Source organism: Massilia sp. IC2-476, assembly GCF_020707295.1.
In the GTDB taxonomy this organism is placed as follows: domain Bacteria; phylum Pseudomonadota; class Gammaproteobacteria; order Burkholderiales; family Burkholderiaceae_D; genus Telluria.
Genome location: NZ_JAJFER010000007.1, coordinates 115,344 through 173,014 on the forward strand (window position 1 = coordinate 115,344; position 57,671 = coordinate 173,014).

The 57,671-nt window shown below is 66.7% G+C and carries 40 protein-coding genes (2 of these 40 cut by a window edge); 14 read left to right on the top strand and 26 right to left on the bottom strand.

From position 1 onward, the window contains the following. Nucleotides 1–231, bottom strand: the start of a protein-coding gene (locus tag LK539_RS18345) for an MFS transporter (RefSeq protein ID WP_227802501.1). Its footprint begins 1,086 nt before the window's first position; the window shows 231 of its 1,317 coding nt (coding positions 1–231); its start codon is at nucleotides 229–231; its stop codon lies off the left edge, out of view. Between the two features lie 128 nt (nucleotides 232–359). Next, nucleotides 360–1,805 (bottom strand): NAD-dependent succinate-semialdehyde dehydrogenase, encoded by a 1,446-nt coding sequence (locus LK539_RS18350; RefSeq protein WP_227802502.1) that lies wholly within the window; start codon nucleotides 1,803–1,805, stop codon nucleotides 360–362. 485 nt (nucleotides 1,806–2,290) lie between these two features. Here LK539_RS18350 and LK539_RS18355 point away from each other — a divergent pair, with 485 nt between their 5' ends. Further along, the gene (locus LK539_RS18355; RefSeq protein WP_227802503.1) at nucleotides 2,291–2,845 is read left to right on the top strand and encodes a hypothetical protein; all 555 of its coding nucleotides are present in this window, start codon (nucleotides 2,291–2,293) and stop codon (nucleotides 2,843–2,845) included. Between the two features lie 67 nt (nucleotides 2,846–2,912). On the opposite strand, the gene LK539_RS18360 is transcribed toward LK539_RS18355, so the two are convergent. Together LK539_RS18360 and LK539_RS18365 are read right to left on the bottom strand one after the other, a co-directional pair. Then, nucleotides 2,913–3,056, bottom strand: a complete 144-nt coding sequence (locus tag LK539_RS18360) for a hypothetical protein (protein WP_227802504.1) — start codon at nucleotides 3,054–3,056, stop codon at nucleotides 2,913–2,915. A gap of 182 nt (nucleotides 3,057–3,238) precedes the next feature. Beyond that, nucleotides 3,239–3,730, bottom strand: coding sequence for a DUF421 domain-containing protein (locus LK539_RS18365; RefSeq protein ID WP_227802505.1), 492 nt, complete (start codon nucleotides 3,728–3,730; stop codon nucleotides 3,239–3,241). Nucleotides 3,731–3,923: 193 nt separating this feature from the next. On the opposite strand from LK539_RS18365, the gene LK539_RS18370 reads away from it, so the two are divergent. Then, nucleotides 3,924–5,126 carry a family 1 glycosylhydrolase gene (locus LK539_RS18370; RefSeq protein ID WP_227802506.1) on the top strand — a complete coding sequence of 401 codons (1,203 nt, stop codon included), beginning with the start codon at nucleotides 3,924–3,926 and terminating at the stop codon, nucleotides 5,124–5,126. Nucleotides 5,127–5,151: 25 nt separating this feature from the next. Here the strand turns inward: LK539_RS18370 and LK539_RS18375 are convergent, their stop codons facing one another. Continuing rightward, entirely contained in the window at nucleotides 5,152–5,352 is a 201-nt protein-coding gene (locus LK539_RS18375; protein ID WP_227802507.1) for a hypothetical protein, read from the bottom strand. Nucleotides 5,353–5,441: 89 nt separating this feature from the next. Continuing rightward, nucleotides 5,442–7,064, bottom strand: a complete 1,623-nt coding sequence (locus LK539_RS18380; RefSeq protein ID WP_227802508.1) for an NAD(P)/FAD-dependent oxidoreductase — start codon at nucleotides 7,062–7,064, stop codon at nucleotides 5,442–5,444. Nucleotides 7,065–7,284: 220 nt separating this feature from the next. Between LK539_RS18380 and LK539_RS18385 the strand changes: the two genes are divergently transcribed. The 4 genes from LK539_RS18385 to LK539_RS18400 all read left to right on the top strand — a co-directional run bounded on the left by LK539_RS18385 (nucleotide 7,285) and on the right by LK539_RS18400 (nucleotide 12,427). Next, a complete protein-coding gene (locus LK539_RS18385; RefSeq protein ID WP_227802509.1) occupies nucleotides 7,285–8,517 on the top strand; it encodes a DUF4071 domain-containing protein in 1,233 nt (410 codons plus the stop codon). Between the two features lie 68 nt (nucleotides 8,518–8,585). Next, entirely contained in the window at nucleotides 8,586–9,746 is a 1,161-nt protein-coding gene (locus tag LK539_RS18390; protein ID WP_227802510.1) for a hypothetical protein, read from the top strand. A gap of 115 nt (nucleotides 9,747–9,861) precedes the next feature. Beyond that, nucleotides 9,862–12,045, top strand: coding sequence for a serine/threonine-protein kinase (locus LK539_RS18395; RefSeq protein WP_227802511.1), 2,184 nt, complete (start codon nucleotides 9,862–9,864; stop codon nucleotides 12,043–12,045). A gap of 13 nt (nucleotides 12,046–12,058) precedes the next feature. Further along, the gene (locus tag LK539_RS18400) at nucleotides 12,059–12,427 is read left to right on the top strand and encodes a hypothetical protein (protein ID WP_227802512.1); all 369 of its coding nucleotides are present in this window, start codon (nucleotides 12,059–12,061) and stop codon (nucleotides 12,425–12,427) included. Nucleotides 12,428–12,438: 11 nt separating this feature from the next. Here LK539_RS18400 and LK539_RS18405 read toward each other — a convergent pair whose 3' ends face one another. After that, nucleotides 12,439–13,932: a sigma 54-interacting transcriptional regulator gene (locus LK539_RS18405; protein ID WP_227802513.1), complete on the bottom strand. Its 1,494-nt coding sequence runs from the start codon at nucleotides 13,930–13,932 to the stop codon at nucleotides 12,439–12,441. 114 nt (nucleotides 13,933–14,046) lie between these two features. Beyond that, complete coding sequence (locus LK539_RS18410) at nucleotides 14,047–14,826, bottom strand: hypothetical protein (protein WP_227802514.1); 780 nt, start codon at nucleotides 14,824–14,826, stop codon at nucleotides 14,047–14,049. A gap of 422 nt (nucleotides 14,827–15,248) precedes the next feature. Here LK539_RS18410 and LK539_RS18415 point away from each other — a divergent pair, with 422 nt between their 5' ends. Continuing rightward, nucleotides 15,249–16,211, top strand: coding sequence for an IS1595 family transposase (locus LK539_RS18415; RefSeq protein ID WP_307729119.1), 963 nt, complete (start codon nucleotides 15,249–15,251; stop codon nucleotides 16,209–16,211). A gap of 48 nt (nucleotides 16,212–16,259) precedes the next feature. On the opposite strand, the gene LK539_RS18420 is transcribed toward LK539_RS18415, so the two are convergent. Then, complete coding sequence (locus LK539_RS18420; protein WP_227802515.1) at nucleotides 16,260–18,818, bottom strand: family 20 glycosylhydrolase; 2,559 nt, start codon at nucleotides 18,816–18,818, stop codon at nucleotides 16,260–16,262. Nucleotides 18,819–18,830: 12 nt separating this feature from the next. Further along, entirely contained in the window at nucleotides 18,831–20,546 is a 1,716-nt protein-coding gene (locus LK539_RS18425; RefSeq protein ID WP_227802516.1) for an MFS transporter, read from the bottom strand. 169 nt (nucleotides 20,547–20,715) lie between these two features. On the opposite strand from LK539_RS18425, the gene LK539_RS18430 reads away from it, so the two are divergent. Both LK539_RS18430 and LK539_RS18435 read left to right on the top strand, forming a co-directional pair. Then, nucleotides 20,716–22,473, top strand: coding sequence for a glycoside hydrolase family 9 protein (locus LK539_RS18430; RefSeq protein WP_227802517.1), 1,758 nt, complete (start codon nucleotides 20,716–20,718; stop codon nucleotides 22,471–22,473). 123 nt (nucleotides 22,474–22,596) lie between these two features. Beyond that, nucleotides 22,597–24,129 (top strand): tryptophan halogenase family protein, encoded by a 1,533-nt coding sequence (locus LK539_RS18435; RefSeq protein ID WP_227802518.1) that lies wholly within the window; start codon nucleotides 22,597–22,599, stop codon nucleotides 24,127–24,129. Between the two features lie 13 nt (nucleotides 24,130–24,142). Here LK539_RS18435 and LK539_RS18440 read toward each other — a convergent pair whose 3' ends face one another. The 4 genes from LK539_RS18440 to LK539_RS18455 are packed head-to-tail and all read right to left on the bottom strand — an operon-like array spanning nucleotide 24,143 to nucleotide 30,934. Continuing rightward, nucleotides 24,143–25,231: an SGNH/GDSL hydrolase family protein gene (locus LK539_RS18440; RefSeq protein WP_227802519.1), complete on the bottom strand. Its 1,089-nt coding sequence runs from the start codon at nucleotides 25,229–25,231 to the stop codon at nucleotides 24,143–24,145. Further along, the gene (locus tag LK539_RS18445; protein WP_227802520.1) at nucleotides 25,228–26,364 is read right to left on the bottom strand and encodes a glycosyl hydrolase; all 1,137 of its coding nucleotides are present in this window, start codon (nucleotides 26,362–26,364) and stop codon (nucleotides 25,228–25,230) included. Before LK539_RS18445 ends, LK539_RS18440 begins: the two co-directional genes overlap by 4 nt. Further along, nucleotides 26,361–29,240: a TIM-barrel domain-containing protein gene (locus LK539_RS18450; protein ID WP_227802521.1), complete on the bottom strand. Its 2,880-nt coding sequence runs from the start codon at nucleotides 29,238–29,240 to the stop codon at nucleotides 26,361–26,363. The genes LK539_RS18445 and LK539_RS18450 overlap by 4 nt, the downstream gene beginning before the upstream one ends. Nucleotides 29,241–29,269: 29 nt before the next feature. Further along, the gene (locus tag LK539_RS18455; protein WP_227802522.1) at nucleotides 29,270–30,934 is read right to left on the bottom strand and encodes a DUF5597 domain-containing protein; all 1,665 of its coding nucleotides are present in this window, start codon (nucleotides 30,932–30,934) and stop codon (nucleotides 29,270–29,272) included. Nucleotides 30,935–31,400: 466 nt separating this feature from the next. On the opposite strand from LK539_RS18455, the gene LK539_RS18460 reads away from it, so the two are divergent. Then, on the top strand, nucleotides 31,401–34,463 hold the full coding sequence (locus LK539_RS18460; RefSeq protein WP_227802523.1) for a TonB-dependent receptor: 3,063 nt from the start codon (nucleotides 31,401–31,403) through the stop codon (nucleotides 34,461–34,463). A 94-nt stretch (nucleotides 34,464–34,557) separates the two neighbouring features. Beyond that, complete coding sequence (locus tag LK539_RS18465) at nucleotides 34,558–36,147, top strand: aldehyde dehydrogenase (NADP(+)) (protein WP_227802524.1); 1,590 nt, start codon at nucleotides 34,558–34,560, stop codon at nucleotides 36,145–36,147. A 77-nt stretch (nucleotides 36,148–36,224) separates the two neighbouring features. On the opposite strand, the gene LK539_RS18470 is transcribed toward LK539_RS18465, so the two are convergent. The 9 genes from LK539_RS18470 to LK539_RS18510 form a co-directional block, all read right to left on the bottom strand. Further along, a complete protein-coding gene (locus LK539_RS18470) occupies nucleotides 36,225–37,427 on the bottom strand; it encodes a sugar ABC transporter permease (protein WP_227802525.1) in 1,203 nt (400 codons plus the stop codon). Beyond that, complete coding sequence (gene xylG, locus LK539_RS18475) at nucleotides 37,427–38,953, bottom strand: D-xylose ABC transporter ATP-binding protein (protein ID WP_227802526.1); 1,527 nt, start codon at nucleotides 38,951–38,953, stop codon at nucleotides 37,427–37,429. The genes LK539_RS18470 and xylG overlap by 1 nt, the downstream gene beginning before the upstream one ends. 99 nt (nucleotides 38,954–39,052) lie before the next feature. Continuing rightward, complete coding sequence (gene xylF / locus LK539_RS18480) at nucleotides 39,053–40,063, bottom strand: D-xylose ABC transporter substrate-binding protein (RefSeq protein WP_227802527.1); 1,011 nt, start codon at nucleotides 40,061–40,063, stop codon at nucleotides 39,053–39,055. Between the two features lie 118 nt (nucleotides 40,064–40,181). Next, nucleotides 40,182–41,981, bottom strand: a complete 1,800-nt coding sequence (locus LK539_RS18485) for an IlvD/Edd family dehydratase (protein WP_227802528.1) — start codon at nucleotides 41,979–41,981, stop codon at nucleotides 40,182–40,184. 4 nt (nucleotides 41,982–41,985) lie between these two features. Further along, entirely contained in the window at nucleotides 41,986–42,876 is an 891-nt protein-coding gene (locus LK539_RS18490; protein ID WP_373889561.1) for an SMP-30/gluconolactonase/LRE family protein, read from the bottom strand. After that, a complete protein-coding gene (locus LK539_RS18495; RefSeq protein ID WP_227802529.1) occupies nucleotides 42,873–43,664 on the bottom strand; it encodes an SDR family NAD(P)-dependent oxidoreductase in 792 nt (263 codons plus the stop codon). Before LK539_RS18495 ends, LK539_RS18490 begins: the two co-directional genes overlap by 4 nt. A gap of 10 nt (nucleotides 43,665–43,674) precedes the next feature. Continuing rightward, complete coding sequence (locus tag LK539_RS18500) at nucleotides 43,675–44,868, bottom strand: fumarylacetoacetate hydrolase family protein (RefSeq protein ID WP_227802530.1); 1,194 nt, start codon at nucleotides 44,866–44,868, stop codon at nucleotides 43,675–43,677. Nucleotides 44,869–44,878: 10 nt separating this feature from the next. Continuing rightward, nucleotides 44,879–47,293 (bottom strand): glycoside hydrolase family 3 N-terminal domain-containing protein, encoded by a 2,415-nt coding sequence (locus LK539_RS18505; protein ID WP_227802531.1) that lies wholly within the window; start codon nucleotides 47,291–47,293, stop codon nucleotides 44,879–44,881. A 236-nt stretch (nucleotides 47,294–47,529) separates the two neighbouring features. Beyond that, nucleotides 47,530–48,657 carry a LacI family DNA-binding transcriptional regulator gene (locus LK539_RS18510; RefSeq protein ID WP_227802532.1) on the bottom strand — a complete coding sequence of 376 codons (1,128 nt, stop codon included), beginning with the start codon at nucleotides 48,655–48,657 and terminating at the stop codon, nucleotides 47,530–47,532. Nucleotides 48,658–49,070: 413 nt separating this feature from the next. On the opposite strand from LK539_RS18510, the gene LK539_RS18515 reads away from it, so the two are divergent. Then, nucleotides 49,071–50,219 (top strand): endo-1,4-beta-xylanase, encoded by a 1,149-nt coding sequence (locus LK539_RS18515; RefSeq protein ID WP_227802533.1) that lies wholly within the window; start codon nucleotides 49,071–49,073, stop codon nucleotides 50,217–50,219. Nucleotides 50,220–50,246: 27 nt separating this feature from the next. Here the strand turns inward: LK539_RS18515 and LK539_RS18520 are convergent, their stop codons facing one another. After that, on the bottom strand, nucleotides 50,247–51,260 hold the full coding sequence (locus LK539_RS18520; RefSeq protein ID WP_227802534.1) for a LacI family DNA-binding transcriptional regulator: 1,014 nt from the start codon (nucleotides 51,258–51,260) through the stop codon (nucleotides 50,247–50,249). Nucleotides 51,261–51,406: 146 nt separating this feature from the next. On the opposite strand from LK539_RS18520, the gene LK539_RS18525 reads away from it, so the two are divergent. Next, the gene (locus LK539_RS18525) at nucleotides 51,407–52,774 is read left to right on the top strand and encodes a GH1 family beta-glucosidase (RefSeq protein WP_227802535.1); all 1,368 of its coding nucleotides are present in this window, start codon (nucleotides 51,407–51,409) and stop codon (nucleotides 52,772–52,774) included. Further along, nucleotides 52,761–54,116, top strand: coding sequence for an MFS transporter (locus LK539_RS18530; protein WP_227802536.1), 1,356 nt, complete (start codon nucleotides 52,761–52,763; stop codon nucleotides 54,114–54,116). The genes LK539_RS18525 and LK539_RS18530 overlap by 14 nt, the downstream gene beginning before the upstream one ends. Here LK539_RS18530 and LK539_RS18535 read toward each other — a convergent pair. Then, nucleotides 54,106–56,028, bottom strand: a complete 1,923-nt coding sequence (locus LK539_RS18535; RefSeq protein ID WP_227802537.1) for a sialate O-acetylesterase — start codon at nucleotides 56,026–56,028, stop codon at nucleotides 54,106–54,108. The two genes, LK539_RS18530 and LK539_RS18535, sit on opposite strands and share 11 nt — an antisense overlap. Before the next feature lie 11 nt (nucleotides 56,029–56,039). Further along, nucleotides 56,040–57,671, bottom strand: partial view of a beta-glucosidase gene (locus LK539_RS18540; protein ID WP_227802538.1) — the 3' portion only. 639 nt of this gene lie beyond the right edge of the window; only the last 1,632 of its 2,271 coding nucleotides appear in the window; its start codon lies beyond the right edge, outside the window — the gene reads right to left on this strand; the stop codon is at nucleotides 56,040–56,042.

Consider the following 57,671-nt stretch of genomic DNA (forward strand, 5'->3'; position numbering starts at 1 on the left):
GGCAAAGGCGCCGACCAGCATGCCGACAAAGAAGAAGGTGCCGGTTTCCAGCGCCTGCGGCAAGGTGACACCGAATGTCTTTGCGATCGAAGGGGCGGAGAAGCCGATCGACAGCACCTGCATCGCGTCGGCCATCCAGACCAGGCCGAAGATGGCGAACAGGCGGTACTGGAAGCGGCCCACGCCCGCCGTCTGGATGCCCTGTTCTACCGTCGCGCCCACTGTCGCCATCGTCGTCCCTCCGTAATGCAGTGCACGTGAGTTTGCCGTAAAGACGGGCATCGAACCGTGCATTGGGAAACAGAGCGCAAAAAAAATGCCCGCTCGGAAGCGGGCATTCGTCCAGCACAGGCGCTTGCTTACACGCCGACCATCGACACCGCCTTGACGTTCAGATAGGACTCCAGCGCCTCCGGACCGCCTTCCGAGCCGTAGCCAGAATCCTTGATGCCGCCGAAGGGCAGCTCCGCGCTCGGCGTGGCCGGCTGGTTAATCCACAGCATGCCGACTTCGACGCGGTTCATCAGGAGCTGGGCGTTCTTGATCGAGCGGGTGAAGGCATAACCGGCCAGGCCGTACGGCAGGCGGTTGGCCTCGGCAATCGCTTCTTCCAGGCTGTCGAAACCGCGCACCGCCGCAACCGGACCGAAGGGCTCGTCGTTGAACACGCTGGCCTCGAGAGGCACATCGGCCAGGATGGTCGGCGCGAAGAAGTTGCCCGAGTCGCCGACGCGCTGGCCACCGGTGGCGACCCTGGCGCCCTTGGCCTGGGCATCCTCGACCACCTTGGCCATCGCGCTCAGGCGACGCGCATTGGCAAGCGGGCCCAGGTTGGTACCTTCGGCCAGGCCGTCGCCGATCTTCAGGCCTTCGGCGTGGGCGACCAGCGCGCGGGTGAATTCGTCCTTGATCCCGTTGTGGACCAGGAAGCGGGTCGGCGAGATGCACACCTGGCCGGCATTGCGGAACTTGGCGGCGCCGGCAGCCTTGACCGCCAGCGCGACGTCGGCGTCCTCCGCGATGATGACCGGGGCGTGACCGCCCAGTTCCATGGTGGCGCGCTTCATGTGGGCGCCGGCCAGGGCAGCCAGCTGCTTGCCGACCGGGGTCGAGCCGGTGAAGGTCACCTTGCGGATGATCGGGTGCGGGATCAGGTAGCCGGAGATCTCGGCCGGGTCGCCGAACACCAGGCCCACCACGCCCGGCGGCACGCCGGCGTCGACGAAGCACTGCAGCAGCGCGGCCGGCGAGGCCGGGGTTTCTTCCGGCGCCTTGCACAGGAAGGAGCAGCCAGTGGCCAGGGCGGCGGCCAGCTTGCGCACGATCTGGTTGATCGGGAAGTTCCACGGGGTGAAGGCGGCAACCGGGCCGACCGGTTCCTTCAGTACCAGCTGCTGCGCGGCCGGGTTACGCGATGGCACGATACGGCCGTAGACGCGCATGCCTTCGGCAGCGAACCAGTCGATGATCTCGGCGCCGGCCATGGCTTCCATTTTCGCTTCTGCCAGCGGCTTGCCCTGTTCCTGGGTCAGCAGGCGGGCGATGTCGCCGGCGCGCTCGCGCAGCAAGGTGGCGGCGCGGCGCATGGTGGCAGCACGCTCGGCGGCCGGGATGACGCGCCAGGCCTCAAAGCCCTTCTGCGCGGCAGCCAGGGCGCGGTCGAGGTCGGCGATGCTGGCATGGGCCACGCTGCCGATATTCTGGCCGGTAGCCGGGTTCACGACCGGGATGGTCTTGCCGCCGGTGGCGTCACTCCATTCGTTGGCGATCAGGAGGCGGGTATCGGGGTAGCTGGAAGTCGTCATGGGGCGTCGGTTCCTGTGTTGAGTGATTCGTAGATCATGATCATAACCGGTCTGCGGGCGTCCTGCAGGCGCCTAGCCGCGCGGCGGCTGCTTGTAGGCGAGCGCAAGCGCGATCAGGACGACGGCAGCGAAATGGTTGGTGTTCAGCATGGCCACCAGTTTGGTCAGTGCGTCGATAGTCTCCATCTTGTTTCTCCTTGTGTGCAAAAGTTGACCCGGTCTCGAACGCCAGCTAAAACAATATGTTGGACGTTCTTTCTCCAGGCTCAGGTTTGGACACATGAGGCCGCCAATCGGTTGCCGGACCCGGCATGAGGCATGTCAATCCATCGCTTAGCTCGCCAATTCCTCGCGATAGAAACCTGCAGCGCAGCCTTGGCACGGTGAGCCAGCGCAAGCCGGCGCGCAGACGTCACCATGCAGCGATTGATTTCCATACAATGCTTTCAGCCAGTAATGTCGAGTAAAGAGAATTTGGAACGCGCATGGAAAGCGTGATTGTCTACACAGGGAAGGATTTGCGCCGAATGCGCGAGGAAGGCGGCTGCGGTCACTGGACCGCGAGCCCGGAGCGCGTGCAGGCGGCGCAATACCTGGTATGCGTGCGCAATCGCCGCGAGCAGTGGGCCGCCACCGATTTCGAGCACGGCGTGGCTTTCCTGATTGCGAAGATCGAGGGCATCAAGCCCTCGCCGCATGCGGCCAGGATCACGATTGAATTCCGCTCCTATGCGATGCTCGATATCCCGGGCGCCTGGCAGCTGCTGGCCAAGGGACAGCGCTTTCCCGTGGCCTACCTCGAAACGGACGAACTGCTGCGCCGCCTGGACATCGATCCGGACGCGCTCAGCTGGCGGCGCCTGGCGGGCAATGGGGAGGGCCTGCAGGTCGCCGAGCGCGCCCTGCCCTATGTGCAGCCGCTTGACGGCGCCCAGGTCAAGACGGCGAACCTGGCTGATGCGATCGCTGAAGCCAAGCGCAAGCTGGCCGAGTCCCTTGGGATAGGACTGGAAAAGATAGAAATAACCATCCGGCTGTAACGCCGCTCAGTGCAGGCGAAAAAAAAGCCCCAGTGCGGGGCTCTCTTCGGTGCCGGCCAATGGCGGCTTACAAGTAGCTGGCGCCCTTGACCAGGTAGGCGGCACCGTACAGCTCGATGGCGCGGCGCAGCTTGGCGGCCAAGCCGGCGGTCGGGAAGCGGAAGGTGCGCGGTGCTTCAGGACGGATCGAAACGATAGTAGCGGTAGTCATAGGGATTCCTCGAATGTGTCTAGCGATGGGCAATGGATACAGCTTAGCCCGCTCAAAGACATAAATCCAATTGCGATTTCAGATCGCCGCGATAACAAATCCGGATATCTCGCAATCTTCGGAGTTGCCCGTCATCACTGCGGCGAATATCGGCAAGCCGGCGAGCGGATAACTGCACCGGCTCAGTGGGACTTGATCACCGTGATCGCGCCCTCGCCTTCGATATAGGCGACCCGCACCTCCTCGACCGAAGCGACACCCTGCTGCCGGAGCGCGCTCATGAGTTCCTCTTCGGTGAGGAATTCGCGCCGCATGTTCCGTTTCAGCATTTTGCCGTTCCGGACGACCTGGATCGGCGGCGAAGACACTAGCCGTTCGATCCAGCGAAAACGCCAGCTGGCCGCGTTGACGGCGAAGTTCCATCCCATCAGCACCAAGACCAGCACCAGGCCCTCGCTCACCGAGCGGTATTCGCCGAACGCGTTCGAGGCGGCTTCCGCGATCAGCAGCAGGAAGATCAGGTCCATGGTGGCGAGCTCCCCGCCCGTACGGCGCGGCATGAAGCGCATCAGGAACAGGATCACGAAGTACAGGATGGTCCCGCGGGCCGCCAGTTCGAGCAGCGGTGTCTCGACAAGGAACAGCTCCGACCATGTATCCGGCAACCAGGTCATCGTTTCTCTCTTCAGGTTCAAGGCCTGCGCTACTCTACAGGCACGCGGCATTCGGAGCCGCGCCATAGGCAGCGTTGCGCGGATGCCGAAACGAGAGAAGCGGCCGCGCTTTGGACTTGCATGCGGCGGTTTTTGGCAGGATGATGAAACTGCCGGTCCGCGCACAACAGGGCAGCCGGAGTCAGGAGACACCATGCACAGCTTCTTGTTTGCGACCGGGATCGAAGGCAGCTATCCGGTCGTCTCCGGGCCCGATGGCGCCCGCCTGCGCGTCGACGAAATGGACAAGACAGGCCACTACCGGCACTGGAAGCAGGATCTCGCCCTGGTCGAGGAGCTCGGCATCGAGGCCCTGCGCTATGGCCCGCCCTACTACCGGGTGCACCTGGGGCCGGGCCGCTACGACTGGGACTTCACCGACGAGGTGTTCGCCGAGATCCGCCGGCGCGGCATCCGCCCGATCGTCGACCTGTGCCACTTCGGCCTGCCCGACTGGCTGGGCGACTTCCAGAACCCCGAGTTCCCGACCTACTTCACGGAATACGCCGACGCCTTCGCGCGCCGCTACCCCTGGGTCGACCTGTACACGCCGATCAACGAGATCTACATCACCGCCAAGTTCTCGGCGCACGAAGGCATGTGGAACGAGCGCCTGCGCTCCGACCATGCCTTCGTCACCGCGATCCGCAACCTGGCGCGCGCCAACATCCTGGCCACCGAGGCGATCATGATGGTGCGGCCGGACGCGAAGTTCATCCAGAGCGAATCGTCCGAATACTTCCATCCCAGCGGGCCCGAAGCGACCGATGCGGCGCGCCACATGAACGAGCTGCGCTTCCTGGCCCTCGACCTCACCTACGGGCACGACGTCAGCGGGCGGATGTACGAATACCTGATGGACCACGGCATGGCGCGCAAGGACTATCACTTCTTCCTGAACCGCAGCGTCAAGCCGGTCTGCATCATGGGCAACGATTACTACGCCACCAACGAGCACGTGATCCACCCGGACGGCACCACCAGCAGCTGCGAACTGTTCGGGTACTACGTGATCACCCAGCAGTACTACCACCGCTACCGCATCCCGGTGATGCACACCGAGACCAACAACCGCGACGCCGGCAATGGCGAAAAGGATGCGCGCGCCTGGCTCGACAAGCAGTGGTCGAACGTGATGCGGCTGAAGTCGGACGGCGTGCCGATCCTCGGCTTCACGTGGTACAGCCTGGTCGACCAGGTGGACTGGGACAGCGCCCTCACCGAGGACGCCGGCAACGTCAACCAGTACGGTCTGTGCGACCTGGAACGGCGCGTGCGGCCTGTGGGCGAAGCCTACCGCGCGCTGATCCAGACCTGGCGGCACCGGGTCGGGAATGAACTGATGCACCTGCGCTAGCGCGCAGGCCGGGCGCTGTTCGCGGTCAGGAAACGACGGTGGCGATCCAGCGCGCGGCGCCGGCCACGCCGTTAGCGATCAGCCTGGCGCCCACCACCGCCACGACGGCCAGCACGGCAAGCTGGACGAGGCGCAGGGCCAGCTCATGGCCGCGCCAGCGGCGGCCGAAACGCATGGGACCATGGAACCGTTCGGCCAAGTGTGGCGAGGCGAGTCGGAATTTCATGATTGTCTCCGCTATATGTATGTTGTGAATCCAGCATACTCCTGGATCAGCATGGCTGCAAATACGCAGCCTTCGGTCTGTGCGCGGCCTCAGAGTGGCGCGCTCTGGCGCGCCACGCGCCGCCTGGCAAAGTCGCGCAGCACCTCGCGCGCGGCATTGTGGCCGGGGGCGCCGGTCACGCCGCCGCCGGGGTGGGTTCCCGAGCCGCAGGTGTACAGGCCCGCCACCGGGCCGCGGTAATCCGCATGGCCCAGCATCGGGCGCGCCGCGAACAGCTGGTCCAGCCCGAGGGCGCCGTGGAAGATGTCGCCCCCGACCAGGCCGAAGGTGCGTTCCAGATCGAGCGGGCTCATGATCTGCCGGCCCAGTACCGCGCGCTTGAAGTTGGGCGCGTAGCGGTCGACCGTGTCGATCATCAGGTCCGCCACGCGTTCACGCTCGCCGTCCCAGCTCATCCCGTCGGGCAGCTTCGGCGCCACGTGCTGGCAGAACAGGCTGGCCACGTGCTGGCCCGGCGGCGCCAGCGTCGGGTCCAGCGTGGAGGGAATCAGGAGCTCGACGATCGGCTCGCGCGACCAGCCGTGGGAACGCGCGTCGTGGTAGGCGCGCTCCATGTACTGCAGGCTGGGCGCTATGATGATCCCGCTGCCGTGGTGCTCGGCCGCGTCCTTGCCGGGCAGGCAGCTGAAGTCGGGCAGTTCGGCCAGCGCCACGTTCATGCGGAAGGTGCCGGAACCGCAGCGCCAGGCCTGCATGCGGCGCAGGAAGTCGGCCGGCAGCGCGCCAGGGTCGACCAGCGAGGTGTACAGCAGGCGCGGGTTCAGGTTCGACACCACCACGCGGGCGTCCAGCCGCTCCCCCTTGGTCGTGACCACGCCGCAGGCACGGCCCCGCTCCAGCAAGACTTCGTCCACCGCGCAGCCGGTGCGGATCTCGACGCCCAGCGCGGCAACGGCCTTCGCCATCGCCTGGGTGATGGCGCCCATGCCGCCGATGGCATGGCCCCAGGCTGCCTTCTTGCCGTTGACTTCGCCAAACACGTGGTGCAGCAGCACATAGGCGGAGCCCGGGGTGTAGGGACTGGCGTAGTTGCCCACCACGCTGTCGAAGCCATAGGCCGCCTTGATCGGCGCGCTCTCGAACCAGCCGTCGAGATAGTCGCCGGCCGATTTGGTGAACAGGTCGAGCAGTTCGCGCTGGGTCGACAGGCTTAAACCCGCCATGCGCTTGCCGAGCCGCCCCGCCTTGAGCAGTTCGGGCAGCGTGGCCAGCCAGCCGCCCTGCACCCGGTTCGGCGGCGTCTGCAGCACCAGTTCGCGCAGCAGGTCGGCTGCGGCGTCCAGCTGGCTGCCGTAGGCGGCGAGCCGGTCGGCGTCGCGCTGCGAGAACTTCGCGACTTCGGCCGCCGTGCGTCCGGCCCCGAGCTTCAGGTAGCGGCCGTCGTCAAACGGCAGGAAGTTCGACAGCGGCCGCTCGACCACGCGCAGGCCGTGTCGGGCCAGGTCCATGTCGCGGATCACCTTCGGATTGAGCAGGGAGACGGTGTAGGACGCGACCGAGTTGCGAAACCCCGGATGGAATTCCTCGGTGACAGCGGCGCCGCCGACCACCTCGCGCCGCTCCAGCACGCTCACCTTCAGGCCGGCCCGCGCCAGGTAGAAGGCGCATACCAGGCCATTGTGGCCGCCACCGATGATGATCGCGTCGCGCATCTGCTGTCTCCCCAGGTAACGCGGCCATTATGGACCACAAGAGGGTGTCGACGCACCTCGCAGAGTCGAGAGCTGCCTGGACGTGGCACTGGCCTGCGAAAATGCAGGAGGCTGGTAGCGCAAGCACAAAAAAAAGCGTAGTGTTATCTGTGCAACTTTAATGCAGCGGGTTTCCGGCGGGGTGCTTACCTCAAGGCTAACGACAATCAAGGCAATGAACATGAGCGACGAGCGCAAAGTGTGTTTTGTTGTGATGGGCTTTGGTAAAAAAACGGACTACGAATCGGGGCGCACGCTCGACCTGGACGCCACGTTCGACGCCATCATCCGTCCCGCAGTCGACGCCGCAGGACTGCGCTGCATCCGTGCGGACCAGATCATGCACTCCGGCCTGATCGATCTTCCGATGTACGACATGCTGTTGCGGGCAGACCTGGTGATTGCCGATATCTCGACCGGCAACGTGAATGCGGTTTACGAACTAGGAGTGCGCCATGCGCTCAGGCCGCGCTCGACCATCATCATGAAAGAGTCGGCTGGAAAACTGTCCTTCGATCTCAATCATGTCAGCACGCTGCATTACGAACATCTTGGCCCCGATATTGGCAACCGCGAGGCGCGTCGTGCAAGCGCAGCCCTCCAGAACCTGATTACGCAGGTAATGGCCGAGCAAAAAGCGGATAGTCCCGTTTACACCTTCCTGCCCAAACTGCGTCAACCAAGCCTGAGTGACGAGGAATATGAAGAGCGGCTCGTCGAAGCAGAGACCTTGCAGTGTCAGCTGAGTTCCCGCATCAATGAAGGAGACCTTGCGATGCGTAGCAGCCGGCCTGCGGATGCTGCGAAAGCATTTGCCGCCGCAAGGAAACTGAAACCCGACGACCCGACACTTATCCAGAAGCTGGCGCTGGCAACCTACAAATCGAAGATGCCAAGCGAGACGGCGGCACTGTTCGAGGCCAAGGAAATCATCGGCGCGCTCGACCCGGAACACTCGAATGACCCCGAAACCCTGGGCCTTGCGGGCGCTATCCAAAAGAACCTGTGGAAGCTGCACCGGAACCGCGCGCACCTGGACGCGGCGGTCCGTTTTTACGGTCGCGGCTTCGAGCTGATGCGAGATTATTACAACGGCGAGAATCTCGCTCTGTGTTACGACTTGCGCGCCGAGGTCCAGACCGACGGCGCCGAGGCGACTTATGACCGCATGTCGGCGCAGAAAGTCAGGAAAGCGGTCATCGAGTTGCTGTTGGAACTGATGGCGCGTCCATCGTTTGCCGATCGAAAGGACCGGAAGTGGATACATGCAACCATGGCAAACTGCTATTTCGCGCTCGGCATGATGAACGACGGCGAGACCCAGGAACGCGCCTTCATGGAACAGAACCCGAGCGATTGGGAAATCGACTCATACAAGACGGGGAAGCAGACGGCAATGCAAGCCAAGGCGTGAATGTGCAGCCGGCTCGGCGGTTCGCGACCCGCTGAGCCTCCACCGAAACACGAAACGGGAGATACGCGATGTCTGCCCTGCTGGAATCACACGGTCCCGATCCGGACGTCCTCACTGCGGAAATTCCCAGTTTCCGCAAACCTGCCGCTGCAGCAAGCAATATCGCAGCCGCCCGAAGAATGCGGCTGTTCAGACGCTTCATTCTTCCGCTCCTCATGCTGGTCTGGGCCTTCTCGATGGTTTCCTTATCCGAGCGCGAAGCCAAACGAGCGGAGCTGCTCGATCAGGCGGAAGTCAACAGGCTTCTGGCCGATGGCGGAATCATGATCAGGAAGGATGGCGAATTCGGCGTCGTCGAGAAGAGCGATTATGACGAAGGGGCAAAGGAAGCCGGTGACGAGGTCGCCATCCTGAACAGGGCGCTGCTCGCGTCGCACGAACTCGGCGTGAATGCGCCGGATCTGGAGTCGCTGGTTCGCCAGGACGATCCGCCCGATCCTTACGCACTGCTTTTCTTCGTCGGGCTGTATGCCATTTTTGCACCAATCATATTATGGCGCCAGCCACTCAGGATCCTGCTCCTGCGGCCCTTCAACGACAGGAAGATCTCATCCTCGATACGCAGATTCGTACGGAAGAACCTGCGTGGATGGGGAAACATCGTGCCCCTCTCGGACCGGCACATCAACGAGTCGGTCCTGCGTAACTCGACGATCTACGCCTTTTCGCCGAGGCGCATTATCGGATCTGCACTCGTGCTTCCGGTCTTGCCGCTGGTGCGACTGCCTCCATTGATTGTTGCCGTGCGCAAGGAGCACCATTTCCGTAGACTATACGCCGCACTGAAAAATCGCTATAACCTGAATTTCTTTTCCATATTCGACGTCATACGCAAGATCCGCTCAAGCGACGGACTCTGGCAACGCGTCGTGCTGTTTCTCATCGCGAATACCGATCTCATCGTTGTCGACCTGACCGCCAATAAGAGCGGCACGCTGTGGGAAGTCGAGCAACTGTCCAAACATGGCCTCCTTTGGAAGTGCATTTTCGTGGCTGAGGAAAGTACGGATGCCGGCATCGAGGCGAGTGCCTTGCTGCTTGGGTCAGCGCTCGGCAAGGTGTACCGATACCGTAAGAGTGGTGCGATGCTCGAAGTGAGCGAATTCGAAGCGGCGGTGGCGGGCATTGTCAGCACGCCTGCCCGGGAGCGCGTTGCAAGCCGACCGTAAGCGACGCCCAGACAACAAACGAAAGCCTTTGTAAGCATCGGTCATTGCGCTACCGCAACGATTACGGTAATGTACGTTGATCCGTTTTCAACACCGGACAATGACCGATACTTCCTTGACTTCCGCCCCCTGCGCATCGGCAGGGTCCCCGCCGAGCCCGCCTGCCCTGCCCGGCCATTACGAGCTGCGCGACTGCCTCGGCGAAGGCGGCTTCGGCCAGGTCTACGAGGCCTGGGACAGCAAGCTGCGCCGCCCGGTGGCGGTCAAGTGCATCAAGCAGGGCGCCGGGGCCGACCCCGTGCGCGAAGCGCGCGTCGCGGCGGCCCTGCGCCATCCCGCCTTCGTCAAGGTGCATGCGATCGAAGACGGCGGCGATACCCAGTCGATCGTCATGGAACTGGTGCCGGGCCAAACCCTGAAGCAGGTCCTGGCGGCCGGCCCGGTGGCGCGCACCGATGCGCTGGCGTGGACGCGCCAGGTCGCAGAAGCCATGCGCGAAGCCCACGACGCCGGCCTCGTGCACGGCGACCTCAAGCCGTCGAACCTGATGCTGGAGCCGGGCGGCACGATCCGTGTGCTCGATTTCGGCCTGGCCCAGGACCTGGACCCGCTGGCCACCGCCGCGCTGCCGACCAGCTCGCTGCAAGGCACGATCGCCTACATGGCGCCGGAGCGCATGCTCGGCGCACCGCTCTCGCCGCAGGCCGACGTGTACGCCCTTGGCCTGATCCTGTATGAACTGGTCGCAGGCGCCCGGCCTTTCGCCGCGCTCGACGGCCTGGCGCTGGCGGCAGCCCAGGTCCAGACCTCGTCCGACGGCTGGAGCTATCCGCCCGATGCCAGTCCACAGTTGATCGCCCTGATCCGCGCCATGACGGCGCGCCAGCCGCAAGAGCGACTGGCCGGCATGGGCGAGGTGCTGGCCCGGCTGGCGGAGCTGGACGCCCCGCTTGCGCCGGCTACGCGGCCGGCCAGAACACCATTGTCGAAGCGCGCGCGCTATCTTCTCGCCGGCGCGCTGTCGGTGACGCTGCTGGGCGCCACCGGCTGGGTCGCTGCGCCGCGCCTGGCGGCGCTCGGGTCGGCGCTGGCGCCCTTCTCCGAGTCCTTCGAGATGGAACAGGGGCTGGCGGCCGTGAAGCTGTTCGACCGTCCGGGGAGCCTGGACAAGGCTGAAAGCCATTTCCGCCGTATCCTGGAACGCCAGCCGGACAGCGCCGCGGCGGCGGCCGGGATGTCGCTGATGTACGCACTGCGCTACCAGACCGACAAGAGCGACGAGACCTGGCTCAAGCGCGCCGATGCCAGCGCCCAGCGCGCCACCCAGCTCAACGAGCAGCTGGCCCTGAGCCACATCGCCCGCGGCTGGGTGCTCGACATGCAGGGCAAGCGCGACGAAGCGCTGCAGGCCCATGCCGAGGGACTGCGCCTCGACCCGAGCAGTTTCTTCGGCTGGTACGGCCAGGCCGCGACCTTGCGCCGCGCCCACCGCTACGACGAGGCGCGCGCGAGGCTGCGCGAGGCCACGGCGCGCTTCCCGCAGGAGCGCGTGTTCAGCGATGAACAGGGCAGCGTCGAATACGAGCAGGCCAACTATGCGGCGGCCGAGCGCGCATTCAGGCGCAGCATCGCCGTGCAGCCGGACGCGGTCATCGCCTACGCCAACCTGAACGCGGCGCTGCTGCGCCAGAACCGCGACGAGGAAGCCCTGCAGGTGCTGCAGCAAGGCCTGCAGATCCGGCCCAACGCCAAGCTCTACACCAACCTGGGCAATGCGCTGTTCCTGCGCCAGGACTACGTCGGCGCCGCCGCCGCCTTCGAGAACGCGGTCTCGCCCACGCGCGGCGCGCCCGGCGACTACCAGCGCTGGGCCGACCTGGCCGACACCCTGAACTGGATCCCGGGCCGCGAGGCCCAAGCGCGCGCCGCCTACGAAAAAGCGCGCGCCCTGCTGGCGCCGCGCCTGGCGCGCGCGCCCGACGACGTGCTGCTGGTCTCGCGCATGGCCCTGTACGCCGCACGCGTCAGGGCCGAGCAGGACGCAGGCAGGCTGCTGCCGCGGGCGCTGGCCCTGGCCCCGAACAGCGCCGACGTGCAGTTCCGCGCCGGCCTCGCCTACGAATTGCTCGGTCAGCGCGACGCCGCTGTCGCCGCCATCAATAATGCCCGTCGCCTCGGCTATCCGGTCAAGTTCATCGACGCCGAACCCGACCTGGTGGACCTGCGCCGCGACGAGCGTTATGTCCGGGCCGCTGCGCTCGGCCTCCAGCGTGCTGCAACAGCACTCACGACGAAGTGAACTGAAAGAGACCATGGCAAGCAACTACAACATCACTATCCAATTCAATCCCGGCAACCCGATGGCAACCTGGAGCATCGACGACAAGATCGAAGCGCTGATCAATGCGCAGGTCGGCGATACGCTGACCTTCGGTTTCCGCATCCCCGACTCGCCGGCCGTCGAGCTGTCGAGCGCCATGCTGTTCGCCGGACCGCGCAAGCCGGCGGAAGCGATCTCGCCGTTCAACCAGACCCAGATCCCGCTGGTGCAGGGCTCGAAAGTGAAGGTCCAGAACGAAGGCTTCTACGGTTTCTCGATCGCCTTCAGCACGACCGACAAGCAGGGAGTGAGCAACTTCTACTTCCTGCCCGATCCGGAGCTGGACGTCGGCTCGACCTGAGCCGGCCCGGGCTAGTCCGGCCGCAGCAGCCGCCAGCGGCGCCGCAAGGCTTCCGCCGGCGTGCGCAGCAGCGCCGCACAGCGCTCCACATCGCCCGCGCACTGGCTCATTGCGCGGGCGATGTCGTCTTCCGGGATGGTCTCGGCGCGCCGGATGTCGGGATGGTCTTCCAGCAGCTTGTACAGGCTGGGGCGCGAGATGCCCAGCGCCCCAGCTGCGGCCTGGATGTTCCAGTCGTTCGCGGCCATCGCTTCCAGCACTTCGCCGTCCGACAGCGCGGACGGCCGCCGGCGTGCGGCGGGCGCCTCGGTGGCCGGTGCCTGCGTTGGCGCCGGCGCGGGCTGCGCCTGCATCTGCGGCCGAGGGCTGCGCACCAGCTGCGCCAGGGTCGGCGTCGCGCCCGAACCCAGTATCAGCGCCGCGCGCTGCAGCACGTGCGCCAGCTGGCGCACGTTGCCCGGCCAGTCATAGGCCGCCAGTTCCGCCACCAGCGCCGCCGGCAGCGCTGCCTCGATGCCCTGCTCGCGCAACAGCTCCACGATCAGGACGCCGATATCCTCGCGCCGCGCCCGCAGCGGCGGCATCCGGATCACGAAGCCCGCCAGGCGGTGCAGCAAGGCCTGGTTGAAGGCGGCGCCATCGAGGTCCTGGTCGGACGCGGCGATCAGGCGCGCCGACGAATGGCGGTCTCGCGCCGCGCCGACCGGCCGATAGTCGCCCCCTTCCAGCACCCGCAGCAGCATGGGCTGCATGGCCGCCGGCGTGCTGCCGATTTCATCGAGGAAGAGCGTGGCCCCGTCAGCCTGCGCGAACAGGCCTTCGCGCGAGGCCTGCGCGCCTTCGGCCACGCCGAACAGCGAGGTCGCCGCCAGCGGCTCACCCAATGCCGCCATGTTGACGGCGACCAGCGGCGCTTCCGCGCGGTCGCTCAGGGCGTGGATGGCGCGCGCGGCGATCTCTTTGCCGGTACCGGTTTCGCCCAGCAGCAGCACCGGCAGGCTGGTACGGGCCACCATGCGGATCTGCTCGCGCACGCCAATGCCGGCGCTGCCGACGCCATGCAGGCCGGGCACGGCGTCCAGCGTGGGCAGGCGCGTCATCCAGTGCAGGCACAGCACGACGGCGCGGCCCAGGCTCAGGACCTGGCCGCTTGCCACCTCAGCGGCGCTGAAGTACAGCGACCCTGTCGCGACCTGGCCGTTGACTTCGACCACCATCGCGCTGGCGGGCAGCGTCATGGCCACCCCATCGTGCTCGTCGCGCGCCAGGCGCAGCGGCTGGCGCGACACCCCGCCGTGGCCGAGGGGCAGCCCGGAGCCGCCGGGGTGCATGAAGGCGGGAGCGAAGCGATTCAGTTCGACGATGTCGCCGCCGGTCGCGCCGATGAACTGTTCACCGATACGGGCGCGCTCGGGGTGCCAGACGATGGTCAGGGCCAGCAGGGGTTTGCCTGCGCTGGCCAGGTCGCCGAGCGGGGACGTCAGCGTAAAGTCGGTGTTGGTCATGGGGCCTGACAATGTACACGGGGTTGCAAGCTGTGCAGATTGTCATTTTAACCTCATGCGGCGCCCCTTGGCCCGGAAACAGCCGCCCGTTTTCCTGCCTGTTCGGGCGATGCCCTAGCTCGCGGCTGCAGCGGAAGTGCGTTCCGCCGCCGGCCCACACTGACGCGGCCGCAGGCGCGGCGATGCGACTTCGCGCGCCAGCATCGCGCCCTTCGGCGGGAACACATGCGCGCGCCGGTGATCGGCGATGTTGGCCACGGCAAACCGCGAGAAGCCCGCGCCACCAGGCGCTCCGTCATTCCCGCCACGGCGCTCGCCCGTCCCGGCCCTCTCGTCCTTGTGGCGCTTGCCTCCGGTGTCGAAGCGGACGTGGAAGTGGCGCTGGCGGACATCGACGACGTCGAGCAGACCAGGGGTGACCGCCACCTGGATCACCATGGCCGGGGTCGGGGCCAGCACGCGCTCACCCAGGATGCCCCCGAGCCTGGCGTGGTCGCGCTCCAGGAAGGCGGATGCGTCGACGAAAGGCGTGGCATGCACGACCCGACGTCCACTGTCATCCGTCACCGAATCGGCCGTGTCCAGGAACAGCAGCTTGCCGCTCGGCCAGGCCGGGGTCGTGTAGTCGAAAAAGTGCGGATCGGTGAAAAAGACCTGGAATGCCATGCCGAGCGAGCCGCCGGCCGCATCGACATGGCGGCGCAGCCGTCCGATTGCGCTGTCGTCCGCGTACACGGCGATGCCGTCTTCCAGCGGACGCAACACCAGCCCGGCGCGGCGCAGCCTGTCGAAGCAGGACGGCACCGGCACGATCCGCAATTCGCGCAATACCCCGTCGGAGAAAAACGCGTGTCCGAACGAGAGTCGGAAAATCAGGCGGTGCGACGCCGGCATATCACACACCTTTCGCATGATGGCCACCGTGAAGAGGTTGATAATATTATGTCGGATAGCGCATTAATTGAAATGCGCCGGTATTGGGCAGCTCAACGTGGAAAGATTCGCCCCCGCCATTCATTTCCACGTGGCTGCAAGACAATGATAGTAAAGGGATAAATGGCTAGTCAATAAAATATTGACATTATTTTTTTACATGTAAAGTAACGTGTAAAACCTTGAGTTTTACACGTGCCATTTATCGATGACGTATTACCGCATTATTTGATTTATTAATCCGAATTTCGGCGAATGAATTGGCCAATAATTCGAGAATTAATATTATCTGGGGAATAAAAAGGCGCTGTCACCGCCAGGTGTGGAAATTGAACTGCCGAGCCAAATGGATGTCCAAACTGGATCGATGACCAGGAGGGACCATGAATGCCGCAGGCTTTCGTCGTTTGCTGCAACAGGCTGGCTTGCTCAGCCGCCAGCAACGATCGCTACTGATCGAGTTCCTGAGCCCGGCCCTTGGCCTGGATCAGGCGTACGAAGCCATCGATGGCGCCCGGCCTGCTCCCCTGTGTTGCCCTGAATGCGGCGGCAGTCGCCACTACCGCCATGGCATCGTCCGGGGCCTGCAGCGCTACCGCTGCCGTGCCTGCGGTCGCACCTTCAGCACCTTGACCGGCACGCCTCTTGCCAGGCTGCGTCACCGCGGCAAATGGCTCGACTATCTCAAGGCCATGCTCGACTCGCGTACCGTGCGCGCGGCGGCAAAGCACGTCGGCGTGCACCGCAACACCAGCTTTCGCTGGCGCCACCGTTTTCTTGACGGGGTACGGCTCGATCAACCCGAGCGCCTGACGGGCATTGCGGAGGCAGACGAAATGTTTATTCTCGAATCGCAAAAGCGTTCGCGCAGCCTCGACCGACCTGCCCGCAAGCGTGGCGGGAGATCACATCGTCGGGGCATCAGCCGCGAGCACGACTGCATTCTCGTCGCCCGCGACCGCGGCGGCCAGACCTGCTCGTGCGTGACCGGACGGGCTGCGGTCACGGCCAGACAGCTCCACCGGCACCTGCTCCCCGTGCTCGACCCCGACGTGCTGTTGGTGACCGACGGGCATATTGCATACCGGACCTTCGCGCGCGAGGCTGGGATTGCGCATGCGTTTGTGAAGCTGCAGGCGGGCGAGCACACGCGCGGCGCCGTGCACGTCCAGAACGTAAATGCCTACCACCAGCGCCTGCGCGGCTGGCTGTCGCGCTTTCACGGCGTTGCTTCGCGCTATCTGCCGAATTACCTTGGTTGGCGCTGGGCGCTGGATGAAGACCGAATTAACGCCCCCGAGCACCTGCTGCAGACGGCAATTGCCGTTTTCCACATCCAACGATGACAGCGCCAATAAAAAAACCCGCCGAAGCGGGTTATCGTGGTGAGCCTGTCAAGGTGAAACGATGCTGGCCGCCGGCCCTCGCCTGCCCGTGCGATCGAAGGCCGCGACCCGGATCGTACCGCGCTCGAGGATCGGTCCGTCGACCAGGCGGCTCGACGCCAGCGGCTCGCTGCCATCGACGGTGTAGCGCAACACCATGCCCGGCAGCACATGGTTGGCCAGCACCCGGCCCCCATCCAGCAGCAGTCCGGGCGGCGCGATGCGGTAGGCCAGCCTGGCGCCGTCCAGGTCGAGGCGCGGCAGCACGCGCTGGCCAAGGGCATTGACGAAGCCGGTCCAGGCGCGGCGGTGCAGGACCCCTGCCTTGACCGGATCGAGCGTGGTGGCCCAGGCCGGATCGGCCGCCCAGGCGCGCTCGGCCAGCGCCGCCAGGCGTGGCATCACCAGGTAGTCGATCCGCGCGGGATCGCGCACGCTTTCCGCGAACAGGTTGGCCTGGATGCCGCGCACGCGGCGCTTGCCGTAGTCGGTCAGGCGGTCCTTGCCGACGCGGGCGCTGTCCGGCGCATCCTTCATGATGTCGAAGGGGATGAAGTCGTACACGGTGTCGAGTTCCACGTAGGCGCCCCAGTTGACGCCGTGTTCCTCGGGATTGGCGTTGTGCGCCATGTCGAAGTACGCGCGCGTCACCGGCGTGAGCACGATGTCGTAGCCGGCATTGGCCAGGCGGTAGGCCAGGTCTTCGGCGCCCGCCGTGTTGTTCCACACGTAGGCGGTAAAGCCCTGGCGGGTGAAGCGCGGGTTCGGAATCAGCTTGCGCGCGCCGTCGAGCTGCGTCTTGCGTACCGCCAGTTCTTCCCAGCCGGAAGTCCTCATGCCGTGGCGGCGCACGATGGCGTCGACGCGTTCGTAGAAATGGTCCCACAGGTCGGCCGTGCTCTCCAGGCCCAGCTTCTTCATCATAGCCAGGCTGGCGGGCGACTTTTCCCATGCGCCGTTGGCCAGCTCGTCGCCGCCCATGTGGATCGTCTTCAAGGGCACGCCCGCGTCGCGGTGCAGGGCCGCCATCTCGCGCACCACGTGCTCGATGAAGGTATAGCTCGATTCCAGGCCCGGATTGATCACGTTGTCCCTGAAGTACTGGGCTGACAAGTATTCCGAGCGGTCATCCAGGTCGTTCAGCAGGTAGCGCGCGGCGTCGCGGCTGCCCGCGCCCTTCAAACGATGGTAGCGCGCCTCCATCGCCTGCACGGCGGCGCGCGCATGGCCCGGCATCTCGATCTCCGGGATCACCTCGATGTGGCGCGCCTGGGCGTAGCGCAGGATCTCCTGGTAGTCGGCGCGCGAGTAGTAGCCGCTGCCGCTGCCGTCCTTCGGGTCGGGCCCGGAGCCGAAGGCCGGCTGCAGGCGCTGGCCCGGGCGGGCAGCGTGGCCGCGCACGGCGCCGATCGCGGTCAGTTCCGGCAGACCCGCGATCTCGATGCGCCAGCCCTCGTCGTCAGTCAGGTGAAAATGAAACTTGTTCAGCTTGAAGCGCGCCATCAGGTCGAGCCACTTGAACACAGTTTCCTTGCCATGGAAGTTGCGCGCCACGTCCAGCATGAAGCCGCGGTAGCCGAAACGCGGCGCGTCGACGATGGTCAAGACCGGCAGGTCCAGCGTGGCGCTGTCGGGCAGCGGCAGCAGGTCGCGCAGCGTCTGCAGGCCATACGCCACCCCGGCCGCGCTGTTGCCGACGATGTCGATGCCGCCGGCGGCGCTGATCTGCAGGCGGTAGGCTTCGGGGGAATCCTGTCCCTCGACCTTGCCGAGGGCCAGCCGCAGGGCCGGGCCGCCGGCGGCGGGCAAGGCAGCCGGGAACAGCGAACGCGCCAGCGCCGCTTCATGCGACAGCCCTGGCGCTGCGCTGATCGCCGGCCGGCCTGCCAGCAGCAGGCGTCCGTCCCCAGGCTGCAGCTTCAGGGGCGTTGGCAGCACAGGCGGCAGCTGCGATGCCGGCAGCAGCTCCGCGCGCGCGTTGCGCCAATAGGTGTCTTCCGGGCTTACCGCCGAATGCGGGCTGCCGACCTTGCCGCGCTGGGGCGGCTCCGCCAAGGGGACGACGCTGTACTGCAGCGCCACAGCCTGCTCGGGCATGGCGTCGTACACGAGGTAGGGACTCCCGGGCGCCTTGGAAGACATGAATACCCCGTCGGGATGGCGATAGGCGAATTCCACGCTCTCGCCAGGGGCAAGCCCCTTGAACCCCGGTCCCGGACGCAGGCGGTTCAAGCCGCCGGCGATCTGCTCGAGTACCAGTCCGGCCGATTGCACGCCGGACGGCATGCGATCGATGCCGGTGAAGTAGAGCGACCAGCCGGAGGGCGGCAGCGGCCGGGTGTCGCCATTGGCGAGGATGAAGCGCGCGGGCGAACCGCCCTGCGCCAGTTCCAGGCCCGCCGGCTTGCGCTGCAGCTCCCAGCGCAAGGATAGCTGCGCGCCGTCGGCGACATCATGCACCCCGGTAGCGGTCTGGGTGGCGGACGCCTGTCCGGCCAGCGCGGAAGGCCCCGCCAGCACCAGCAGCACCGCCAGCAGGGTCGATATCATCATCGTCTTCTTGTCCAAATCCAGGTCTCCTCAATTGGCCGCGCTGGGCCGCGCAAACAGGCGTTCGATCTCTTCCAGCGACTTGCCCCGGGTCTCCGGCAGGAAGAATGCCGCCGTGATGAAGTACAGCGCGGTGCAGCCGGCCCAGAACAGGAACATCATGTGGAAGCCGAAGTTGCCCACGATCGGCAGGAAGGCGCCGGCAATCAGCGTGCCGGTGCCCTGGTTGATCAGGAGCGCCACACCCATGCCGACCGAGCGGATCCGGGTCGGCATCAGCTCGGACAGGGCCAGCCAGACGCACACGCCCGGTCCGACCGAAAACGCGGCGATGAAGCCGGCGATGCACAGGGCCGCCAGCAGGCCACTGTTCTTGTCCGGGATCGGGCCGACGCTGGCGCGCACGATTTCCAGCCGCTCGGCGCCGGCGCCGGCGGGCGGCTTGACGACGATGCGCCCGTTCGGCACGGCCTGCGCTCCCGCTGTCGCCGTATACGCTTCGGCCACCTGCTGCTTGTCCCCGTACTGGTACAGGACGCTCAGCAGCACCGGTCCGGACGCCGAGCGCGCAAAACGGGTGTCCGGCAGGTTCAGGTCGAGCGCATTGTCCCGCACCTGGGCCGCCACCTCGGCGCGCACGTCGACGCGTTGCGATTCGAAGCGGTAGAACAGCAGCGCCAGCAGCAACAGCGACACCATGATCCCGGCGGTGCCGATCTTGAGCAGGAACACCCTGCCCTTGCGCTCGACCAGCATGATGGCGAACACCGTCATCACCATGTTCAGGATCTTGATCGCGGTGCCGTAGCTGGCCGCGCTCACCGGATCGAGCCCGGCGTGCTGCAGGATGGTCGACATGAACTGCAGGATCGAATTGATGCCGGTGGCCTGGTTGCAGCCCAGGATCACGCAGGCCAGCACGAAGGGCAGCACGTAGCGCCGCTCGGTGAACATTTCGGCCAGCGCCGCGGCGCGGCCCACCTTGGGGCGTGCCTTTTCCTGCGCCAGCGCGGCGCCGATCTCGGCCAGCTCGGCTTCGCACTGCGCCGCCGGGCGCAGGCGCGCCAGCACGCGCGCCGCATCGTCCGTGCGCCCGCGCAGCATCAGCCAGCGCGGCGATTCGCGCACGAACAGGCAGCCGAGCAGGAACACGCTGCCCGGGTACAGCACCGCCAGGAACATGCTGCGCCAGGCGCGGTCGGCCGCAAGCGCCACCGCGGCCGCATCGCTGCCGGCGGCCTGGATCGCCAGCTCGGCACGGCCCAGGTAATGGTTGCCGATGAAGGCGGCCAGCACGATGCCCGCGGTGAGCGCGAACTGGAACAGCGCCAGGCCGCGCCCGCGCTGGCTGGCCGGCAGGCACTCGGCCAGGTAGAGCGGCACCACCACCGCGATCACGCCGCCGCTCAGGCCCTGCAGCAGGCGCCCGAGCAGCAGCGGGACGAAGGACTGCGACAGGTAGATCAGCGAAACGCTGCCGACGAACAGCAGCGCACTCACCACCATCATCGGACGGCGCCCCAGCCAGTCGGCCAGCATGCCGGCCACCACCGAGCCCAGGATCGAGCCGCCCATCACCGCCGCCACCACCAGGGACAGCTGCCCCTCGGGCAGGCTGGTAGCCCGGTGCAGGTAGGGCATGGCGGGATCGATGATGCCGATGTCGATGCCGTACAGGAGTCCGCCCATACCGCAGACGGCAGTCAGGAACAACAGGTGCAGGCGCTGCTGGTGCTGTGTCGACATGGCTGGCCTCGGTAGCGATTGTTGCCGGATATCATAATCGCAATATGGGCCGGCGCACATACCGACGTGCTCGTTGACGTCGCCGGATGCTGGACGGTATATTGAAATCGATTTCAAGTCGACAGCCACAGCCTGCGTCGGACAGCGCGACAACAATAACGGAGACCGCATGTACCACCCTGCAACCCATTCCGCCCCATTCCCTTCCGCGTCGCGCCTGGCCCTGGCGGCCGCCTGCGCCACGCTGCTGCTCGCCGCCGATGCCGGCGCCGCGCAGCGCGCGCAGATCAAGCTCAATCAGGTCGGCTTCCTGCCGGGTGCGCAAAAACTGGCGGTGGTGCCGGGCGACGCACAGGCGCGCTTCGCCGTAGTCGCGGCGGACAGCGGCAAGCCCGCATTCGAAGGCAGCCTCACGGAGGCCGCCACCTGGGACCTGTCGGGCGAGCGCGTGCGCCTGGCCGACTTTTCGGCGCTGCGCACACCCGGCAGCTATCGCCTGCGCGTGGCTGGCCTGCCCGACTCGGCGCCGTTTGCCATCCAGCCCGGCGTCTACCGCGCGCTGGACGCGGCCGCCATCCGCAACTACACCCTGAACCGCAGCGGCATCGCCCTGACGCCGGCGGTGGCCGGCGCCTATGCGCGTCCGCTGGCCCACCCGGACACCCGGGTACTGGTGCATGAATCGGCAGCGACCAAGGCGCGCCCCGCCGGCACCGTGATCGCCAGCCCCAAGGGCTGGTACGACGCCGGCGACTACAACAAATACATCGTCAATTCCGGCATCAGCACCTGGACCCTGCTGGCGGCCTACGAGCACTTTCCTGACTGGTTAGGCAAGCTGGCGTTGAACCTGCCGGAATCCGGCAACGGCCTGCCCGACATCCTCAACGAGGCGCTGTGGAACCTGGACTGGATGCTCACCATGCAGGATCCGGACGACGACGGCGTCTACCACAAGCTGACCAACAAGGCCTTCGACGGCATGGTGATGCCGGAACAGGCCACCGCGCCGCGCTACGTGGTGCAGAAGACCACCGCCGCCACGCTCGACTTCGCGGCCGTGATGGCGACCGCCGCCCGCGTCCTGGCGCCGTTCGACGCCCAGGCAGCGCGTTCTCAACGCTACCTGGCCGCTGCCGAACGCGCCTGGCGCTGGGCCGAGGCCAATCCGGCGGTGCTGTACCGGCAGCCGGACGACATCCACACCGGCGCCTACGGCGACAAGAGCGTGGACGACGAATTCGCCTGGGCCGCCGCCGAGCTCCTGATCAGCACCGGCAAGCCGGCCTACCGCGCGCGCGCCTTCGCTTACCGCCCTACTGCGGGCGAAACCGCGCCCGGCTGGGCCAACGTCGGCATGCTGGGCTGGCTCTCGCTCGCCCGGCATGGCGAGCGCCTGCCGCAAGGCGTGGAAGCGGCGGGCGTGCGCAAGGACCTGGTGGCGCTGGGCGACCGGCTGGCGGGGCGCTGGCGCGCCTCGCCCTACCGCGTCACCATGACCAAGGAGGACTTCGTCTGGGGCAGCAGCTCGGTGATCCTGAACCAGGCGATGATGCTGGTGGCGGCCTATCGGATCGAGCCACGGCCGGAATACCTGCATGCGGCGCAATCGGGGCTCGACTATGTCCTCGGCCGCAACGGCCCGGGGGTCTCCTTCGTGACCGGCTTCGGCACGCGCTCGCCGATGCACCCGCACCACCGTCCGTCGGAAGCGGACGGCATCAAGGCGCCGGTACCGGGCATGCTGGTGGGCGGCCCCAACCCCGGCCAGCAGGACGCCAAGGACTGCCCCGCCCCCTATCCATCGAAACTGCCGGCGCTGTCCTGGCTCGACCACATGTGCAGCTACGCCAGCAATGAGATCGCGATCAACTGGAACGCGCCGCTGGTCTACGTGGCCGGGGCGCTGGAGTCCCTGCAACGCTGAACCCACGCGCAACATTGAATGTTGTACGCAAACATTCTTGTTGCCGCGGGCTCGCGACCTGCTCTACACTCCTGTCGCAGGCGCGCGTAAAGACGCGTCGCTGGACCAAGTACAGGAGACGACATGAACGACAAGCCGATCCGCCGGATCGTGATCGTGGGCGGGGGCACCGCCGGCTGGATGGCGGCGGCGCCGCTGGCCCAGCGCCTGGCGCGCCGCCAGGAGGCGCCGTGCGAAGTGATCCTGGTGGAGTCGCCGGAGATCGGCACCATCGGGGTCGGCGAGGCGACCTTGCCGACCATCCGCTACTACAACGCCGCGCTCGGCCTCGATCCCGATGACTTCGTACGGCGTACCAAGGCCAGTTACAAGCTCGGCATCGAGTTCAAGGACTGGGGCCACCTCGGCAACCGCTTCTTCCACGGATTCGGCGACTTCGGCCCCTCGCTCGACCGGCACCCGTCCCACCTGTTCTGGCTGCGCATGGCCACGCAGTTCACGGAGATGCCGGCGCTGGAGAACTGGTCGATCACGTCGATCATGGCGCGCAAGAACAAGTTCATGCCGCCGCACCACCACACGCCTTCGATCACCGACGGCTATTCCTACGGCTTCCATTTCGATGCCGGCCTGTACGCGAACTACCTGCGCGACTACGCGGTGGAACACGGCGCGCAGCGCATCGAAGGAACGGTGGCGGAGGTGGAGCAGCACCCGGAGAGCGGCTTCATCACGGCCCTCAGGCTGCGCGACGGCCGCCGGGTGGAAGGCGACCTGTTCGTCGATTGCTCGGGATTCCGCGGTCTGCTGATCGAAGGGGCGCTGAACGCCGGCTACGATGACTGGAGCGCGCAGCTTCCCTGCAACAGCGCCCTGGCCGTGCCCTGCGCCAGCGCACCTGTGCTGACGCCCTATACCCGCTCTACCGCCAAGGAGGCGGGCTGGATCTGGCGCATCCCGCTGCAGCACCGCACCGGCAACGGCCACGTCTACAGCAATGGCTTCACCAGCGACGAGCGGGCACGCGAGCTGCTGCTCGACTCCCTCGACGGCGCCGCGCTCGACGAGCCGCGCCAGCTACGCTTCGTCACCGGCCGCAGGCGCAAGTCATGGATCAAGAACTGCGTCGCGGTGGGCTTGTCCGCCGGCTTCGTCGAACCGCTGGAATCGACCAGCATCAGCCTGATCGAGACCGCGGTCGGCAAGCTGGTCGAGCTGTTCCCGGACCGCGACTGCCGGCCCGAACTGGCAGATGAATTCAACCGCTTCATGGGGGTGCGCTACGAGTCGGTGCGCGACTTCATCATTCTGCATTACAAGCTCACGAAGCGCGATGATTCGGAATTCTGGCGTTACTGCGCCAATATGCCGATTCCGGATTCGCTGCGCCACCAGATCGAGCTATTCCGCGAGACCGGGCGGGTCACCATCCTCGACCCCCACGGCTTCGCCGAGCCTTCCTTCGTCGCCATGCTGATGGGACTGGGCGCAGTGCCGAAGCGTTACGATCCTTTCGTGGACGGCGCGGACATCCGCGAGGTCCATGGGCACTTCGCCGGTGTGCGCGACATGATCGTGCAGGCCGTGGAGCGCATGCCGACGCACGACGCCTACATTGCCAGCCAGCTCGCAGCAGCGAGCCCGCGCGCCGCCTGAGCCGCGCCCAGGCTTACCAGCCCATCCGAGCCCGCACCAGGGCGGTCAGCTTCGCTGCATTCGCCTGGTGATGGTGTACACGCGGATGCTGGCCGTAGCCCGTGTAGTCGAAGAACAGCGTGTCGATCCGCTTGTCGCCGTCTTCCTTGCGCATGCGTTCCACGGCCGCGGTGACGTAGCCCGGCCACGGCGAGCCGGGCCGGGTCGCGTCCATGCTGCCGAGCGCGCACACGATGTAGGCCTGCGGGTAGAGGCGGCGAATGCGCTGGACGAAGCTCTTGTAGGCTGCGATACGCGCGGCATCGTCCGGCTCCGGCTGCAGCTTGTGGTCGCGGCCGATCAGCCAGCTGTCGTTCTGCAGCAGATTGACCACCACCACGTGCGGCGTCCAGCGCGTGAAATCCCAGCGGCTGTCGTTGTTGCCGACCGCGCTCAGCTGGTCGTAGAAGTCCGGCATGGTAAAGGGGAACCAGCTGATCATCACGCCGATGCCGCTCTGCGAGGTCAGGTGCGCCTCCGCCTTCAGCTGGCGGGCGGCGATCGCGGCATAGGACAGGAAGCTGTTCTTGTCCTTGCCGGCGTCGTCGCGGCCGTTGACCGCGCCCTCGTTGCCCATGCCGCTGGTGATCGAGTCGCCGAAGAACTCGATCCGGCGCGCGGGCCGCGGCGCCGGCGGCAGCAGCTGCGCGCCGTCGTCGAGTTCCAGGCCGTGGAACACGGTCGTCCCCTCTTCTCCTTCGGTGCGCTTGGTGATCAGGAAGCTGTGGGTGCCGGGCCGGAGCTTTTGCGCCACCACATAGGTGGCCTCGCCCTGCTTCGCTTCCACCACCAGCGGCGCGGAGAGATCCCCGTCCAGGAACACGTTGAAGTAGTTGCGGCCGCGCTGGTCGTCCAGCCTGATGGCCAGCGAGGTGCCCGTGAAGCGCCCGGCAATCGAGGTGTTCGGCCAGGAGATCACCGGCGCGCCAGGCCTCGAGAAGTCGATGCGGCCCGTGTACTGCAGCTTCGCATCGTCGGCGGCAACCGGCGTGGCGGCCGCGGCCAGGCCGGCATGCAGCAGGCCAGCCAGGGCAAGCCCCAGGGAAAAGGAGAGTGGTTTCATGGCGGCGCTTTCAGGAATGCCGGCAGCTTGTCCAGCGTGATGACCTTCGGATGGTGATACACCTTGTTCTTGTGCTCGGCCGTATTGTAGTAGTCGCCGGTCCAGAAGCTGGTCTTGTCGGCCACGCCGGCAGCGCCATTGGCGTCGTTCCAGACGGTAAACCAGAGCCAGGGCGCCCCTTCGGCCAGCATCTTGTCGGGATCGGGGATGTAACCCGTTTCGGTCAGCGCCACCGGCTTTGCTTCGCCGCCGATCGCCAGCGCCCGGCGGTAGGTCGCAGCCTGCGCGCCGTAGCGCTTGCGGTCGCTGTCGTCGTAGATGTCCCAGCCGACGATGTCGACCACGTCGTCGCCCGGATACCAGGCTTCGTCCTGCCCGTTCCACACCCAGATCAGGTTGTGCAGCCCGTGCATCCCGGTCATGCGCCGGTACATATGGCGCCACAGCTCGATGTTGGCGCGGGCCGGCGACTCGCCGTCGCTGCGCTGACGCCCCCACCAGAACCAGCCGTCACCCTTGTGGCCGGAGGCCTCGTGCAAGGGGCGCCACAGCACCGTGACGCCGGCGTCGCGCAGGCGCCGCAACTGCGCCGCGACCAGGTCGATGCCGGCATTGAGCTGCCGGTAGGCGGCGCTGGCGGTATCCAGCTGCCCCTTGTCCATCGGGATGGTGAAGCCCGTGTTCTTGCCCGCATCCGGCTCGCGGACGTAGAAGTTGGCCCGGTTGACGCGCGCGGTCCCCAGCAGCGCCGGGTCGCGCCAGTGCCAGCAAAAGCTCACCAGGCCGCCGCGCCGGGCAAAGGCGATCGCCTCTTCCACCTGGTGCAGGCCGGAAGCGTCGGGAGCGCTCATCCCCGTGTTCATGAAGTCGTAGCCCATCAGGGCGGGATACTTGCCGGTATCGTCGAACACGCGCTGGGCCATGTCGACCCGGTCGTTCCAGGTCAGGTCCTGCTGGCCGGCGATGACCTGTCGGCCCCAGATGCCGTGCAGCCAGGCGTAGACCGCCTGCGCGTGGCTGCTCGCCTGCGGGTTCGACAGCCTTGGGGCCGCGGCCGCGGCGAACAGCGCCGGACTGGCCGCGGCGCCGGACAGCGCCGCCAGCCCCTTGAGCAGCTGCCTGCGTGCGCTCACAGCTTGATCGTGACCGGACGGCCGTCGTAGCTGACCGACTTGTCGTAGGCGTCCAGGTCTTTCGAGGCCGCGGTACCCGGACGCAGCACGCGCACCCGGAATTCGCGCTGCACGGGCATGCCCTTGTACTTGCCCTGGCGCGCGCCGATCGTGACGGTGCCGGTGCGGTCGTCGTAGCTGAACGGAATGCGGCTGAATTCTCCGCGTGCATAGGCGTTGCTCACGCCGTCGTCCTCGTACAGGCTGGCCTGGCCGTCGGCCCCGGCGACGACTTGCAGCACCAGTGGGGCATCCGGCTTCTCGTCCACGTACTGGGTCACCGGGCCGGTCGGGATCAAGGCGCCGGCACGCAGGAACAGCGGGATGCGCTCGCGCGGCGCCTGCACCGTGACGGTATTGCCCCCCTTGTGGCGCTCCCCGGTGTCGAAGTCGATCCAGTCGCTGCCCTGCGGCAGGTAGACCTGGCGCGAGCGCGCGCCGTAGCTGGTGACCGGGGCGACCATCAGGCTGGGGCCGAACATGTACTGGTCCTTGATGTTCTTCACCCGATCGTCGTGCGGGAAGTCCATCACCACGCCGCGCATCATCGTGCCGGATTGGTAGTGGGTGTCGGCCGCCATCGTGTAAATATACGGCATCAGGCGGTAGCGCAGCTTCAGGTAGCCGACCATCGCATCGCGCATTGCCTCATCGTCGCCCACCAGGTTGTAGATCTCGCGCTTGACCACCTCGCCGTGCGAGCGGAACAGCGGAGAAAACGCGCCGAACTGGAACCAGCGCAGGTTCAGCTCGCGCCATTCCTTCATGTCTTCCGGATTGGCCTGCCTGGTACCGGTCGTGCGGTTTTCCTGGGCCGAGCCGACGTCGCCGACCTGGAACCGGGTCTCTTGGGCGTAGCCGCCGATGTCGTGGGTCCAGTTCGGAATGCCCGACATCGAGAAGTTGATGCCCGACGCGACCTGGTCGGCCAGGTTGTTCCAGCGCCCCACCGTGTCGCCGCTCCACACCGCCACCGAATTGCGCTGGATCCCGGCGAAACCGGAGCGCGACAGGATGAACTGGCGCTTGTCCGGCTGGTCGCGGCGCAGGTTCTCGGCGAAGCCTTGCGAGTGCACCAGGCTGTAGGGGTTGAAGGTGATCTCGCCGGCGCCGTAGACGGTGGGGCCGATCAGCTGCTTGAAGTCTTCCAGGCGCGCATTGGACAGGATGTCCGGCTCGGTATTGTCCATCCACCAGGCGTCGAAGCCCAGGTCGACCAGCTTGTGCTTCATCTGACGGTAGTAGATGTCACGCGCTTCCTTGGTGTAGGGGTCGTAGTGGCTGTTCTTGTAGCCCGGGCCGACCCAGTCCAGATCACCGTTCTCGACATTCTTGGTCCACATGTGGCCCTTGGCCGCCAGTTCCTTGTAGTTGTCGGTATTGGCGTAGAACTTGCCCCAGATGGACAGCATGATGCGCGCGTTCTGCTTGTGGACGGCATCGACCATGCCCTTCGGGTCCGGGAAGCGGGTCTTGTCCCAGTCGTGCGAGCCCCAGCCGTCCTGCGGCCAGTAGAACCAGTCCTGCACGATGTTATCCAGCGGCCAGCCGCGCTTGCGGTATTCCAGGACCGTGTCGAGCAGCTGCTGCTGGGTCTCGTAGCGCTGGCGCGACTGCCAGAAGCCGTAGGCCCATTTCGGCATCATCGGCTGCTGCCCGGTCAGGTGGCGGTAGCCGGCGATGACGCGGTCCATGCTGTCGGCGCTGATGACGTAATAATTGATCGCCTCCGCGATTTCCGAGGACATGGTGAGCGAGTAGCGCTCCGGCTTGGGCAGCGGATTGTTGTGGGTGATGGCGATCATCCCGCTCGACACCTTCCAGTCGAGGTGCAGCTTCACCGGCTTGTTCTTCTCGAACTTCACCTCGAAGTTGTGGTACCAGGGGTTCCAGCCCATGCGCCAGACGTCCATCACCTCCTTGCCGTCGATGGACAGGCGCGCGTAGTCCGACGAGTACAGCTGCATCTTGTGCACGCCGGGTTTGTCGCTTTCCATGCTGCCTTCCCACACCACCCTGCCGTCCTTGATGTCCTTCAGCGGCGGCAGCTCCTTGGGCCAGTTTTCCGCCACGTCCTTCAGGTACTGGTAGGCGATGTCCTTTTCCTGGCGGGTGAAGGCCAGCTTGCCGTCGATGTAATAGCGGGCCGTCAGGCCACCCGGTTTGCCTTCCGCGTCGCGCAGTTTCAGGTCGCGCGACATCCAGGCATAGGGCGTCGGGTCGCCGAAGCGCGAGATGCTGTTGTTATCCCATAGCAGACCGTAGTTCTTGTCCGAGACGACGAAGGGGACCGAGGCGATCATGTTGTGCTGGGCCAGCAGCACGTCTTCGCCGTTATAGTTCATCTGCGAGTTCTGGTGCTGGCCCAGGCCGTAATAGGCGTCGCGGGTGCCGTGGTTAAAGCCCTGGGTGATCGCGAGGAAAGGCTTGCCGCCCACCGTGAGCGGCTTCATGCTCTCCGCGTCCTGGCGCAGGATCGGCTTGCCGGCCGCATCGAAAAAGGCCACACGGCCGTCCTTCAGCGACATCGTGGCCGAGATCTTGCCCGCCTTGAGCAGTACCGCTTCGTCCTTGCCGGCGCGGGCGCCGTCCACGCTGAAGCTGCAGGCGCAGGGCGCCGCGACCGTCATCAGGGACGGCGTGAGCGCCTTGCCGGGCGCGTCGAACTTCAGCACCTGGATGATGTTGTCGCTCATCAGGTTGAGGCGCACCAGCTTTGCGGCGCCGCGGTCGGGCCGCACCTCGATGCCGGTGGCCGTTTTCTGGTAGGTGCCGGCAAAGGCCTGGGTGGCTGCGCACAGCAGCAGGACGGTGGTCGCCGTACGGGTAATTCGCATTGCGGGTCTCCTGGTCTTATTGTTGGGGCTTAGTATTCGTAAGTGCGCATCTTCACCTTGAGCACGGTCGGCTCCGCCGGCAGGTTCAGGCCATAGTCGGTCTGGTCGCCGTTCCAGTTGCGCTCCATGATCCATTTGCCGGCGGCGTCGAAGCGCCCTTCTTCCACGCGCGCATACATGGACGGCTTGCCGGTGCCCGGCGCCAGCTTGACGCGGGCGCGCTGGCCGGCCAGCACGAACTCGTCCGGCCCGATCTGCGCGATCGCGACGCCGCCGCCCGGCTGTTCGGTGCCTTCGGCATACTCGTTCTTGTCGCGCAGGTATTCGCGCTCGCCGAACTGGAACTCGCGGAAGGTGACGGTCGCCTGCCAGCCATCCATGGCGACCGTTTGCGGCGCGCGGTCGTCGCCCTCGGCGACACCATGGGTGCGGCCTTCGAAGGCCCAGCGCGCCCACAGGCGCGACATCGGGGCCAGCAGCTTGTAGACCTGGCCGAAGGGCTCGACCATGCGGCGGTCCGTGTACTTCGAGCCGAGCGGGTAGTTGCTGTAGCTCGCATAGTCGATGCCGAAGGGGACCACGCCGAGCGCCCCCTTGCCGACGATCTGCCAGACGTAGCGCGCGTAGCCGGCCGCATTGCCCATCTCGGCTACCAGCAGCGGGTTGTCCGAACGCTGGAAGCCGGCCAGCACTGCGCTTACCTTGCTGGATTCCGGCATGTAGATGTCGGGCGCGGCGAAATCGATGTGGGGCGCAGCGGCCTTGTAGATGCCGAGCACGTCCCAGGTTGGGCCGCCGCTGGCGAAGTCTGCCTTCCACACAGTCGCCGGCTGGCCGGTCTGGCCGGGCTCGCGCAGCGCATTGTTGACGAACATCGGCAGGTCGTAGACCGCGCGGCCGGCTTTCGCGATTTCTTCGATATAGCTGGCGATCGCCCAGCTATGGAAGTATTGCCCCGCATAGTCGCCGTACACCTCGCTCCAGCTGCCTTGTGCGGGACGTCCGGCAGGACCGCTCTGTCGTGCCAGTACCGCCTTCGGCACCGGCTGGCGGAACGCGGCTTCGGCACGGGCGCCGTGGTCGCGCACCAGGCCATAGGTGCCGACCTCGTTCTCGACCTGCACCATGATCACGGTGCGCCTGGCGGCATCGATGTTGCGGATGTGGCGCATCAGGGCCACGAATGCCTTCCTGTCGGCCGCCAGGGTCGCTTCGCCGAAGGGCGACAGACAGTAGCTGGGCTTGCCGTCCGCGTCGAGCATGCGGGGAAAGCGCCGGTTGTCGAATTTGACCCACTCCGGCGTATAGGCCGGGCCGGTGTTCTTCCAGGTGCCGAACCACAGCAGCACCAGGCGCTTGCCATGCGTTCTAGCCTGGGCCACCAGCGTATCGACGTAAGCAAAGTCGAAGCTGCCCTCTTCGGGCTCGACCTGCTCCCACGCGACCGGGATCGCCAGGGTATTCGCATGTGCATCCTCGAGCGCGGCCCAGACCTTGGGCAAGGCCGCCGGATAATTGCTGGAATTGTGGGCCTGGCCGCCCAGCACCAGGAAGGGAGCGCCGTCGACCAGGAGGGCATGGCGTCCATCGCGCTCGACAAGACGCGGCAGTTCCGCGGCAGGCGCGGCGGCAACCTGCGCTGAAACCAGGGTCCATATCATCGCGGCCAGCGCGGCCCTGGAAAATCCATGCATGCTCACTGTCCTGTCTCCGGATTGTTTTTATTTATGCCAACTATGTGAGGCATGCTAAGCGAGAGCGGCAAGGCGTGGCAAGCAAAATGTTCGCGCTACCAAGTCACGTGCTGTCGACCTCTCCGCGGCACATTCCGAATAAATGCCGAAATCGCTGAAATCGATTTCTTGACCGCCGGGGAGGTATTGCGTAGTGTAAGCATGTGGCAACGCGACCTGTCACAGTACGCATGTGTTCCCGGTAGCCCGGTCTCGCCCTGCAGCAGGCATATCCGGGGCGGTTCAAGATCGTGTCGTTACGCGATATCCCGGGCAATGTGTTGTGCAATGACAAAAGAATGGAATTTGTAAGGCCATCATTACAAATCTATGGTAGCGTCCAACAAACAGTGTTAGCTGAGCCACAATGCGGTGCCGGCGCGCTATGAACTGTTAGATAAAAAAATTACCTATACCAGGAGACAACGTGAGGAAGTTCCAGAAAACTGCGATCGCCGCGGCGGTTGCGCAGGTGGCCGTCCTTTACAGCGGCGTAGCATGGGCCCAGACCACCACCACGGAGGAATCCGTCGCCCCGGGGACAGCAGTCGTCAGGGTGTCCGGCCAGCGCGCCGCACTGCAATCGGCCCAGAAACTCAAGCAGGATTCCGACGAGGTGGTCGACTCGATCGTCGCCGAAGACATCGGTAAACTCCCCGACCGCTCGATCACCGAGGTGTTGCAGCGTATCGCCGGCATCACCATGGACCGCAACATGCAGGGCGACCCGAATCGCCAGGCCGTCGAAGGGTCCGGCGTGTCGGTGCGCGGCCTGACCTACGTGCGTTCGGAAGTCAACGGCCGCGATGCCTTTTCGGCCGGTGGCGGCCGCTCGCTCGGCTTCACCGACGTGGCGCCCGAGCTCATGGCCGGCGTCGACGTCTACAAGAACCCCTCGGCGGAACAGATCGAAGGCGCGCTCGCGGGCCTGGTCAACCTGCGCACGGCCATGCCCTTCGATTTCAAGGGCTTCAAGGGCGCGCTCGGTGCCTCGCTGAGCTATTCGGATCTGAACCGGAAGAAGGGCCCGACCGGCACCCTGCTGCTGTCGAACCGCTGGAACACCGGCCTCGGCGAATTCGGCGCCCTGGTCGACTTTGCGTATGCGAAGAACCCGACCCGTACCGACGCGATCGGCATCGATCCCTACTTCCCGCATGTGAATTCGCGCAACCCGGCCCAGTACCAGCGCGAGGCGACCAAATGGATTCCGCTGGGCGGCGGCCTGCGTTCGCAGGACTTCGAGCGCGTTCGCCGCGGCGACTATGCCGCGTTCCAGTGGCGCCCGAACCGGGACATCACGGCTGGGCTGACCTACTTCAAGACCCAGTACGACGAAGACCTGAGCGAGCGCGTGGTCGCCTCGTCGGAAGACAAGTGGTACCAGCAGGTAGCCGGCGCCGACACCGTGTATGACGCCCAGGGTGCCTTCATGAAAGGCACCATCGCGAACCCGAGCTACGGCGGCTCGCCGTTCAACAGCTCGCGCCGCATCAACCAGCGTAATTCCGGCACGCGTGACCTCGCGCTGAACGTGCAATGGCGCATCACGCCGGACCTGACCTGGACCAACGACGTCCAGCACGTGCGTTCCACCACCCAGGGCTTCGACGCCGACGTGTCGACCGGCTTCATCCTGCCCAACCAGTCGATCGACCTCACCGGCAGCATTCCCCAGATCGGCCTCGGCTCGGCGCAGTTCATGGCCGACCCGAAGAACTACTTCTGGGCCTACACCCAGGAAGCGCTGGACCGCGCCAAGGCCACCCAGAAGAGCTGGCGCAGCGACGTCAAGTTCGCCTTCGACGACCCGGTGCTGCGCGACGTGCGTTTCGGCGTGCGCCTGGCGGACCGCGAAGCGGAAAACCGCAAGGCCCAGAAGTACTACAACTGGTCGTCGATCACCTTCCCGTGGATGGAAGGCTGGCAGATTCCGGGCGTGGCACGCCTGAACGACCCGCGCTTCGCGGGCGGCACCGAGCTGGCACAGATTCCGAACTTCTTCGGCGGCAAGGTATCGGTCCCGGCGCTGCTGTATCCGACCGACGCGCTGGCACGTGACTTCCCGAACGGCTGGACCAAGCTGCACAGCTACCACACCACCCTGTGCGAAGAGCAGAAGGCCGCGCAGGGCTGGGGCACCTGCGACCCGTGGAAGCCGTCGACCTTCGACACGCCATCGGCGCTCAACACCCAGACCGAGAAGACCCAGGCCGCCTACGCTCAGCTGCGCTTCGGCTGGGACGACCTCAAGTATCCGATCGACGGCAACATCGGCGTGCGCTACGTGCGGACCAAGAACGCGACGCGCGGCTACATCGCGTACGACCCGACCAATGTCAGCATCCCGGGCGACGTGCCTGTGGAAGGCGTGAACACGCTGGTGAACATCGCCAAGTTCGAGACCCCGCGCGAGACCGATACCTCGTACAACCACTGGCTGCCAAGCCTGAACCTGCGCCTGAAGGCCAGCGACCAGCTGCAGTTCCGCTTCGCCATCGCCAAGTCGATGGCGCGCCCGGACTTCAACCAGCTGCAGTCGCTGACCACCCTGACCTCGCCGGCCAACCAGCTGACGATCAAGGATCCGGTCACGCTCGCGGACCAGCGCGTCGTCTTCAGCGGGAACAACCTGACCGGCACCAGCGACGGCAATCCGCTGCTCAGGCCGACCACCGCGACCAACGTCGACCTGACCGCCGAATGGTACTTCGCCAAGGCCGGCTCGCTGACCATGGCGGTGTTCAACAAGGACATCAAGGACATCATCGTGAACACCACCTACGGTTACACGGTGAAGGATGTCAACGGCAGGGACCAGACCTTCAGGGTCACCCATCCGATCAACGGCGCCCACGGCTTTGCCCGCGGCTTCGAGATCAGCCACCAGCAGTACTATGACTTCGTGCCCGACTGGCTGCGCGGTATCGGCACCCAGGCCAGCTGGACCTACGTGTCCAGCGAACGCAAGCTGGACAATCCGGTGCCGGCGGCGTTCTGCGCGGGTAGCGATGCATCGAACATGAACCTGTCGATCAACGGTTGCGACACCGACGGACGACCGTTCGGCAACACCCCACTGCAAGGCCTCTCGCGCCACACCGTCAACTTCGCCGTCATGTACGAGAAGAACGGGTTCTCGGCGCGCCTGGCCTACAACTGGCGCTCGCGCTACCTGGTCGCCGTCAATACCTGGGGCAGCCGCGGCAACAACGGCCTGAACACGAACCCGGATGCCGGCCCGCGCTTCCTGATCCCGACGCCGAACAACGACCAAGCTTACGGCCTGCCGCTGTGGCAGGACGATTACGGCCAGCTGGACGGTTCGATCTTCTACGATTTCACCGACAAGTTCCGTATTGGCCTGTCGGCCCAGAACCTGAACAACGCCAAGACGCGCCAGCTCATGCAGCAGCATGCCGGCATGTTCACCCGCCAGCTGTTCATGAGCGGTCCGCGCTACACGGTGCAGGCACAGTACTCGTTCTAAGAAGCTCGTCTCTCCTGAAGTCGCGGTTCCGCCCTGTGCGGTCCGCGGCTTTTTTTATCCTCCGTTCCACCTTTTTACTCATTAGGAGCACTCCATGCAGATCCACGGCGACATGATTATCGGCAGGCGCAGCGTGCGCGGCGCCGCCGGCACCGTCCATGCCATCGACCCGGCGCGCCATACGACCCTCGAGCCGGGCTTCGGCCTCGCATCCGGCGACGAGCTGGCTGCCGCCTGCGCGCTCGCCGAGCAGGCCTTCGACAGCTACCGCGCCCTCCCCCTCGAGCGGCGCGCCGCCTTCCTGGAGGCCATCGCCGCCCGCATCCTCGACCTCGGCCCGGCCCTGATCGAGCGCGCCGGCTTAGAGACCGGCCTGCCGCAGGCGCGCCTCGAAGGAGAGCGCATGCGCACCGTCAACCAGCTGCGCCTGTTCGCCAAGGTGGTCCGGGACGGCCACTTCCTGGCTGCGACCCTCGACTCCGCCCTGCCAGAGCGCAGCCCGCCACGCCCCGACCTGCGCATGCGCAAGATCCCCCTGGGGCCGGTCGCGGTCTTTGGCGCCAGCAACTTCCCGCTCGCCTTCTCGGTGGCCGGCGGCGATACCGCGTCCGCCCTCGCGGCAGGCTGCCCGGTCGTGGTCAAGGCCCATAACGCCCACCTCGGCACCTCGGAGCTGGTGGCGCGCGCCGTGCAGCAGGCAGCCATCGACTGCGACATGCCGGAAGGCGTGTTCTCGATGCTGATCGGCGAAGGCAGGAGCATCGGCACCGCGCTGGTGGCCCATCCCGCCATCAAGGCAGTAGGCTTCACCGGCTCGCGCCAGGGCGGCCTGGCCCTGATGCGCACCGCCGCCGCGCGTCCGGAACCGATCCCGGTGTATGCGGAGATGAGCAGCATCAATCCCTTCTTCCTGCTGCCGGGCGCGCTCGAGGGCAAGGCCGCGCAGCTGGCGCCGGGCTTCGTCGATTCCCTCACCCTGGGCGTGGGCCAGTTCTGCACCAACCCGGGCCTGGTGATCGGTCTCGAGGGCGACGCATTCAATGCCTTCAGCGTGGCGGCCGCCGAGGCCCTGCAGCAGAAGACCGCCGGCACCATGCTGACCCCCGGCATCCACAAGGCCTATGTCGAGGCCATCGAAGCCCGCTCCGCCATCCCCGGCGTGCAGTTGCTGGCGCGCGGCGCTGCTGCCGCGTCGGAGGGCCCGGCCTGTGCGGCGCAGCCGGCGCTGTACGGATGCGATGCGGCCACCTTCCTCGCTACCGCGGCGCTGGAGGAAGAAATCTTCGGCCCGGCGGCGGTGCTGGTGCGCTGCCGCGATGAGGCCGAGCTGCTGGCCGTGGCCGGGCATGTGGAAGGCCAGCTGACGGCCACCGTCCACGCGACGCCGGCGGACCGGGCGCTGGCCGGCGCCCTGCTGCCCCTGCTCGAGCGCAAGGCCGGCCGGATCCTGTTCAACGGCTTCCCGACCGGCGTCGAGGTGTCGCACGCGATGGTGCACGGCGGCCCCTTCCCGGCCACCTCGGACAGCCGCACCACCTCGGTCGGCGCCACCGCGATTGAGCGCTTCCTGCGGCCGGTGTGCTACCAGGCGGTGCCGGCGGAGCTGCTGCCGGAAGCGCTGCGCGACGACAATCCGCTGGGACTGGCGCGCGTGGTCGATGGCGTCCTCAAGACCGCCGGCTGACGAAACCGAAAGCCAATGAAAAAGCCAGGCAGGTGCCTGGCTTTTTTGTGCCCGCCGGCACCGCAGCGCCCTACGGATCAACGGCGGCCGGTACGGGTCGCCACGTCCAGCCACACCGCCAGGGTCAGGATCAGGCCCTTGACGATCATCTGCCAGTAGGTGTCCACGTCCAGCATCGACATGCCGTTGTCCAGGCTGGCCATGACCAGGGCGCCGACCAGCGCGCCGTGCACGGTGCCGGCGCCGCCGCGCATCGAGGTGCCGCCGATGAAGCAGGCCGCGATCACGTCCAGCTCCGCAGACATCCCGGCCGATGGCGAACCGGCGGCCAGGCGCGCGGTGTTGATCAGGCCAGCCAGCGCGCACATCAGGCCCATCAGGCCGAAGATCCACAGCTTCACGGCGCGCACGTTGATGCCCGAGAGGCGCGTCGCTTCCATATTGCTGCCGACGGCGTAGATGCGGCGGCCGAACACGGTCTGGCGTGCGATGTAGCTGAATACGCCCAGCAGCACCAGCAGGATCAGCACCGGCAGCGGAATGCCTTCGTAGCTGTTGAAGGTGGTGATGAGCCCCGCCAGCACCGCGCCGATGATGGCGACCCTGCCCACGCTACGCCACAGCGGCAGCACCGGCAAGTTGTGGCGGGCCTGGCTGATGCGCTGGCGCCAGGCCAGCACGCAGGCCAGCACGAACAGGCCGACGCCGAGTGCGATCCCGAGGGCGGGCGGCAGGTAGGCCTGGCCGAGTTGTTCGAATTCCGGCGAGATCGGCGCGATGGTGGTGCCGTCGGTCAGCCCGAGCACGATGCCGCGATAAGCCAGCATCCCTCCCAGTCCGACGATGAACGAGGGTATGCCCGCATACGCCGTCAGGTAGCCGTTCAGGAAGCCGAGGAACATGCCGCCCGCCAGCACGATCGCCATTGAGATAGGCAAGGGCAAGTGGTGGACGACATCGAGCACGGCAGCCAGCCCGCCGAGCAGGCCGAGGAGCGAGCCGATGGACAGGTCAATCTCGCCGGCGATGATGACGAACACCATGCCGCAGGCCAGGATGCCGGTGACCGACATCTGGCGCATCAGGTTCGACAGGTTGCGCGCCGAAGTGAAGCCGCCGTCCGTCTTCCAGCTGAAGAAGGCCCAGATCAGAGCAATCGCGACCAGCAGGGCCAGGATTTTATATTGCGTGAAAATCTGCTTGAAGCCGATTCCCGTGTTCGTGCCCGATCGCGCCGCGCCACCCTGGGCGCCCACGGGAGCGTGTACCTTGTCTAGCATTATTTCACCTGTCCGATTGCAGCGGCCAGCACCTTTTCCTGGGTCAGGCCTTGATTGAGAAAGTCTCCGCGCAGCTTGCCTTCGCCCATCACCAGCACCCGGTCGGAGACGCCGAGCACCTCGGCCAGTTCGGACGAGACCATGATGATCGAAATGCCCTGCGCCGCCAGTTCGAGGATCAGCTTGTAGATCTCGAACTTGGCGCCCACGTCGACGCCCCGTGTGGGCTCGTCGAGGATCAGCACCTTCGGGTTCGTCAGGAGCATCTTGGCCAGCACCGCCTTTTGCTGGTTGCCGCCGGAGAGTGCGGTGATCGGCAGCGCAGGGCTGGCGGTCTTCAGCGCCAGGCGGCGGATCTGCTCGCCCACTTCGCGCGCTTCCAGGCCGTCGTCGATGCGCGACAGGGTCGAGAAGCGGTCCAGCACCGACAGCGTGATGTTCTCGCCCACCGACAGGTCGCGCACGATGCCGTGCTGCTTGCGGTCTTCCGGCACCAGGGCGAAGCCGGCCTCGATTGCCTTCAGGGGCGTCGCGGTGTCGGCCCGCTTGCCGTCGAGCCAGACCTCGCCTTCGTAGGCGCCTTCGTAGGAACCGTAGATGGCGGTCACCAGCTCCGTACGGCCCGCGCCCACCAGGCCGGCGATGCCGAGGATCTCGCCGCGGCGCAGCTGGAAGGAGACGTCGTCGACCTTCTTGCGCTGTGGCTGGTCCGGATCCCAGCAGGTGATGTGGCGCGCTTCCATCACCACCTCGCCCACTTCGTGCGGGAGGGATGGATACAGCTGGTTCATCTCGCGACCGCACATCTGGGCGATGATGCGGTCGACGTTCATGTTCTGCATCGGCGTGGTGGCGATGTGCTTGCCGTCGCGGATCACCACGATGGTGTCGCAGATAGCGGCGACTTCTTCGAGCTTGTGCGAGATGTAGACGCAGGCCACGCCCTTGGCCTTGAGGTCGCGGATGATCTCGAGTAGCACCTCGATCTCGCTGGCGGTCAGCGAGGCCGACGGCTCGTCCAGGATCAGCAGGCGCGCCTTCTTGTTCAGGGCCTTGCCGATCTCGATCAGCTGCTGGTGGCCGCCGCCGTAGTTCTTCACCGGCAGCACCACGTTCACGTCGGGGAGCTTCAGCTCGCGCAGGATCTCTTCTGCGCGGCGGTTCATGGCGGGAAAGTCTAGGCGTCCACCGGGCAGGGTCAGCTCGTTGCCGAGGAAGATGTTCTCGGCCACGGACAGCTCGGGCACCAGCATCAGTTCCTGGTGGATGATGATGATCCCAGCGTCTTCGGTTTCGCGCACCGAGCGCGCCCGCAGCGGCTCGCCGTCGAGCAGGATCTCGCCGTCCCAGCTGCCGTGCGGGTAGACCGCCGACAGGACTTTCATCAGGGTGGACTTGCCGGCGCCGTTTTCGCCGCATAGTCCGATGCATTCGCCGGGGCGGATCGACAGATCGATCCCGTCGAGCGCTGGGACACCGTCGAATCGCTTCGCGATGCCCTTCATTTGGAGGAGGTAGCCGGACATTCAGGACTCTGTTTCGCTGGTTGAAATTCGCAGGCGCGGACCGCCCCGCCCGCGGCGTCGCCGGGACGACGCGGGCGGGGATGCGGCTGCTTCGGGTCCTTACTTGCCGGCCAGTTGGGTCTGGGTGTAGAAGCCGTCCTTGACCAGCAGGTCGACGTTCGACTTGTTCAGCAGCACCGGCTTGAGCAGCAGGCTGTCGACATTCTTGAAGCCGTTGTTGAGCTGGGCGTTGTAGGCCGGCTTCTGGTTGCGCACCAGCTGTACCGCCACACTGGCCGCGTTCGAGGCCAGCGCGCGCAGCGGCTTGTACACGGTCATGGTCTGGGTGCCGGCAATCACGCGGCGCACCGCCGCCAGGTCGGCGTCCTGGCCGGACACCACCACCTTGCCAGCCAGCTTCTGGGCCGCCAGGGCCTGGATCGCGCCGCCGGCGGTGCCGTCGTTGGACGCGACCACCGCGTCGATCTTGTTGCCGCTGGCGGTCAGCGCATTCTCGACGATGGCCATCGCCTCCGAGGCGTTCCAGTCCTTGACCCACTGCTTGCCGACGATCTTGATGTCGCCCTTGTCCACCAGCGGCTGCAGGACCTTCATCTGGCCTTCGCGCAGGATCTTGGCGTTGTTGTCGGTCGGGGCGCCGCCCAGCAGGTAGTAGTTGCCCTTCGGCTTGAGCGCCACCAGCGACTGCGCCTGCAGCTCGCCGACCGCCTTGTTGTCGAAGGAGACGTAGGCGTCGACGTCGGCATTCAGGATCAGGCGGTCATACGAGACCACCTTGATCTTCGCCTTCTTCGCTTCGCGGATCGCGTTGTTCAGCACCGTGGCGTTGTAGGGCACGATCACCAGCACGTCCACGCCGCGCGAGATCAGGTTTTCGATCTGGGCGATCTGGCGCTGCTCGCTGGCGTCGGCCGACTGGACGTACACCTTGGCGCCCAGCTTCTGCGCGGCGGCGGTGAAATAGTCGCGGTCGCGCGCCCAGCGCTCCAGGCGCAAATCGTCGATCGAGAAGCCGATCTTCGGGTTCTGGGCATCGGCGTGCGCGACGCCGACCCCGCCGGTGAACAGCATTGCGCAGGCCAGGCTGACGGCCTTGATCATCTTTTTCATTCTTGCGTCTCCTATTGATTTCTTGTGTGTTGCCGGGCTGGTCGAATGCTGGCGGCAGCGTCTGCCATTCTGGTCAAAATTCTGCCGCTGCGCCAGCACTTCCCGTTGATCGTGTCGTTCAGTGGTTATGGCGCGGCATGTCGTGCCCCACGCCGCGGTAAGGGAGCGCCAGTTCCATGCAGGCCCCGGTATGCAGCTGCCCCACGGTGGCGCGGTAGATCTCCTGCCATGGCGTCTGGTTGGGCGGGATCGCCGGCGGCGTGTCTTGACGGCGTGCCTCCATTTCCGCGTCACTGATCAGGACGTCGCAGCGGCCCGCGTTCAGGTCCACGCGCACCACGTCGCCGGTACGCAGCAGCGCCAGGTTGCCGCCGGCCGCGCTCTCCGGCGACGCGTTCAGGATCGAGGGACTGTCCGAGGTGCCGGACTGGCGCCCGTCGCCCAGCGTCGGCAGCGCCGTGATGCCGCGCTTGATCAGGGCGTCGGGCGGCTGCATGTTGACCACCTCGGCCGAACCCGGCCAGCCGATCGGGCCCGAGCCGCGGATCACCAGCATGGTGCGCTCGTCGATGTCCAGCGACGGATCGTTGATGCGGTGGTGGTAGTCGTCCGAGCCGTCGAACACCACCACGCGGCAGTCGAAGCGGTTTTCCGCACCCGGTTCCGACAGGTAGCGCTCGCGGAAGCTTGGCGAGATGACGCTGGTCTTCATGATGGCGAAGTCGAACAGGTTCCCCTTCAGCACCAGGAAGCCGGCGCTGTGCTTGAGCGGGTCGGCGAAGGGACGGATCATCTCACGGTCCGCGCTTTCCTTGCCCGCCAGGTTCTCGGCCATCGTGCGGCCGGTCACGGTCGGGCGCTTCGACCGCAGCAGGCCTTGCTGCTCCAGCTCCCACATGATGGCTGGCACGCCGCCGGCCCGGTGGAAGCGCTCGCCCAGGTATTTACCGGCCGGTTGCATGTTGAGCAGCAGCGGCACGTCGTAGCCGAATTCCATCCAGTCCGACGGGGTGATCTCGACGCCCGCATGGCGCGCCATGGCCACGATGTGGGGCTGGGCATTGCTCGAGCCGCCGATCGCGGCATTGACCACGATCGCGTCGAGGAAGGCTTCGCGCGTCAGGATGGTGGACGGACGCAGGTCCTGGTGCGCCATCTCGACGATGCGCCGGCCCGTGTCGTAGGCCATCTGGCCCCGTTCGCGGTAAGGCGCGGGGATCGCCGAGCAGCCGGTCAGCGACATGCCCAGCGCCTCGGCCACCGCGTTCATCGTCGATGCCGTGCCCATGGTGTTGCAGTGGCCGGCGGACGGCGCCGAGGCGGTGGCGATCTGGATGAATTTGTCTTCGTCGATCTCGCCGGCGGCCAGGCGCCGGCGGCCTTTCCAGATCGCGGCGCCCGAGCCCACCAGCTCGCCCTCGAACCAGCCGTCCAGCATCGGGCCGCCCGACAGCACGATCGCAGGAATGTCGACGGTGGCGGCGGCCATTAGCTGGGCCGGGGTGGTCTTGTCGCAGCCGGTGGTGAGCACCACGGCGTCGATCGGGTAGCCATGCAGGATCTCGACCAGGCCCAGATAGGCCAGGTTGCGGTCCAGCGCCGCGGTCGGGCGGCGGCAGTTCTCGAAGATCGGGTGCAGCGGGAATTCCATCGGGATGCCGCCGGCGTCGCGGATGCCGTCGCGCACCCGCTTGGCCAGCTCCAGGTGGATGCGGTTGCAGGGCGCGATGTCGCTGCCGCTCTGGGCGATGCCGATGATCGGCTTGCCGGAGCGGAGTTCTTCGGGGGTGATCCCGTAATTCATGAAACGCTCGAGGTAGAGCGCGGTCATGTCGATCCGGTCCGGATTGTCGAACCAGTCCTGGGAGCGGAAGCGCCGCGGCGCCCCGTCTTTATTCTGCTTGTCGTCGTGATTCATGTTCTTATTCCTCCAGCCGCAGCAGCGCTTGCGGCAGCCCGGGCGTCTCGACCCGGAAGCTGAACAGGCCGCCGGCCAGCGGCTGGGCGGCCAGTTCCTCGTTCGTCAAACCCTTGCGGGCGGTGGTAGCGTAGACGGTGCGCAGGTCATCCCCGCCGAAGGCCAGCTTGGTGACGTTGGCGCAGGGGAAGCGTACTTCGTCCACCTTGCGCCCGGCCGGGTCGAAGCGGTCGATGCGCCAGCCGCCGAAGGTCGCCACCCACAGGTGGCCGGCCGCATCCACCGCCATCCCGTCCGGATAGCCGCAGTCCGCCAGGTCCACGAAGGGACGCTTGTTCGACAGCGCACCGGACGGCGCGAGGTCGAAGGCATAGACGCGCTTGGCCAGGGTGTCGGTGTGGTACAGGGTGCGGCCATCGGGGCTGACGGCCGGTCCGTTGGTGATGACGTAGCCCGCGTCCCTGCGTTCGGCATCGATGCCATTGAAGCGGTACAGGGCGCCGCTCGGTTGTTCCTCGGCGTCGTCCATCGAACCGAACCACAGGGCCCCGCTCGCGTCGACGTGGCCGTCGTTGAAGCGGTTGCCCGGCTGGTCCGCTTCCACGCCCAGCAAGGGCACGAAGGCGCCGCTCTCCTCGATGAAGCGATACAGGCCATCGTCCAGCGAACAGACCAGCGCACCGTTCCCGGCGCGGACGATGAAGCTGACCTGGCCCGGCGCGTCCCAGCTCTGCCTTCCGCCACCGTCGGCGTCGCAGCGGTGCAGGCGCCGGCCCTTGATGTCGACGAACCAGACCTGCCGGCTTGCTGCGTCCCACAGGACGCCTTCGCCCAGGGTGGCCTCGACCTGCCACAGGCAGTGCGGGACTGCGCCCATCTCGCGTGCGCCGCTCATGCGCCGTACCATCCGGCGTCGACGAAGTACTCGCGGCCGCTGCAGCGGCGCGCATTGCTCGAGGCCAGGAACAGGGCCAGCGCCGCCACGTCCTGCATCTCGACGCGCTCCGGGATGCACTGGCCGGCCAGGATGCGCGCTTCTTCTTCGGGGTTGTGCCACAGGGCCTGCTGGCGCGGTGTGCGCACCGCGCCCGGCACCACGGTGTTGGCGCGAATGCCGTACTTGCCGACCTCGCGCGCCAGGGCCCGGGTCATGCCCTCGATGCCTGCCTTGGCCGTCATGTACAGGTGCAGCTGGGTGTGCGGCAGGTGCCAGGAAATCGAACCGAAGTTCAGGATCACGCCGGCGCCGCGCTGCTTCATGCCCGGCAGCACCGCTTGGGTGCAGAAGAACTTGTGACGCAGGTTGACGTTCATGCGGCTGTCCCAGTAGGCAGGCGTCACGTCTTCGATCTCGTGGCGGTCGTCGTTGGCCGCGTTGTTGAGCAGGATGTCGACGCCGCCGAGCGATTCCTCGATGCCGGCGAAGACGGCCTTGAGCTGGTCCAGGTCGGTGAGGTCGCAGCGGACAAAGCGCGGCGCGTGCTCGCTGCCTGCCAGACTGGCTTCCAGCTCGCGCGAGGCTTCCTCGGCGATGTCGAGGAAGACCACCTGCGCGCCCTGGCCGGCAAAGGCGGCCGTCAGTTCGGCGCCGATGCCGCTGCCGCCGCCGGTGACGACCACGCGCTTGCCGCGCAGGTCGGGATAGGTGGCGTAGGCGAATTCTTGTTTCTCGTTATCAAGCATGAGCATCTCGTTAGCTAGTGGCGTCCTCGCGGGCGCCGGCGGCGGCCAGCAGGCCGCGTCGCGCCAGGTTGTTGTACAGGGCCCGTACGCCGAAGGTCCAGGGTTCGATGCCGTCGCTGCGCTGGACCGTGTTGACCAGCGTGCCCAGCGAGGGCGTCGAGATGCTGACGCGGTCGCCCATGTGGTGGGTGAAGCCCTTGCCGGGCGCGTCGCGGTCCTTGATGGGCGAGAACATCGTGCCCAGGAAGAGCATGAAGCCGTCCGGGTACTGGTGGTGCGCTCCGCAGGTCTGGGCGACCAGGTCGAGCGGGTCGCGGCTGATCTCGCGCATGCGGCTGCGGCCTTCGAGCGTGAAGCCGTCGTCCGTGCCTTCGATCAGCATGCCCACCTCGGCCTCGCGCAGCGTATCGAGCGTGAAGCCGCCGTCGAACAGGCGGATGAAGGGGCCGATTGCGCAGGAGCCGTTGTTGTCCTTCGCCTTGCCCAGCAGGAGCGCGCTGCGGCCTTCGATGTCGCGCAGGTTGACGTCGTTGCCGAGCGTGCCGCCGACGACCTCGCGGCGGCTGTTCACCGCCAGCACGATTTCCGGTTCCGGGTTGTTCCAGTGCGACGCCGGGTGCAGGCCGACCGCGGCGCCATGGCCCACCGCCGACATCGACTGCGACTTGGTGAACACCTCGGCGTAGGGACCAATGCCCACTTCCATGTACTGCGACCACAGGCCGCGCCCGGCGAGTTCCTCCTTCAGGCGCAGGGCAGCGTCCGAGCCCGGCACGATCTGCGACAGGTTGGTGCCGATCGAGGCCTGCAGCTGGGCGCGCAGCTCCCCTGCCCGTCCCGGGTCGCCTTTGGCCTGTTCCTCGATCACGCGTTCCAGCAGGCTGACTGCAAAGGTCACGCCGCAGGCCTTGATCGCCTGCAGGTCACAGGGGGCGAGCAGGCGCACGCCGTCGATGGCGGCGGGAGCGGCCTGTACCAGCGCCAGCGCGTCGCCCAGGTCCTCGCCAGGGGCAGCGCGCACCAGGTCCAGCAGGTCGGCGCGATCGAACAGTTCGGCCACCGTGGCGGCGTGCCGGGTGATGTCGACCAGGCGGCCGCGGCGCACCGCCACCACCGCGGGTCCGGCCGCGTCGTCGCGCCAGACGCGGCCGACCAGCAGGGCATCAATCAGGTCGGCGGGTAGCGCTTGGGTTGTTTGTGTCATGTTCCTCTCCTTATGCGACCGTCAGGGTCGCCTTTTTCAGGTCGACGCTGTTCGGTCCCACGAAAATGCTGAAGGTTCCCGGTTCGACGACGCGTTTCATGTCGCCATTGAAGAACCACAGGTCGCTCGGTTTGATGTCGAAGCTCAGGCGCCGGCTTTCTCCCGGCTCCAGGCTCACGCGCTGGAAGCCCTTGAGTTCGAGCAGCGGGCGGGTCACCGAGCTGACGTCGTCGCGGATGTAGAGCTGCACGACTTCGTCGCCGCGCAGGCTGCCGACGTTGCGCACGTCGACCTCGACGCGGGTACTCCCGGCAGTGCCGATGCGGGCCTGCGCCAGGCGCGGCGCCGAGATCTCGAAACGGGTGTAGGACAGGCCGTAGCCGAACGGGTACAGGGGCGAGGTTGTACCGTCGATGTAGCCGCGCCGGCTGCTGGGCTTGCGGTTGTAGTACATCGGCAGCTGGCCGACCTCGCGCGCAATCGTGACCGGCAGCTTGCCGCCCGGGTTGGCGCGGCCGAACAGCAGGTCTGCCACAGCATGGCCCGTCTCCTGGCCCAGGTACCAGCATTCGAGCAGCGCGTCGGCGCGCTCGGCCAGCAGCGTCGTCGACAACGGACGGCCGTTCAGCAGCAGCACCACGGTCGGTTTGCCCAGCGCGAAGATGGCGCGTGCCAGGTCGTTCTGCTGGCCGAGCAGGTCGAGGGTGGTGCGGTCGCCCAGGTGGTTGTCGGCCCAGGCTTCGCGCGCCGTCATCTCGTTGTCGCCCAGGACCATGACGATCGTATCGGCCGACTTCGCAGCCTCCACCGCCTCGGCGATCAGGCGCGCATTGACGTCCGGCTTGGTGAAAACGATCTGGTCCTTGCCCCAGATGCGCTCCTCGGTCAGGCGCACGCCTTCCGCGTAGGCGAGCGAGAAGCCCTGGGCTTGCGCCTCCTTCTGCAGTCCTTCGTAGACGGATACCACGTGGCGCGGGATGTCGGAATAGCCGCCGATCGGCGTATCCCTGGCGTGGGTACCGAGCAGCAGCATCTTGCCGACGCGCTCAGGCTGCAGCGGCAGCAGGCCTTTGTCGTTCTTCAGCAGCACGGCGCTGCGGCGCGCGGCCTCGCGCGCCAGCGCGATCGCGTCCGGGGTGGCGGTCAGGGCTTCGGCTTTCGCTGCGTCCGCATAGGGATTCTCGAACAGGCCGGCGTCGAACTTCAGCCGCAGGATGCGGCGCACCGAGTCATCGATCTCCTTGACCGAGATCCGCTTCTCGCGCACCAGTTCGGCGAGGGTCAGGTAGCCCAGGGGATCCGGCGTCTCGACGTCGACGCCGGCCTTGATGGCGCGCAGCGCCGCTTCCTTGGGCGTGGCGGCCAGGCTGTGGCGGGTGATCAGTTCGTTCACCGCCATGTAGTCCGACACGGTTGCGCCCTTGAAGCCCCATTCCTTGCGCAGCACATCCGTCAGCAGCCAGCGGTTGGCGTGCGAAGGCTGGCCGTCGATCTCGTTATACGAGGGCATCACGGCCGCGATCTTCGTTTCCTTGATGATCTTTTCGAAGGGCGGGAAGAAGTCCTCGCGCAGGGCGCGTTCGCCCACATTGGCAGGACCGATGTTGGTGCCGCTCTCGGGCTGGCCATGGCCGGTCATGTGCTTGAGGGTGGCGTGCACCTTGTTCGGAGCCAGCGGCAGCGTCTCGCCGGAAAAGCCGATCACCGCGGCCTTGCCGATCACCCCGCACAGGTGCGGGTCTTCACCGTAGGTTTCCTCGATGCGGCCCCAGCGCGGGTCGCGTGCGACGTCGACCACCGGCGCCAGCGCCAGGTTGGCGCCGCGTGCGCGCATCTCGCGCGCCGCCACCGAGAACACCTGGGTCACCAGGGCAGGATCAAAGCTCGAGGCGAGGCCGATCGCCTGCGGGAAGCAGGTCGCCTCACGGGCGGTGTAGCCGTGCAGCGCTTCTTCGTGCATCAGCACCGGGATGCCGAGGCGGGTGCGCTCGACCGCCCACTTCTGGACTGCGTTCACATACTCGGCGGTCTCGCGCGGGCCGCGGTTGGCGGTCGCACCCGAATTGCCGGCCACGTTGGCGGCATTGCCCAGCAGGCGGTCGGACGGGCGCGCGAACATGCCCATCCCGTTCGGGTAGGCTGCTACCGCCTTGTCGGGAGAGAAGCTGCTGTCCGCATTCTGCACCGCGGGCTTTTTTTGCCACAGGCACTGCATCTGGGCGATCTTCTCTTCCAGCGTCATGCGCCGCAGAAGATCCTCGACCCGCGCTTCGACCGGCGCACCGGCCTGTTTGTACAGCGGCGCGCCAGGCGGCGCGGCGCGGGTGGCGCCGGCGGCCGTCGCAACGGCCGGCACACTGCCCAGGCCCGCAATGCCGGCCATGCTGCCTACCGACGCCAGAAATTCCCTGCGTTTGATCCCCATCGAGCATGTCTCCGATGCTTTGTCGTTATATCCCGCTCGTGCTGGCGGGTGCTGGTCTCCGTGCGGCCTGCATGTGCGAACAAACATTCGCATAACAGAAATGTTACCGCAACCATTCCAGTCTAAACGGCGGCCTTATCCCCTGTCAATGAAATACGTGAGGGAAGTTAGGGCGCGCGCGGCGCAGTGATGGGAACGGGAAGACGCGGCGCACGGAGCTGTGCGCCGCACAGGGGTCAGCGCGCCGCGTGGGCGCGGCGGGAGCCGGACTTGGGCAGGGCCAGGCGTGCCGGCGGGCGGATGCGCGGCGCCGCATCGGACTGGCGGCGCACCAGTTCGAATTCCATCGGCACACGTTCCGGCGGCGCCGCTTCGCCTTCGCGCAGGGCGCGCACGCGCCGCACCAGCGACTGCACCGCCTGGCGCGCCATTTCGGCGATCGGCTGGCGCACCGTGGTCAGCTCCGGCCAGATGGTGGTGGCCAGCGCGGAATCGTCGAAGCCGGTGACGGTCAGGTCCCCGGGCACGTCCAGGCCGAGGCGGTGCGCGACGGCGACTGCGGCCGCGGCCATGTCGTCGTTGCTTGCGAAGATCGCGGTCGGCCGCAGTTCGAGGGCGAGCAGGTGCTCGGCCGCGTCCAGGCCGGAGCGGTAGGTGAACATGCCCTGCACCACCAGTTCTTCGGACTTGTCGGCGCCCTTCTCTTCGATCGCGGCGCGATACCCGGCCAGGCGGCGTGCGCTGGCGCTCTGGTTGGGGTGGCCGACCACGAAGCCGATGCGCTGGTGGCCGAGGGCGATCAGGTGGCGCGTCATGCGGTAGGCCGCGTCGTAGTCGTCGATACTGACGGCGCCCACGCGCTCGTCGGGCGTACCGCAGGCGACCACCACCGCCGGAATGTCGGCTTCGGCCACGCAGGCGATCACGGCCTCGCTGTCGCACAGCGGCGGCGGCAGGATAATGCCGTCCAGTCCGTTGCCGATCAGGCGCCGCGTCTGCTCCTGCTCGTGCTCGCCCGCTTCGCACTTCTCGACGAACAGCTGGACGTTGTTCAGGCCCGACTGGCTGAGCAGGCCCACCAGGAATTCGCTGAGGTAGGCGGCACTCGGGTTACTGTACAGGAAGCCGACCCGGATCGGCTTGGAGCCGGCCAGGTTGCGCGCTTCCTGGTTGGGGGTGTAGTTCAGGGCCGCTACCGCCTCGGCGACCTTGCGCCGCGTGCTCTCGCGCACCAGTCCCTTGCCGTTCATGACGCGCGACACCGTCATCGGCGACACGCCGGCCAGCTTGGCGACGTCGGCCATGGTCGGCTGACCGCGGCGCTCCACATCTTCCTGGACGGCTTTCACGTTGGCTTTACTCATGTTCTTGCGGATCCCTGGTTGGCATTGCGCCCTGTTGTTTGCGCTATCTTAGCACATTCACAAAGCACCTCGTATCGCCCTCCTTCTCCACTCTAAACGAGCCGGACCCTGCGAAATCGATTTCAATCCGTAAAAGTTTGCGCTAACATAAGTGCGAAAGGCGCGCGCGCGAGCGCAGCACGCCGATAACGACAAAACGGAGACACATCTTGCCGCGCTCACCCGTCCGGCTCCCGCCCGTACCGTGCGCCATGCCGCGCTGGTGGAGCCACGCCTGCCTTGCCTGTTTCCCCTCATGTGCCGTGCCTGGCCCTACCGCCCGGCGCCCTGCCATCAGATTCCTCCATACGCCCTGCAACGGCTGACCGCGCCTGCCTTTCCATAACAACGACACTCTGGAGACCAAGAACGACATGACTACACGACGCACCATGCTGCAAGCCCTCGCCGGCGCCGCCCTCCTGCCTTCCAGCCTGCCGGTCCTGGCGGCCGCTGCCGCGCCTGAGGGAGAAGCACTGAAAGACATCGCCCGCCGCAAGGGCCTGCGCTTCGGCACGGCCGTTGGCGGCGGCCGCAACCAGTTCGGCGATCCGGCCTACCGCGCCCTGGTCGAACGCGAGTGCTCGATCATCGTGGCCGAGAACGAGATGAAGTGGCAAGCCCTGGAGCCGGCTCGCGACGCCTACCGTTTCGAGCCGGCTGACGCGATGCTGGCCTGGGCCGAGCGCAGCAAGATGACGATGCGCGGCCACAACCTGTTCTGGCAGGCGGAAAAATGGCTGCCGGCCTGGCTCGCGAAGGAAGACTTCGGCGCAGACCGCACTCGCGCCGAGCGCCTGATGCGCAAGCACGTCCAGACCGTTTGCCAGCACTACGGCACCCGGATCGCCAGCTGGGACGTCGTCAATGAAGCGATCGACCCGGCCGACGGCAAGCTGCGCCAGAACGCCCTCACCCGCGCGTTCGCGCGCGGCGCCGGCGCGATCGACCAGATCGACCTCGCTTTCCGCCTGGCGCACGAGTATGCGCCGCACGCCCAGCTGGTCTACAACGACTACATGCGCGGCGACACCGGCAGCACGAAACACCGCGCCGGGGTGCTGGCCATGCTGGCCGAATTGAAAAAGCGCGGCACGCCGATTCACGCGCTCGGCCTGCAGGCCCACATCGGTTCCTGGGACGAGAGCCCTGAGCGCGGACGCGAAGACATGCTGCAGTGGCGCCGCTTCCTGGACGAAGCGACCGCCATGGGTTACGACTTGTTGATCACCGAATTCGACGTCAACGACCGCCGCCTGCCCGCCGATATCGCGCAGCGCGACGCCGGCGTGGCGGCCGCCGCGCGCGACTTCCTGGACGTGACCCTGTCGTATCCGCGCCTGAGCGACTTCCTGCTGTGGGGCATGGCCGACCATATCAGCTGGCTGCAGACCTGGGACGAGGCGCCGCGCGCGGACAAGCTGCCGATGCGCCCCTGCCCCTACGACGCCCAGCTGCGCCCGAAACCGCTGCGCCAGGCAATCGCCGACGCGATGCGGGCCATGCCGGCGCGCCGCGCCTGAGGAAGCGCCGTGCTGGTTTACCGCAGCCTAGACAGCCCGCACCGACTCGCGTATCACCAGGGTAGGCTGCGGCGCCTCGAGCGCGAGCGGCTCGCGGCGGATCATCTGCAGGATGGCCCGCCCGAGGCGCTGGCCGACGTCGAACAGCGGCTGGCGCACCGTCGTCAAGGGCGGCGTGGTGTACATGGAGCTGTGCAGGTCGTCGAAGCCGACTACCGAGACCTGGTCCGGCACCGCAATGCCGCGCCGGTACAGGGCCAGGCGCGCGCCGTAGGCGGTCAGGTCGTTGGCCGCGAACACCGCCGTGAAGCGCTCGCCGGAGCCGAGCAGGCGCTCGAGCGCCTGCAGCCCGCCGGACTCGGAAAAGTCACCCGCCGCCTCCAGCGCCGGGCGATGGGGGATGCCGTGCTGCGCCAGGGTATCGCGGTAGCCCGCCAGGCGCGCCTGTGCATCGCGGTGGTCGGGCGGGCCGGCGATGAAGGCGATGTCGCGGTGCCCGTGCTGCACCAGGTGCTCGACGGCGTCGCAGGCGCCGCGGTAGTTGTCGAGGCAAAAGCCGCGGGCATTCTCCCCCTGCAGCTCGCGCCCGAAGGCGACGATCGGCACCTGTTCCGACAGCGCCAGGATGCGCTCGTCTTCCAGCTTGCCGCTCAGGATCACCAGGCCGTCCACGCGGCGCGCGATGAGCAAGGCGATGCGTTCGGCCTCTTCCTCCGGCTTCCAGTGCCCGGACACGATCAGCGGCGCGTAGCCGGTGCCCTGCAAGGCTTCGTCGACGCCGGCCATGGCGTCGGCAAAATAGCCGGACGCCAGCGACTGGGTCAGGATGCCGACCGTGCGCGAACTGCCGCTCTTGAGGTTACGCGCCAGCACATTCGGCTTGTAGTTCAGCTGTGCGATTGCCTGCTCGATCGCCAGGCGCTTGTCCTCGGCCACCCTGGCGGTGCCGTTCAGCACACGCGAGACGGTGGCCGCCGACACGCCGGCCGCGCGCGCGACTTCATGGACTGTGGCCACCGGCCTGACGGATGCTTTATTCATGCATGCAAGGGGCCGGACGCCGGTGCGCGGCCGCGGCCAGGAACGGAAACGCCCAGTATAGCAGCAGCCCTCACACCCCTCCGACCGAACCGATTCCAGGCGCGCCCAGAGCTCGAGCGCGCCACCAACCCACCCATCCATTCGCCATGACCGATTTCACCGCATTCCCGCCCGACTTCACCTGGGGCGTTGCCACCAGCGCATTCCAGATCGAGGGCGCCGCCGACGCCGACGGCAAGGGACCCTCGATCTGGGACAGCTTCTCGCGCAACCCGGCCAACATCAAGGACGGCAGCAACGGCGACGTCGCCTGCGACCACTATCACCGCTACCGCGAGGACGTCGGCATCATGGCCGGCCTCGGCGTCGACGCCTACCGCTTCTCGATGGCCTGGGCGCGCGTGCAGCCCGACGGCAAGGGGGCCTGGAACGAAAAGGGCTTCGACTTCTATGCCCGCCTGCTCGACGCGCTGCAGGAAAAAGGCATCGCCCCGCACCTGACCCTGTATCACTGGGACCTGCCGCAGGGCTTGCAGGACGAAGGCGGCTGGCTCAATCGCGATACCGCGCACCGCTTCGCCGACTACGCCCACGAAGTCACGCGCCGTTTCGGCGACCGCCTGGACAGCATCGCCACTCACAACGAACCCTGGTGCACGGCCAACCTCGGCTACGGCAATTCCCAGTTCGCGCCCGGCGTCACCGACGCCCGCCAGGCGATCCAGGTATCGCACCACCTGCTGCTCTCGCACGGCCTAGCGATGCGGGCGATGCGCTCCCTGAACCCGCGTGCAAAGCTGGGGATCGTACTGAACCAGTGGACGTCCGACCCCGCCACCGACAGCGCCGCCGACCGCGCGCTGGCCGAGCTGGAATGGGCGCGTTCGGTCCAGTGGTTCATGGACCCGATCTTCAAGGGGCGCTACCCGGAACTGGCGCTGCGCGCACACGGCGCCGACGCCCCGCACATCGTGGAGGGCGACCTCGACATCATCCAGGGCCCGCTCGACTTCCTGGGCGTGAACTATTACTTCCGCCATTTCGCCAGCGCCGAGACGCCGCCGCGCACGGCGCCAGCCGTACTCGGGACCACCGACATGGGCTGGGAAATCTACCCGCAGGGGCTGAGCGAGCTGCTGCTCAAGCTCCAGGGTGAATACACGCTGCCGCCGATCTACATCACCGAGAACGGCATGGCGGCCCCGGACCGGGTCGAGGGCGGCGAGGTGTCCGATGCGGCGCGGATCCGCTTCGTGCAGCAGCACCTGGCGGCCATAAAGGCTGCCATGGACGCGGGTGTGGACGTGCGCGGCTATTTCCTGTGGAGCCTGATGGACAACTTCGAGTGGAACTCGGGCTATGCCAAGCGCTTCGGCATCGTCTACGTCGACTACGCGACCCAGCAGCGCATTCCCAAGGCGAGTGCGCACTGGTACCGCGACTTCGTGGCCGCCCAGCATGCCCAGCGGCGGGCGGCGGCGCTTGCGATGGAGGCAGGCCATGGGGCGGACTGACCGCAAACCCCACCCGCTACTGTGGGTGCCGACGGGCTACTTCACGATGGCGCTCGCCTACGTGATGCTCACCAGCGTCACCGCCATCATGTTCAAGAACCTGGGCATGGACAACGGCCGCGCGGCGCAGTATTCGAGCCTGCTGATCCTGGCCTATACCATCAAGCCGCTGTTCGCGCCTTTCGTCGAGATGTACCGCACCAAGAAGTTCTTCGTGCTGTGCGCCCAGGTGACGGTTGGACTGGGCTTCGCCGGAGTCGGCCTGGCGCTCGGACTGCCCGGCTACATGGGCTTCCTGATGGCGCTGTTCTTTGCCCTGTCGTTCATCGGCGCCACCCAGGACATCGCCAGCGACGGCGTCTACGTCACCTCGCTCGACAGCCGCGCCCAGTCGCTCTACTGCGGCATCCAGAGCCTGTCCTGGAACATCGGCCCCATCGTCGCCGCGGGCGGCATGGTCTACCTGAGCGGCTACCTGCACACCAGCGTGTTCGGCCACGACCCGAAGCTGTTCGGGCCGGACTGGATCGACGCCTGGCGCATCATCTTCTTCCTGGTGGGCGGCCTGACCCTGCTGATGGCGCTGTGGCATGCGCGCGTGATGCCGCAAGGCGCACGCGCCGCCGACACGCCATCCAGCGTGCGGGACGCCGGCCGCATCCTGCTGGATGCCTTCGTCACCCTGTTCCAGAAGCGCGACATCTGGCGGATGATCGCCTTTGCCTTCCTGTTCCGCCTCAGTATCGGCTTCCTCGAGAAGATCGGTCCTTTCTTCATGGTCGACCCGGCCTCGAAAGGCGGCCTGGGACTATCGAATGAAATGCTGGGCCTGATCTACGGCACCTACGGCCTGGCGGCCGTGCTGCTCGGCTCCCTGCTGGGTGGCTGGTACGTGGCCAAGCGCGGGCTGAAGGCGACCCTGTTCGTGCTGTGCTGCGCCGTGAACATCCCGAACGTGACCTTTCTCCTGATGAGCATCTACCTGCCCAGCAGCCTGCTCGCCATTACGCTGGGCGTCGTGATCGAGAAGTTCTTCTTCGGTTTCGGCGCGGTCGGCTTCATGATCTACCTGATGCAGCAGCTCGCGCCGGGCAAGTACACCACTACCCATTACGCCTTCGGCACCGGCCTGATGGCCCTGAGCGGCATGGTCACCGGCATGATCAGCGGCCACCTGCAGGAGATGCTGGGCTACGTCAGCTACTTCGTGTTCGTGATGGTCGCCACCATTCCTTCTTTCCTGGCCACCTGGTTCGCCCCCTTCCACAATGATGAGGGCGAACCAGCGGCGTCGGGCGCTACGGCGGGCGGCGCCCCCACCCAGTCAAGCCTTAACGCTTGACGTCCTGCTCGAAGGGGACCGCGGGCAAACCCGACTTGCCGTCGTACAGCGTGCAGGTCGGGGAGTCGCCCCAGCAGTAGCGGATCCTCTCGGCATCGGCGGCGCCGCTCAGGACCACCTGGCTGCCCGCCGCCCTTGCCTCGACCCAGCGGCAGCCGCTGGCGGTACAGGCTTCGAAGCCGATCGGGCCGGCGGCGCCATAGGCCAGCAGCGCGCCATCGACACCGTCGAATTCCACCAGCACGCGCTCGCCCTGCACGGTGGCCGACTTCACCATCGGGCCCGAGGCGCTGCCCGGCTCGCCGTACAGGCGGACCGCAAAGGCACGCGCCAGGCGTTCGCCCACGACTTGCTTGTTGGCGGGATGGATGTCCCCCGGGTCGCCCACGTCGATTGCCGTCGCCAGCACGGCATTCCGGTCGGCCAGCACCGCGCGGCGCTGCTCTTCGCGCAGGCGCGCCCAGCCCGATTCGCCCGGTTGCGCCGGACGGGGGCCGAAGTTCGCGAGCTGCACCACGCCGAAGGCCATGTCTTCCCCGAACTGGCTGCGCCAGTCGCGGAACAGGCGCGCCAGCAGGCCCTGGTACGGCGAACCGACGTTGCTCTCGCCCTGGTACCAGAGCGCGCCCTTGAAGGGGAAGCGTCCGAGCGGTGCGATCATCCCATTATGGAGCACGCTGACCCCGGCCATCGCATCCCAGGGGGCGCGCGGCGGATAGCGGTTAGCTGCCGGCGGCATCTGCCAGCGCCAGCCGGTCAGGGGCGCCACGCTGCCGTCGGCGAAGCGCAGGCGGCGCGGCGCATCGCCGTACATGCCGCCGTAGCTCCACAAGTCCAGCACGTTCAGCACGACCGTGTTGTCGCCCGCCTTGAGCATGCCGGCGGCCACGGGGTAGGCGCGCGGCGTGCCGGCGCCCGCCGTGAAGCCGACCGGCTGGCCGTTGACCCAGGTAGTGTCGACCTCGTCGACCAGCCCGAGTTCGAGCGTGGCCGGCTGAGACGCTTGCGCCGCGTTCACGCGGACGCTGGCGCCATACCAGATGCTGCCGTCATACCCGGACAACTCGGGCACGCCCCAGTTTTCCCAGTTCTTGGCGACGTCGGGCGCGCTCTTCCAGGTAGCCAGTTCCGCTTGGGCGGCAGACCACGGCCGGCCGGGACCGTTCGACGACTGCCACCAGCGTTCCACTACCTTGCCGAAGGCGATGCTGGCCCCGGCCGGGTCGCTCGCGTACAGCTTGAGCAGCTCCTGCTGGCGTGCGTAATCGGGCAGCGAAGCCGCGGGCGAGAGCCAGGCGGTCAGGTTGGAGCCGCCCAGCGAGGCGTGCACCAGGCCGATCGGCAGCTTGAGCCGGCGCTGCAGTTCCTTGCCGAAGAAATAGCAGGTGGCGGACCAGTCCCCGACGGTGCCCGGCGCAGCGGCCTGCCAGGCGACCGGCTTGGCCAACCGTGCGCGCGGCGCCGGCGTCGGGTCGACGGCAACCGTGGCCATGCGCAGGTCCGGGTTGCTTGACGTGCCGATCACCGTGTCCGCATTCAGTGCGCGGTTCACGGAAAGCTGCATGTTGGACTGGCCGGAACACAGGAAGACGTCGCCGCTGACGACATCTTCCAGCGTGATGCGCTGGCCCCTGTCGCCTGAAACGGCCAGGCTGCCGCGCTGTCCAGCGGGCAGGCTCGGCAGGGTAACGCTGAACCGGCCGGCACCGTCGGCACTCGTTTTCCAGGACCCGCCGAAGCCGCTCACCGTAACCGCCTCGCGTGCGGCCGCGCGGCCCGAAACGACGGCGCCCTGGCGCGGCAGGACCATGTGGTCCTGGAACAGGCTGTCCAGCTGCAGGTCAGAAGCCTGCGCGGCCAGGCCTGGTACGGCGTGCGCCAGCAGGGCCGCCGTCATGATGAGTTGTCGCATGCGCCCCCCTCTCAACGGGCGCGTGGGCGGCCGCGTGCGTCCAGCGTGCTGGCCGGCAGGTCGACCGTCACGCTGGTCGCGCCGGTGCCGGCGGCATCCTCGGCCAGCACCAGCTTGATCTTGCCCTGCGGGCGGCGCCAGGTGCGCGACTTTTCGTCGAACATCGCGAGCACGCGCGGCTCGACCGCGACCTCGACTTCCCGGGTCTCGCCCGGCTGCAGCGACAGCTTGGTCCAGGCGGCCAGGCGCTTCGGTGCTTCCCACTTGACCGACAGCGGCGACGCGTAGACCTGCGGCACGTCCTTGCCGGCCACGTTGCCGGTATTGGTGACTTTAAAACGCACGTGCAGGCGGCCATCCTTCACCTGGCCGGCGAGGCCCGAATACGCAAACGTCGTGTAGGACAAGCCATGTCCGAACGGGAACAGCGGCTTGTGGCCCTTCAGGTCGAACCACTTGTAGCCGACCGCGGCGCCTTCGTGGTAGTCCACGGCGAACTGCAGTTCCGGGTTCTTCGGGTCGCCATCCAGTTTCGGGCGCGGCAGCTGCTGCTCGGACGCCGGGAAGGTGGCCGGCAGGTGGCCCGATGGGTTGACCGCGCCGAACAGCACGTTGGCGATCGCCTCGCCGCCGCTGGTGCCCGGGTACCAGGCTTCCAGTACCGCCGGGACGCGCGCCAGCCACGGCATGGTGACCGGCCCGCCGGTTTCCAGCACCACCACGGTGCGCGCATTGGCGCCGGCCACCGAACTGACCAGCTCGTCCTGGCGGTCCGGGAGCGCCAGGCTCTGGGCGTCGTTGGCTTCGCCGATCCACTGGGTGGCGAACACCACGGCCACGTCGGCTTCGGCGGCCACGCGCGCGGCGCGCGCCGGGTCGCGGCCGTCGTCGAACACCACCTTGGCATTCGGGGCCTGGGCACGGATCGCGCGCAGCGGCGAAGACGGGTAGTACACCACCGGACCCGGCCAGGTGGCCGGCAGCAGGCCCTTCACGGCCAGTCCGCCCACGGGATAGACCTGGGACGAGCCGCCGCCCGACAACACGCCCACGTCCGCGTGCCCGCCGATCACGGCGATGCTGCGCACCGTCTTTGCCAGCGGCAGGATGCGTCCTTCGTTCTTCAGCAGGACCATGCCCTCTTCCGCCGTCTGGCGGCTCACCGCGCCATTCGCGGCGAAGTCGATGGTGGCGCCGGCCTTGAGCGGATTGTCGACCACGCCCTTGGCGAACATCGTCCGCACGATGCGCGTTACCATGTCGTCCAGGCGCGCCTGCGGCACCGCCCCGGTCTTCACCGCTTCTTCCAGCGCCCCGCCGAAATAGGGCGACTTGTCGAATTCATGGCCGGACTGCTGGTCCAGGCCGTTGTTGGCCGCAGCCACGGTACTGTGGGTGGCGCCCCAGTCGGACATCACGAAGCCGCGGAAACCCCAGTCGCGCTTGAGCACGTCGTTCAGCAGCCAGGCGCTCTCGCAGCTGTACGGGCCGTTCAGCCGGTTGTAGGCGCACATCACCGAGCCGGCGTCGGACTGCTCCAGCGCCAGTTCCATCGCCAGCAGGTCGGACATGCGCAGCGCCGCCTTGTCGATGCGCGCATCGAGTTCGTTGCGGCCGGTTTCCTGGTCGTTCAGCACGAAGTG

Excerpts from the sequence above, each read along its gene's own strand:
- LK539_RS18350 (WP_227802502.1), bottom strand. The coding sequence starts at position 1,805 with ATGACGACTTCCAGCTACCCCGATACCCGCCTCCTGATCGCCAACGAA.
- LK539_RS18355 (WP_227802503.1), top strand. The coding sequence starts at position 2,291 with ATGGAAAGCGTGATTGTCTACACAGGGAAGGATTTGCGCCGAATGCGC.
- LK539_RS18360 (WP_227802504.1), bottom strand. The coding sequence starts at position 3,056 with ATGACTACCGCTACTATCGTTTCGATCCGTCCTGAAGCACCGCGCACC.
- LK539_RS18365 (WP_227802505.1), bottom strand. The coding sequence starts at position 3,730 with ATGACCTGGTTGCCGGATACATGGTCGGAGCTGTTCCTTGTCGAGACA.
- LK539_RS18370 (WP_227802506.1), top strand. The coding sequence starts at position 3,924 with ATGCACAGCTTCTTGTTTGCGACCGGGATCGAAGGCAGCTATCCGGTC.
- LK539_RS18375 (WP_227802507.1), bottom strand. The coding sequence starts at position 5,352 with ATGAAATTCCGACTCGCCTCGCCACACTTGGCCGAACGGTTCCATGGT.
- LK539_RS18380 (WP_227802508.1), bottom strand. The coding sequence starts at position 7,064 with ATGCGCGACGCGATCATCATCGGTGGCGGCCACAATGGCCTGGTATGC.
- LK539_RS18385 (WP_227802509.1), top strand. The coding sequence starts at position 7,285 with ATGAGCGACGAGCGCAAAGTGTGTTTTGTTGTGATGGGCTTTGGTAAA.
- LK539_RS18390 (WP_227802510.1), top strand. The coding sequence starts at position 8,586 with ATGTCTGCCCTGCTGGAATCACACGGTCCCGATCCGGACGTCCTCACT.
- LK539_RS18400 (WP_227802512.1), top strand. The coding sequence starts at position 12,059 with ATGGCAAGCAACTACAACATCACTATCCAATTCAATCCCGGCAACCCG.
- LK539_RS18405 (WP_227802513.1), bottom strand. The coding sequence starts at position 13,932 with ATGACCAACACCGACTTTACGCTGACGTCCCCGCTCGGCGACCTGGCC.
- LK539_RS18410 (WP_227802514.1), bottom strand. The coding sequence starts at position 14,826 with ATGCCGGCGTCGCACCGCCTGATTTTCCGACTCTCGTTCGGACACGCG.
- LK539_RS18415 (WP_307729119.1), top strand. The coding sequence starts at position 15,249 with ATGAATGCCGCAGGCTTTCGTCGTTTGCTGCAACAGGCTGGCTTGCTC.
- LK539_RS18425 (WP_227802516.1), bottom strand. The coding sequence starts at position 20,546 with ATGTCGACACAGCACCAGCAGCGCCTGCACCTGTTGTTCCTGACTGCC.
- LK539_RS18430 (WP_227802517.1), top strand. The coding sequence starts at position 20,716 with ATGTACCACCCTGCAACCCATTCCGCCCCATTCCCTTCCGCGTCGCGC.
- LK539_RS18435 (WP_227802518.1), top strand. The coding sequence starts at position 22,597 with ATGAACGACAAGCCGATCCGCCGGATCGTGATCGTGGGCGGGGGCACC.
- LK539_RS18440 (WP_227802519.1), bottom strand. The coding sequence starts at position 25,231 with ATGAAACCACTCTCCTTTTCCCTGGGGCTTGCCCTGGCTGGCCTGCTG.
- LK539_RS18450 (WP_227802521.1), bottom strand. The coding sequence starts at position 29,240 with ATGCGAATTACCCGTACGGCGACCACCGTCCTGCTGCTGTGCGCAGCC.
- LK539_RS18455 (WP_227802522.1), bottom strand. The coding sequence starts at position 30,934 with ATGCATGGATTTTCCAGGGCCGCGCTGGCCGCGATGATATGGACCCTG.
- LK539_RS18465 (WP_227802524.1), top strand. The coding sequence starts at position 34,558 with ATGCAGATCCACGGCGACATGATTATCGGCAGGCGCAGCGTGCGCGGC.
- LK539_RS18470 (WP_227802525.1), bottom strand. The coding sequence starts at position 37,427 with ATGCTAGACAAGGTACACGCTCCCGTGGGCGCCCAGGGTGGCGCGGCG.
- xylG (WP_227802526.1), bottom strand. The coding sequence starts at position 38,953 with ATGTCCGGCTACCTCCTCCAAATGAAGGGCATCGCGAAGCGATTCGAC.
- xylF (WP_227802527.1), bottom strand. The coding sequence starts at position 40,063 with ATGAAAAAGATGATCAAGGCCGTCAGCCTGGCCTGCGCAATGCTGTTC.
- LK539_RS18485 (WP_227802528.1), bottom strand. The coding sequence starts at position 41,981 with ATGAATCACGACGACAAGCAGAATAAAGACGGGGCGCCGCGGCGCTTC.
- LK539_RS18490 (WP_373889561.1), bottom strand. The coding sequence starts at position 42,876 with ATGAGCGGCGCACGCGAGATGGGCGCAGTCCCGCACTGCCTGTGGCAG.
- LK539_RS18495 (WP_227802529.1), bottom strand. The coding sequence starts at position 43,664 with ATGCTTGATAACGAGAAACAAGAATTCGCCTACGCCACCTATCCCGAC.
- LK539_RS18500 (WP_227802530.1), bottom strand. The coding sequence starts at position 44,868 with ATGACACAAACAACCCAAGCGCTACCCGCCGACCTGATTGATGCCCTG.
- LK539_RS18505 (WP_227802531.1), bottom strand. The coding sequence starts at position 47,293 with ATGGGGATCAAACGCAGGGAATTTCTGGCGTCGGTAGGCAGCATGGCC.
- LK539_RS18510 (WP_227802532.1), bottom strand. The coding sequence starts at position 48,657 with ATGAGTAAAGCCAACGTGAAAGCCGTCCAGGAAGATGTGGAGCGCCGC.
- LK539_RS18515 (WP_227802533.1), top strand. The coding sequence starts at position 49,071 with ATGACTACACGACGCACCATGCTGCAAGCCCTCGCCGGCGCCGCCCTC.
- LK539_RS18520 (WP_227802534.1), bottom strand. The coding sequence starts at position 51,260 with ATGAATAAAGCATCCGTCAGGCCGGTGGCCACAGTCCATGAAGTCGCG.
- LK539_RS18525 (WP_227802535.1), top strand. The coding sequence starts at position 51,407 with ATGACCGATTTCACCGCATTCCCGCCCGACTTCACCTGGGGCGTTGCC.
- LK539_RS18530 (WP_227802536.1), top strand. The coding sequence starts at position 52,761 with ATGGGGCGGACTGACCGCAAACCCCACCCGCTACTGTGGGTGCCGACG.
- LK539_RS18535 (WP_227802537.1), bottom strand. The coding sequence starts at position 56,028 with ATGCGACAACTCATCATGACGGCGGCCCTGCTGGCGCACGCCGTACCA.